43 protein-coding genes, 2 tRNA genes and 1 pseudogene (1 of these 46 cut by a window edge) are annotated in these 43,653 nt (G+C 74.6%); 18 read left to right on the forward strand and 28 right to left on the reverse strand.

Features of this window, described 5'->3' with window-relative positions:
- Positions 1 to 102: the start of an SIS domain-containing protein gene (locus tag AB0G14_RS16765; RefSeq protein WP_357698230.1), read on the reverse strand. Its footprint begins 930 nt before the window's first position; 102 of the gene's 1,032 nt are visible here — the first part of the coding sequence; it begins with the start codon at positions 100 to 102; the stop codon falls past the left edge of the window.
- 187 nt (positions 103 to 289) lie between these two features.
- Here AB0G14_RS16765 and AB0G14_RS16770 point away from each other — a divergent pair, with 187 nt between their 5' ends.
- A complete protein-coding gene (locus tag AB0G14_RS16770; RefSeq protein ID WP_357698157.1) occupies positions 290 to 2,116 on the forward strand; it encodes a tetratricopeptide repeat protein in 1,827 nt (608 codons plus the stop codon).
- Positions 2,117 to 2,122: 6 nt separating this feature from the next.
- On the opposite strand, the gene AB0G14_RS16775 is transcribed toward AB0G14_RS16770, so the two are convergent.
- Positions 2,123 to 3,712: an MDR family MFS transporter gene (locus AB0G14_RS16775; protein ID WP_357698159.1), complete on the reverse strand. Its 1,590-nt coding sequence runs from the start codon at positions 3,710 to 3,712 to the stop codon at positions 2,123 to 2,125.
- Positions 3,713 to 3,822: 110 nt separating this feature from the next.
- Between AB0G14_RS16775 and AB0G14_RS16780 the strand changes: the two genes are divergently transcribed.
- Positions 3,823 to 4,416: a TetR family transcriptional regulator gene (locus AB0G14_RS16780; protein WP_357698161.1), complete on the forward strand. Its 594-nt coding sequence runs from the start codon at positions 3,823 to 3,825 to the stop codon at positions 4,414 to 4,416.
- Between the two features lie 49 nt (positions 4,417 to 4,465).
- Here the strand turns inward: AB0G14_RS16780 and AB0G14_RS16785 are convergent, their stop codons facing one another.
- Both AB0G14_RS16785 and AB0G14_RS16790 read right to left on the reverse strand, forming a co-directional pair.
- Entirely contained in the window at positions 4,466 to 4,975 is a 510-nt protein-coding gene (locus tag AB0G14_RS16785; RefSeq protein ID WP_357698163.1) for a GNAT family N-acetyltransferase, read from the reverse strand.
- On the reverse strand, positions 4,972 to 5,193 hold the full coding sequence (locus AB0G14_RS16790; protein WP_176737378.1) for a biotin/lipoyl-binding carrier protein: 222 nt from the start codon (positions 5,191 to 5,193) through the stop codon (positions 4,972 to 4,974). Before AB0G14_RS16790 ends, AB0G14_RS16785 begins: the two co-directional genes overlap by 4 nt.
- 245 nt (positions 5,194 to 5,438) lie before the next feature.
- On the opposite strand from AB0G14_RS16790, the gene AB0G14_RS16795 reads away from it, so the two are divergent.
- Positions 5,439 to 5,573 carry a hypothetical protein gene (locus AB0G14_RS16795; protein WP_281190906.1) on the forward strand — a complete coding sequence of 45 codons (135 nt, stop codon included), beginning with the start codon at positions 5,439 to 5,441 and terminating at the stop codon, positions 5,571 to 5,573.
- A 105-nt stretch (positions 5,574 to 5,678) separates the two neighbouring features.
- On the opposite strand, the gene rsrA is transcribed toward AB0G14_RS16795, so the two are convergent.
- The 5 genes from rsrA to AB0G14_RS16820 form a co-directional block, all read right to left on the reverse strand.
- Complete coding sequence (gene rsrA, locus AB0G14_RS16800; protein WP_350703776.1) at positions 5,679 to 5,966, reverse strand: mycothiol system anti-sigma-R factor; 288 nt, start codon at positions 5,964 to 5,966, stop codon at positions 5,679 to 5,681.
- Position 5,967: 1 nt separating this feature from the next.
- A complete protein-coding gene (locus AB0G14_RS16805) occupies positions 5,968 to 6,792 on the reverse strand; it encodes a sigma-70 family RNA polymerase sigma factor (RefSeq protein WP_357698166.1) in 825 nt (274 codons plus the stop codon).
- Positions 6,793 to 7,203: 411 nt separating this feature from the next.
- The gene (locus AB0G14_RS16810; RefSeq protein WP_357698168.1) at positions 7,204 to 7,818 is read right to left on the reverse strand and encodes an alpha/beta family hydrolase; all 615 of its coding nucleotides are present in this window, start codon (positions 7,816 to 7,818) and stop codon (positions 7,204 to 7,206) included.
- 82 nt (positions 7,819 to 7,900) lie between these two features.
- The gene (locus AB0G14_RS16815) at positions 7,901 to 8,293 is read right to left on the reverse strand and encodes a WhiB family transcriptional regulator (protein ID WP_350683209.1); all 393 of its coding nucleotides are present in this window, start codon (positions 8,291 to 8,293) and stop codon (positions 7,901 to 7,903) included.
- A 195-nt stretch (positions 8,294 to 8,488) separates the two neighbouring features.
- The gene (locus tag AB0G14_RS16820) at positions 8,489 to 9,199 is read right to left on the reverse strand and encodes an SOS response-associated peptidase (RefSeq protein ID WP_357698170.1); all 711 of its coding nucleotides are present in this window, start codon (positions 9,197 to 9,199) and stop codon (positions 8,489 to 8,491) included.
- A 101-nt stretch (positions 9,200 to 9,300) separates the two neighbouring features.
- Between AB0G14_RS16820 and aroA the strand changes: the two genes are divergently transcribed.
- The 4 genes and pseudogenes from aroA (at position 9,301) to AB0G14_RS16840 (ending at position 13,558) form a co-directional block, all read left to right on the forward strand.
- Positions 9,301 to 10,602: a 3-phosphoshikimate 1-carboxyvinyltransferase gene (gene aroA, locus AB0G14_RS16825; protein ID WP_357698172.1), complete on the forward strand. Its 1,302-nt coding sequence runs from the start codon at positions 9,301 to 9,303 to the stop codon at positions 10,600 to 10,602.
- Positions 10,572 to 11,726, forward strand: a complete 1,155-nt coding sequence (locus tag AB0G14_RS16830; RefSeq protein ID WP_357698174.1) for a ribosome small subunit-dependent GTPase A — start codon at positions 10,572 to 10,574, stop codon at positions 11,724 to 11,726. The genes aroA and AB0G14_RS16830 overlap by 31 nt, the downstream gene beginning before the upstream one ends.
- Before the next feature lie 28 nt (positions 11,727 to 11,754).
- On the forward strand, positions 11,755 to 12,573 hold the full coding sequence (gene hisN / locus AB0G14_RS16835; protein WP_357698176.1) for a histidinol-phosphatase: 819 nt from the start codon (positions 11,755 to 11,757) through the stop codon (positions 12,571 to 12,573).
- A gap of 59 nt (positions 12,574 to 12,632) precedes the next feature.
- A pseudogene (locus AB0G14_RS16840) lies at positions 12,633 to 13,558 on the forward strand (hypothetical protein).
- Here the strand turns inward: AB0G14_RS16840 and AB0G14_RS16845 are convergent.
- Positions 13,513 to 14,712, reverse strand: a complete 1,200-nt coding sequence (locus AB0G14_RS16845; protein WP_357698178.1) for a glycosyltransferase — start codon at positions 14,710 to 14,712, stop codon at positions 13,513 to 13,515. The pseudogene AB0G14_RS16840 and the gene AB0G14_RS16845 sit on opposite strands and share 46 nt — an antisense overlap.
- A 213-nt stretch (positions 14,713 to 14,925) precedes the next feature.
- Between AB0G14_RS16845 and AB0G14_RS16850 the strand changes: the two genes are divergently transcribed.
- From AB0G14_RS16850 to AB0G14_RS16860, 3 genes are all read left to right on the forward strand, one after another.
- Complete coding sequence (locus AB0G14_RS16850; RefSeq protein ID WP_357698180.1) at positions 14,926 to 15,924, forward strand: SDR family oxidoreductase; 999 nt, start codon at positions 14,926 to 14,928, stop codon at positions 15,922 to 15,924.
- 59 nt (positions 15,925 to 15,983) lie between these two features.
- Entirely contained in the window at positions 15,984 to 16,709 is a 726-nt protein-coding gene (locus tag AB0G14_RS16855; protein ID WP_357698182.1) for an ATP-binding protein, read from the forward strand.
- A 104-nt stretch (positions 16,710 to 16,813) separates the two neighbouring features.
- On the forward strand, positions 16,814 to 17,386 hold the full coding sequence (locus AB0G14_RS16860; protein WP_357462381.1) for a DUF5709 domain-containing protein: 573 nt from the start codon (positions 16,814 to 16,816) through the stop codon (positions 17,384 to 17,386).
- Positions 17,387 to 17,422: 36 nt separating this feature from the next.
- Here AB0G14_RS16860 and AB0G14_RS16865 read toward each other — a convergent pair whose 3' ends face one another.
- Positions 17,423 to 18,088, reverse strand: coding sequence for a response regulator transcription factor (locus AB0G14_RS16865; RefSeq protein ID WP_350703797.1), 666 nt, complete (start codon positions 18,086 to 18,088; stop codon positions 17,423 to 17,425).
- Positions 18,089 to 18,194: 106 nt separating this feature from the next.
- Positions 18,195 to 19,325 carry a DUF5931 domain-containing protein gene (locus AB0G14_RS16870; RefSeq protein WP_357698232.1) on the reverse strand — a complete coding sequence of 377 codons (1,131 nt, stop codon included), beginning with the start codon at positions 19,323 to 19,325 and terminating at the stop codon, positions 18,195 to 18,197.
- A gap of 120 nt (positions 19,326 to 19,445) precedes the next feature.
- Here AB0G14_RS16870 and AB0G14_RS16875 point away from each other — a divergent pair, with 120 nt between their 5' ends.
- Positions 19,446 to 19,913, forward strand: coding sequence for an ATP-binding protein (locus AB0G14_RS16875; protein ID WP_357698185.1), 468 nt, complete (start codon positions 19,446 to 19,448; stop codon positions 19,911 to 19,913).
- A 136-nt stretch (positions 19,914 to 20,049) separates the two neighbouring features.
- On the opposite strand, the gene AB0G14_RS16880 is transcribed toward AB0G14_RS16875, so the two are convergent.
- A complete protein-coding gene (locus tag AB0G14_RS16880) occupies positions 20,050 to 20,988 on the reverse strand; it encodes a ribose-phosphate pyrophosphokinase (protein WP_357698187.1) in 939 nt (312 codons plus the stop codon).
- Positions 20,989 to 21,079: 91 nt separating this feature from the next.
- On the opposite strand from AB0G14_RS16880, the gene glpK reads away from it, so the two are divergent.
- Positions 21,080 to 22,564, forward strand: coding sequence for a glycerol kinase GlpK (gene glpK / locus AB0G14_RS16885; protein WP_357698189.1), 1,485 nt, complete (start codon positions 21,080 to 21,082; stop codon positions 22,562 to 22,564).
- Here the strand turns inward: glpK and AB0G14_RS16890 are convergent.
- The 3 genes from AB0G14_RS16890 to AB0G14_RS16900 are packed head-to-tail and all read right to left on the reverse strand — an operon-like array spanning position 22,561 to position 25,128.
- The gene (locus AB0G14_RS16890) at positions 22,561 to 23,742 is read right to left on the reverse strand and encodes a hypothetical protein (RefSeq protein ID WP_357698191.1); all 1,182 of its coding nucleotides are present in this window, start codon (positions 23,740 to 23,742) and stop codon (positions 22,561 to 22,563) included. The two genes, glpK and AB0G14_RS16890, sit on opposite strands and share 4 nt — an antisense overlap.
- Positions 23,739 to 24,236, reverse strand: a complete 498-nt coding sequence (locus tag AB0G14_RS16895) for a SigE family RNA polymerase sigma factor (RefSeq protein WP_350703809.1) — start codon at positions 24,234 to 24,236, stop codon at positions 23,739 to 23,741. Before AB0G14_RS16895 ends, AB0G14_RS16890 begins: the two co-directional genes overlap by 4 nt.
- A gap of 58 nt (positions 24,237 to 24,294) precedes the next feature.
- Entirely contained in the window at positions 24,295 to 25,128 is an 834-nt protein-coding gene (locus tag AB0G14_RS16900; RefSeq protein ID WP_357698194.1) for a phosphoribosylaminoimidazolesuccinocarboxamide synthase, read from the reverse strand.
- A 168-nt stretch (positions 25,129 to 25,296) separates the two neighbouring features.
- Here AB0G14_RS16900 and AB0G14_RS16905 point away from each other — a divergent pair, with 168 nt between their 5' ends.
- A complete protein-coding gene (locus AB0G14_RS16905; RefSeq protein ID WP_357698196.1) occupies positions 25,297 to 26,628 on the forward strand; it encodes an extracellular solute-binding protein in 1,332 nt (443 codons plus the stop codon).
- A gap of 31 nt (positions 26,629 to 26,659) precedes the next feature.
- Here the strand turns inward: AB0G14_RS16905 and AB0G14_RS16910 are convergent, their stop codons facing one another.
- The 7 genes from AB0G14_RS16910 to AB0G14_RS16940 all read right to left on the reverse strand — a co-directional run bounded on the left by AB0G14_RS16910 (position 26,660) and on the right by AB0G14_RS16940 (position 33,436).
- A complete protein-coding gene (locus tag AB0G14_RS16910) occupies positions 26,660 to 26,911 on the reverse strand; it encodes a hypothetical protein (protein ID WP_357698198.1) in 252 nt (83 codons plus the stop codon).
- A gap of 156 nt (positions 26,912 to 27,067) precedes the next feature.
- A tRNA-Met gene (locus AB0G14_RS16915) sits at positions 27,068 to 27,141 on the reverse strand.
- Between the two features lie 238 nt (positions 27,142 to 27,379).
- Positions 27,380 to 27,456: transfer RNA gene (locus AB0G14_RS16920), tRNA-Met, on the reverse strand.
- A 99-nt stretch (positions 27,457 to 27,555) separates the two neighbouring features.
- A complete protein-coding gene (locus AB0G14_RS16925; protein WP_357698200.1) occupies positions 27,556 to 28,509 on the reverse strand; it encodes a hypothetical protein in 954 nt (317 codons plus the stop codon).
- Complete coding sequence (locus tag AB0G14_RS16930) at positions 28,499 to 29,008, reverse strand: SigE family RNA polymerase sigma factor (protein WP_357698202.1); 510 nt, start codon at positions 29,006 to 29,008, stop codon at positions 28,499 to 28,501. The genes AB0G14_RS16925 and AB0G14_RS16930 overlap by 11 nt, the downstream gene beginning before the upstream one ends.
- Before the next feature lie 164 nt (positions 29,009 to 29,172).
- Positions 29,173 to 32,199, reverse strand: coding sequence for a UPF0182 family protein (locus AB0G14_RS16935; RefSeq protein WP_357698204.1), 3,027 nt, complete (start codon positions 32,197 to 32,199; stop codon positions 29,173 to 29,175).
- A gap of 223 nt (positions 32,200 to 32,422) precedes the next feature.
- The gene (locus AB0G14_RS16940; protein ID WP_357698206.1) at positions 32,423 to 33,436 is read right to left on the reverse strand and encodes a PDZ domain-containing protein; all 1,014 of its coding nucleotides are present in this window, start codon (positions 33,434 to 33,436) and stop codon (positions 32,423 to 32,425) included.
- Between the two features lie 113 nt (positions 33,437 to 33,549).
- Between AB0G14_RS16940 and AB0G14_RS16945 the strand changes: the two genes are divergently transcribed.
- Positions 33,550 to 34,848, forward strand: a complete 1,299-nt coding sequence (locus AB0G14_RS16945; RefSeq protein ID WP_357698208.1) for a zinc-dependent metalloprotease — start codon at positions 33,550 to 33,552, stop codon at positions 34,846 to 34,848.
- A 228-nt stretch (positions 34,849 to 35,076) separates the two neighbouring features.
- Here the strand turns inward: AB0G14_RS16945 and AB0G14_RS16950 are convergent, their stop codons facing one another.
- Positions 35,077 to 35,691, reverse strand: coding sequence for a hypothetical protein (locus AB0G14_RS16950; protein ID WP_357698210.1), 615 nt, complete (start codon positions 35,689 to 35,691; stop codon positions 35,077 to 35,079).
- 53 nt (positions 35,692 to 35,744) lie between these two features.
- Entirely contained in the window at positions 35,745 to 36,275 is a 531-nt protein-coding gene (locus tag AB0G14_RS16955; protein ID WP_357462411.1) for a M48 family metallopeptidase, read from the reverse strand.
- Between the two features lie 512 nt (positions 36,276 to 36,787).
- Between AB0G14_RS16955 and AB0G14_RS16960 the strand changes: the two genes are divergently transcribed.
- The 3 genes from AB0G14_RS16960 to AB0G14_RS16970 all read left to right on the forward strand — a co-directional run bounded on the left by AB0G14_RS16960 (position 36,788) and on the right by AB0G14_RS16970 (position 39,836).
- Positions 36,788 to 36,955 carry a DUF5679 domain-containing protein gene (locus AB0G14_RS16960; protein WP_012014940.1) on the forward strand — a complete coding sequence of 56 codons (168 nt, stop codon included), beginning with the start codon at positions 36,788 to 36,790 and terminating at the stop codon, positions 36,953 to 36,955.
- Between the two features lie 282 nt (positions 36,956 to 37,237).
- Entirely contained in the window at positions 37,238 to 38,287 is a 1,050-nt protein-coding gene (locus AB0G14_RS16965; protein WP_357698212.1) for a hypothetical protein, read from the forward strand.
- Positions 38,288 to 38,489: 202 nt separating this feature from the next.
- Positions 38,490 to 39,836 (forward strand): AarF/ABC1/UbiB kinase family protein, encoded by a 1,347-nt coding sequence (locus tag AB0G14_RS16970; protein WP_357698214.1) that lies wholly within the window; start codon positions 38,490 to 38,492, stop codon positions 39,834 to 39,836.
- Between the two features lie 350 nt (positions 39,837 to 40,186).
- Here the strand turns inward: AB0G14_RS16970 and AB0G14_RS16975 are convergent, their stop codons facing one another.
- The 3 genes from AB0G14_RS16975 to AB0G14_RS16985 all read right to left on the reverse strand — a co-directional run bounded on the left by AB0G14_RS16975 (position 40,187) and on the right by AB0G14_RS16985 (position 43,227).
- On the reverse strand, positions 40,187 to 40,552 hold the full coding sequence (locus AB0G14_RS16975) for a WhiB family transcriptional regulator (protein WP_350682265.1): 366 nt from the start codon (positions 40,550 to 40,552) through the stop codon (positions 40,187 to 40,189).
- A 131-nt stretch (positions 40,553 to 40,683) separates the two neighbouring features.
- Positions 40,684 to 40,941 carry a hypothetical protein gene (locus AB0G14_RS16980; protein WP_357462420.1) on the reverse strand — a complete coding sequence of 86 codons (258 nt, stop codon included), beginning with the start codon at positions 40,939 to 40,941 and terminating at the stop codon, positions 40,684 to 40,686.
- 126 nt (positions 40,942 to 41,067) lie between these two features.
- Entirely contained in the window at positions 41,068 to 43,227 is a 2,160-nt protein-coding gene (locus tag AB0G14_RS16985; RefSeq protein ID WP_357698217.1) for an ATP-dependent DNA helicase UvrD2, read from the reverse strand.
- 92 nt (positions 43,228 to 43,319) lie between these two features.
- Between AB0G14_RS16985 and AB0G14_RS16990 the strand changes: the two genes are divergently transcribed.
- Positions 43,320 to 43,562 (forward strand): mycoredoxin, encoded by a 243-nt coding sequence (locus tag AB0G14_RS16990; protein WP_357698219.1) that lies wholly within the window; start codon positions 43,320 to 43,322, stop codon positions 43,560 to 43,562.
- Positions 43,563 to 43,653 lie beyond the last annotated feature (91 nt).

The raw sequence follows: 43,653 nt of genomic DNA on the forward strand, positions 1-43,653 counted from the left end.
GCGCTCCGCGATGACCGCCGCCACCCGGGCGATCGCCCCGGCGTGTTCGGCGGAGAGCAGCCGGGCGTAGCCCGCCGGCTGCTCGTCGATGTCGGCGGCCATGCCAGCCCCTGCACGCGTCACGGAAACTCCTCCCACTGCGCGGTTGCCGCGCGTTTCCTGCTCAGTCTTGCATCTTTGATCTGATCAGAGCAATCGAACGAGCAGGAGTGCGCAGTTGATCACCATGTCGGTACAACATCACCTAGGCTTGCCCGGCCCACCGGAGCACGACGAGTGAGAGGACGCCGTGGCCGAGGACGACCGGGCGCTGCCCGCGGCGGAGGAACTTGCCCTCGCCCGGCTCGCCATGGACTGCGGCGACCTGGAGCACGCGGCCGGGCACGTCGCCGCCGCGCTCGCCCAGGCCCCGACCCTGCCCGAGGTGCACGAGACCCTCGCCCGGCTCGCCGCCGCCGACGGCGCCGGCGGCGTGGACCTCTTCCCGCTGCACCACCACGCCTTCGTCGGCGCCGTGGTCGCCCGCGCCCACCTGCTGGCCGCCGCCGGCCGGCCCGCCGAGGGGCTGGACCTGCTGGTCGCCGCGACCGGGCACGCCCCGGGGGCGGACTGGGCCGGCGTGCCCTGGGTGACCGCGCCGGAACTCGCCGAACGCCTCGAACCGGACCGGACCGCCCGCATCCTGATGCAGGTCTGCGCCGCCGTGCCCGACCCGGCGCCCCGGGCCGACCGGGCGACGCTGGCCCCCTACCTGGCGCTGGCCCGCAACGCGGTCACCGTCCACGCCGAGCACGGCCTGCTGCTGGGCGCGGCGTCCGCGCTGGCCCGGCGGGTCGGCGAGGTCGCCCTGGCGGTCCGCTGGGCCGCCCGGGGCGTACGCGCGGAGCCGTCGAAGATCGGCGAGGTGTGGCTCGGGTACGCGTACCGCAGCGCCGGCCGCACCCGGGAGGCGCTGGCGGCACTCGGCCGCGCTGTCGCGCACGACCCCGACGACCTCGCCGTGTACGCCGACATCGCCGGCACCCTCGCCGACATCGGGCGGCTCGACGAGGCGCTCGACTGGATCGACCGGGCCCTCGCCCGGGACCCCACCTTCGACTGCGCCGTGCACACCGCCCACCGGCTGCGGCACCAGCGCGACGGCGACGTGGCGCACCTGGTCGCGCTCGCCGACTTCGTGCGGGACCACCCGGACGACTCGCACGAGCACGGCGACCTGGCCGAGTGCTGCCGCAGCCGGGCCTGGCTCGGGCAGGTGACCCCGGCGGCCGGGGCGGTGGTGGAGGCGCTGCGTCAGGCCGTCGCCGACGACCACGGCGGGGTCGGTGCCGCCGTGGTGCTGGAGTCACCCGCGCCGCCGAGCGCGCTGCGTACCGTCGCCACGGCCGTGCCGGCGCTGCGGGTCGAGGTGGCCGGCGTGCCGGAGCCGGACCCGCGCGAGCCCCGGCGGGCGGACGCCCGGCGGCTCTGGCGCTGGGACGGGACGACCGTCGCGCCCGCGGTGCCGGCGCCCTCGGCGGAAGCGACCGCGCGGCTGCGGCAGCTCGCCCACCCGGCGTGGCCGCACCCCCCGGCGGCGTACGACGCGGCGGTGGGCCTGGCCACCCTGGACCTGGCCGACCTGGTCGGCCTGCTGGCGCACCCGCCGGACGCGCCGCCCACCGCGCTGGGCCGGGTGCTGGGGCAGGACCCCTCGCTCTGGGTGCGCTGCGTCCAGGTGTGGGCCTGTCTCGGCCTGCTGCACCACCGCACGGACGAGCCCTGGGCGACCTCGACCCGCCGCCGGGTGCTGCTGGACCTGGTCTGGGGCGTCGAGGACTGGATCACCGAGGCGGCGCTGTTCGCCATGGTCACCGCCGCCTGGGTCGACCCGACGGTGCGCCCCGACGTGGCGCGGGTGGTGGCCGAGCGGCTGGCCGACGTCGCGGCGGTGGCGCGGCTGCGCCCGGTACCCGTCGCGGTGTCCCTGGCCCACCTGGCCCTGGCGACGCCGGCCCTGGACGCGGAGACGGCGGCCCTGGCGACCTCCCTGGTCGCCACCCCCCTGGTCCCCCGCCCCCGCTCCGGCCTGCGCCGCCTCTGGCGCCGCCTCACCGGCCCCTTCCGGCGGCCCTGAAGCGGGTCAGGCGACGGGTGCCTTGCCGAGGGCGGCCTCGGCCTGCCCCTCGCCGGCGCCCTGCGGGGCCGGCGGCTCGTTGGCGGTCCGCAGCGGGATTTCCTTGATGAACCAGGCCAGCACCGGCACGGCCACGGTGAACAGCACCGCCCACCAGAAGACGTGCGAGATCGCGTCGGCGAGGCCGCCGAGCACCAGTTCCCGCGCCTGCGCCGGCAGGTCCTTGAGCTCCGCCAGGTCCATCGCGGCGCCGGCCTCGCCGCCGCCGCTGAACGCGCCGCCGGCCGGGGAGTCGGCCAGCCGGTTGGCGAAGATCGCGCCGAACAGCGAGATGCCGAACGAGCCGCCGATCGAGCGGAAGAACGTGGCGGCGCCGCTCGCCGCGCCCAGGTCCTTCTGCGCCACGCTGTTCTGCGCGATGAGCATCGAGGTCTGCATGAGGAAACCCATGCCGACGCCGAGCACGATCATGTAGAGCGAGGACTCCAGCTTGCCGGTGTGCACGTCGAGCAGGGTCAGCAGCGCCATGCCCGCGGTCATCACCACGCCGCCCACGATCGGGTAGATCCGGTACCGCCCGGTCTTCGTGATCGCGCGACCGACCACCAGCGAGACCACCAGCATGCCGAACATCAGCGGAAGCAGCAGCAGCCCGGAGTTCGTCGCCGAGGCGCCCTGCACGGTCTGCTGGTACAGCGGCAGGAAGTTCATCGCGCCGAACATCGCGAAGCCGAGCAGGAAGCCGATCACGGAGATCAGCGCGAAGTTGCGGTTGGCGAAGAGCCCCAGCGGCAGGATCGGTTCGGCGGCCCGCCGCTCGACCAGACCGAAGACCACCAGCGCGACCGCGGCGAGCGCGGCCAGGCCGAGGATCTGCGGCGACACCCACGCGTACTCGTTGCCGCCCCAGGTGGTGACGAGCACGATCGCGGTGATGCCGACCGAGAGCAGCCCGGCGCCGAGCCAGTCGATCCGGTGCTCGGTGCGGTACTTCGGCAGGTGCATGGTCGTGGCGAGGACCAGCAGCGCGACGCCGCCCAGCGGCAGGTTCACGTAGAACGCCCAGCGCCAGGAGAGGTGGTCGGTGATGAAGCCGCCGACCAGCGGGCCGGCCACCATCGCGATGGCCATGATGCCGGCGATCATGCCCTGGTAGCGGCCCCGCTCCCGGGGCGGCACCAGGTCGCCGATGATCGCCATCACGCCGACCATCAGGCCGCCGGCGCCGAGGCCCTGTACCGCCCGGAAGGCGATCAGCTCGACCATGCCGTCGCCCGGCCCGCCGAACAGGTCGGAGCCGGCCATCCCGCACAGCGCCGAGCCGACCAGGAAGACGACCACCGAGGTGAGGAAGACGGACTTGCGCCCGTAGAGGTCGCCGAGCTTGCCCCAGATCGGGGTCGAGACCGTGGTGCCCAGCACGTACGCCGTCACCACCCAGGTGAAGTGGTCGAGACCGCCGAACTCACCGACGATCCGCGGTAGTGCCGTGCTGACGATCATGTTGTCGAGCATCGCCAGCATCATGGCGATCATCAGGCCGAAGAGCACGACCCGCACGTTGGGTCGTGCCGGTGCCTGGCTTGCCTGCGTCATGGGTAAGCTCCCCCGAGATGTGCCGCACTTACTTGCCGCCCGGCTAGTTAACTTACTAGCCGCACGGTAAGTTTGGCGGCAGGACCGGTCAAGCGAATTGGGTGGCAGACGTGAGGGAGAGCACAGGCGGCACGCGGGAGCGCATCAAGTCCGTCGCGCTGGAGCTCTTCACCGAGCAGGGGTACGAGAAGACCTCGCTGCGCGAGATCGCCGAACGGCTGAACGTGACGAAGGCCGCGCTCTACTACCACTTCAAGAGCAAGGACGAGATCGTCAGCAGCGTCGTCGAGGACCGGCTGGAGCTGATGGACGCCCTCATCGCCTGGGCCGAGTCGCAGCCGGCGAGCCTGGACACCCGGCGCGCCGTGATCGGCCGGTACGCCGACGCCATGTTCGCCGGCGACGAGCCGTCGGTGATGCGGTTCTTCGAGCAGAACCAGACCGTGCTGAAGAGTCTCGCCGCCGGGCAGCAGATGCGCGGCCGGATGCTGCGGTTGGCCGAGATGCTCTGCCGGGGAGACGACTCGCCCGCCGCGCAGCTCCGCGCGATCCTGTCGCTCTTCGCCGTGCACAGCAGTTGGTTCGCGATCCGCACGCCGGGCATCACCGACACCGAGCGGAGGACCCTCGCGCTGGAGATGGCCGACGAGCTGCTCGCCCCCATCGGGACCGGGCGCGACGCCGCCGCGACGGAGGCGCCCTGACGCCCGCCGGCCCCGGCGGACACGCCGGCCCCGCCTGGTCCGGGCCGGATCAGGCGCCGGTGAGCTCCAGCCGGAGGGCGAGCAGTTCCACCCCGGCCAGGGGCGACCAGTCCAGCTCCGGCACCCGCACGAAGCCCCGGCGCCGGTAGAGCCGCTGGGCGGAGGCGGCGAAGCCGCTGCGGACGCAGATCACCACCGCCGAGCAGCCCAGCTCGGTCGCCCGGGACACGCACGCCTCGACCAGGGCCGCGCCGACGCCCCGGCCCTGCGCGGCCGGGTCCACGGCCAGCATCCGGAACTCCGCCTCGCCCGCCCCGGACAGCTCCGCGTACCGGCTGCCGGGGAGGACGAACGTCACCGAGCCGAGCACCGCGCCGGTCTCCTGGTCGGCGGCGACGAGGACCTCGCCGTGCTCCGCCCGGGCCGCCACGTCGGCGAGCACGGCGCCGTAGCCGTGCTCCCCCTTGAGCTGGCCGTCGGCCTCGTACGCGGCGACCGTCAGCCGGGCCACCGCCGCGAAGTCGGCCGGCCCGGCCCGGCGCACCGAGAGGCCGGTCAATCGATCACCGCGATGAGGTCTCCGTCCTGCACGACGTCGCCCTCGTTGACCGCGAGCTGCTTGACGACACCGTCGGACTCGGCGACGACCGGGATCTCCATCTTCATCGACTCCAGGATCACCAGCGTGTCCCCCTCGGACACGGTGTCCCCGGCCGACGCGACGACCTTCCAGACGTTCGCCACCATCTCGGCGCGGATCTCCTCGGCCATCTCCACGGCCCCTTCTCTCGCGTGTTGCCTGCCGACGTATCCAATCATGCGGACGCCCCGCGGCGGGCGTGGAGCGGTCGCGTCCGGATGATCCACTGTCGTGCCGCGGCGTCCCGCCCGGCCGGGCTGCGGCGACGCGGCGAGGCGGCCGGCGTGTCGCGCGGCGCGCGTACGGCCGGCCGCCCCGGCGCACCACGGCGGGTGCCGGCAGCACTAGCATCAGCGGGTCGGACCCGGCGCCGGGAGGACCGGTGCGTGCACCGGCGCCGAGGTCGTGCGCAGGCGGATCCGACCATCACGAGGAGGTCACCATGGCGAAGAAGGCCCGGAAGAAGAAGGCCCGGAAGAAGAGCGGCGCCAACCACGGCAAGCGCCCCAACTCCTGATCCGGCGGCCGGGCCCACGGCCCGGCGTCGATCAGCCAGCAAAACGCCGGTGGCCCGGGTCGTCTCCGGCCCGGGCCACCGGCGTTGCTGTCGGTGCCGCCGGCCTCAGTCGGCCAGCTCCCGCGACTCGCTGTTCTCGAACACGACCAGCTCGGTCAGCCGGACCCGGAGCCGCTCCCGCAACTGGTCGGGCGCGGTCTCGTTGCCGCAGCAGCGCGCGACCAGCGCCCTCACCTCCTGCTCGATGCCGTACTCGCGCAGGCACGGCCCGCACTCGTCGAGGTGGTAGCGGATCAGCGTGCGCCGCTCCTCGGCGCACTCCAGATCCAGGTAGAGGTAGACCTCCGCCAGCACCTCACGGCAGTCCGTCTCGTGCGGTTCCCCACAGCTCACGTCACACCTCCCGGCCGGCGGCAGCGGTTGAGCCCTTCTTCGACGACGCGGCGCTGAAGCCCCGCTCCGCGGCGTACTGCTCGAGCAGCTTGCGCAGATTACGTCGGCCCCGGTGCAGTCGCGACATCACCGTGCCGATCGGCGTGCCCATGATGTCGGCGACCTCCTTGTAGGAGAAGCCCTCGACGTCGGTGAGGTAGACGGCCAGGCGGAACTCCTCCGGCAACTGCTGGAGGGCCTCCTTGACGTCGCTGTCCGGCAGCCGGTCCAGCGCCTCGGTCTCGGCCGAACGCAGCCCGCTGGAGGTGTGCGACTCGGCCTCGGCGAGCTGCCAGTCGGTGATCTCGTCGGTCGGCGCCTGGATGGGCTGGCGCTGCCGGCGGCGGTAGGAGTTGATGTAGGTGTTGGTCAGGATCCGGTAGAGCCAGGCCTTCAGGTTCGTGCCCTGCTCGAACTGGTGGAAGGCGGCGTACGCCTTCAGGTAGGTCTCCTGGACCAGGTCCTCCGCATCCGCCGGGTTGCGGGTCATCCGCAGGCCGGCAGCGTAGAGCTGATCGACGAAGGGCATCGCGTCCCGCTCGAAGCGGGCCCTGCGCTCGTCCGTCTTCTCGGTGGTCAACCGCACATCCCCTCGCGTCGGATGCTTTCCCGCCGAGGATACGCGCACAGACCTGCCCACAGATTCACTTCCGGCGGGTGTGCTCGTGCTCACCGCGGCCACGCCGACCGGCGGCGCCGTCGCGGGCCAGTCCGGAGCGCCCAGCAACTGCCGCAGCTGCCGCGCTCCCCGCTCGTCCCGTTCCCGGGCCTGCGTCTCGATCGGCACCCGGTCACCCCCCTCGCCAGAAATGTCGTCCGAGGGGTGCAACGGCACGGACCGGCGGGGCATTCCGGCCGGGCCTCCCGTTCCTGGTCCCGGCCCCGGCGGGACGCCGACGCTGGGACCAGGAAGGGCCTGGGAGGACCGGCGCCGCCGCCCGAACCGGGCATCCGGCACCATCCGATGCAACGACCCGCCGCGGCCACCGGACACGGCCGGCCGGAGCGTCGCCCCTTCCCCGGGGCGCGCGTTCTCGCCCGCCCGCGGCGCGTCGGCCCGCGCCACCAACCGGGGCCGCGCCCAGCGGGGCCGTCTGCTCGGCCAGGAACCGCTCCAGCTCGGTGCCCGAACGGAGGCTCGCGCCCACGAGCGGCGGGGACGGAGGTCGCGCGGGACGGGAAGGTCGCGCGCCGGGGATCAGGGCCGCGCCCAGCCCTGGTCGCGCAGCCAGTCGCGCACCGCCGCGGCCGTGCCGGTCGGGTCGCCCCGCAGGTCGTGCCGCTCCCCGGGTCGGGTGACCACGCGCACCGCGGGCCCGGGCTCCGGCACCCCGAACGGGTCGCGGTCGCCGTTGACCACCAGGGTCGGCAGGCCGGTCACCAGTTCCGCGGCCCGGGACCGCTCCGGGCGGCCGGGCGGGTGCAGCGGGAACGCGAGCGCGACCACACCGGCGGCGCCGACCGCCCGCGCGGTGCGGCAGGCCACCCGCGCGCCGCTGGAGCGCCCACCCACCAGCAGGGGTACGCCGGGATGCCGCTCCCGCAGCACGGCGAGCACGGCGGTCCACGCCTCGTCGAGGTGCCCGGCCGGAGCCGGGGCGCGCCGGCCGGCCACCCGGTACGGCTGGGTCACCCGTGCCACCACCAGGCCCGCGCCGGCCGCAGCGTCGCGGAGCGCGAGCAGGTCGGGGGCGTCGACGTCACCGCCCGCGCCGTGGCCGAGCGCCAGCACGGCGGTCGGCGGGCCGGTCGGCAGGTCGGTGGCGACCCGGGCGGGCCCGCGCGGGGTGGGTAGCTCGTCGGTCTCGGGCACCAGCCCATTCTGGGGCGTCCGGGACACGACGCGGGGCCGGCCCGCCTGATCGCGGGCCGGCCCCGGCCGGCTCAGTCGACGGTCAGCTCAGCGGCACCAGCGTGAGCAGACGGTCCCGGACCGGCGGACCCGCCTCGTCGGCGGCATCCGGATCCGGTTGCACCTCGTCGCGCCAGGCGACCAGCATCGCCCGCCGCTCGCGCGGGGTCGTGCCGCCCCAGACGCCGTGGCAGTCGCCCACGTCCAACGCCCAGGCCAGGCAGGAGCCCTGCACGTCGCAACTTCGGCAGAGCGCGACAGCCGCGTCGGCCGGCTCGTTCGGCGCCGGAAAGAACGTTTCCGGGTCGACACTCTGACAGGTTCCTCTGGTCCGCCAAGCCTCGTCCTGTCGCCGCTCCCGCAACGCCCGCAGCAGTCGCGGATCTCGTCGTGCGGCGGCCACCTCGTGCGGGCGGGGCATGCGTGCCCGTGTCATCCACCCACCTCCCCCGTGGGACCGGCAAGATCGGTGAGCGTCGTCCGCCCCGTGCGAGTCGCGCCCACTACCGGCGCTGTGTTCTATCGCACTTCCGGACACGGGGACAAGCCTCTACGGCAAATACGGGTAAACGAGCGGGCGACGTTTCGCCCGCAACTCTGGCAAATCACGCCCGACAATGCGCCGTCGCTGTCAGAAAAGCGTCACTTCCTCCGGCGCGGCGACGCGGGCGACCGGCACCCTGGCGGTCAGCTCCGGCCCGTCGTTGCGCACGTTGCCCACCGCCGGCCCCACCGGACGGATCTCGAGCCGCGCCAGCCAGTCGAGCGGGGGCGGGGCGAGCAGGCCCGCCGGCTCGTCGGTGGCCGCCAGCCACGACCCCCACCGCGGCCGGGGCAGCAGCAGCGGCATCCGCTCGTGCACCTCGGCCAACTCGCCGAGCGCGGCGGTGGTCAGCACGCTGCACGTCAGCAGCGGGCCGCCGGGCCCCTCCCAGACCGACCAGATGCCGGCGAAGGCGAGCACGGAGCCGTCCAGCGGGGTCATGTAGTACGCCTGCCTGCCCCCGCCGGGCGAGCGGACCCACTCGTACCAGCCGTCGGCCGGAACGAGGCAGCGGCGGCGGGCGAACGCGCCGGCGTACGCCCGGCTGGTGGCGACCGTCTCGGCGCGGGCGTTGATCATGCGGGCGGCGCCGGCCGGGGACCGTGACCATGCCGGCACCAGCCCCCAGCGCCCGACCGACAGCGCGCGGTGGCCCTCCGGGCTGACCCGCACCAGCGGCACCGGGTCGGTGGGCGCGACGTTGTGGTCGGGGCCGAGCCGGCCGCCGGTCTCGTCGTGGGAATCGAACAGCGCGCTCAGGTCGCCCGCGCTCCGGGTCGTCGCGTACCTCCCGCACATGCCGCACACGCTAACCCGCCGGGCGTCGCCCGGCTGTCCCGCTGGCCGGGAGCCGGGACGGTGCCGGGCGTCATCCCCGGCAGACACGGCAGAATGTAACCGTGGGGAACCTGACCGCGACCCGGCCGCCGCAGCCGTGGACCGCTCCGACCGCCTCCGACCCGGTCACGGCCACGCTGCGCCTGCCCGGCTCCAAGTCGATGACCGCCCGCGCCCTGGTGCTGAGCGCGCTGGCCAGCGGTCCCTCGACGCTGGCCGGGCCGCTGCGCGCCCGGGACACCGAGCTGATGGCCGCCGGGCTGCGCGCGCTGGGCGCGCACATGTCGATCAGCGACGACGAGCGCTGGCTGGTCCGGCCGCACCCGCTGGTCGGCCCCGCGCACGTCGACGTCGGCCTGGCCGGCACGGTGATGCGCTTCGTCCCGCCCGTGGCCGGCCTGGCCGACGGGCGGATCACCTTCGACGGCGACCCGCAGGCCCGCACCCGGCCGCTCGGCCCGCTGATCGGCGCGCTGCGCTCCCTCGGCGTACGCGTGGACGCCCCCGCCACCGGCAGCCTGCCGCTGACCGTGCTCGGCGGCGGGCGGGTGGCCGGCGGCGAGGTGGTGATCGACGCCTCGGCCTCCAGCCAGCTCGTCTCCGGGCTGCTGCTGGCCGCCCCGCGCTTCGACCGGGGCGTGGTGGTCCGGCACGTGGGTCCCCCGGTGCCCTCCGCGCCGCACCTGCGGATGACGGTGCAGATGCTCCGGGCCGCCGGCGCGGCCGTCGACGACAGCACCCCCGACGTCTGGGTCGTCGAGCCGGGCCCGCTGGCCGGACGCGGCTGGGAGATCGAGCCGGACCTGTCGGGCGCGGTGCCGTTCTTCGCCGCGGCCCTGGTCACCGGCGGCGAGGTGACCCTCCAGGGCTGGCCGCGCAGCAGCGCGCAGCCGGTGGAGCAGCTCCGCTCACTGCTGCACCGGATGGGCGGCGAGGTGACCCTCTCCACCACCGGGCTGACCGTCCGGGGCACCGGCACGGTGCACGGCCTCGACGCCGACCTCTCCGACGTCAGCGAGCTGACGCCCGCGCTGACCGCGCTGGCCATGCTCGCCGACTCGCCGTCCCGGTTCACGGGCGTCGGTCACATCCGGGGCCACGAGACCGACCGGCTGACCGCGCTGGCGCGGGAGTTCGCCGCGCTCGGCGCGGACATCACGGAGTCCCCGGACGGGCTGGAGATCCGGCCCCGGCCGCTGCGCGGCGGGGTGTTCGAGACCTACCACGACCACCGGATGGCGCACGCGGCGGCGGTGGCCGGCCTGGCCGTGCCGGGCATCGAGCTGAGCGACGTGGCGTGTACCTCGAAGACCATGCCCGAGTTCCCGGCACTATGGTCGGCGATGGTGACCGGCAAGAGCTGACACGACGGGGGGCGGTCCTGGCGACCAGACGGCGGGAGTACGACGAGGACGACGTCCGGGTACGACCCGGGAAGTCGTCGCGCCCACGTACGCGCACCCGGCCCCGGCACGCGGACGCCGTCGACGGCTTCGTGATCGCCGTCGACCGGGGCCGCTACACGTGCGTGCCGCCCGACGGGGGGCTGGACGCGCCCACGGTCACCGCCATGCGGGCCCGGGAGTTGGGCCGCAAGTCGGTGGTGGTCGGCGACCGGGTCGGCCTGGTCGGGGACACCTCCGGCGCGGCCGGGGCGCTGGCCCGGATCGTCCGGATCGCCGAGCGGACGTCGGTGCTGCGGCGCACCGCAGAGGACGACGCGACCACCGCCGAGGGGCGGCTGGAGCGGGTGGTCGTCGCCAACGCCGACCAGTTGGTGATCGTCAGCGCGCTGGCCGACCCGCCGCCACGCACCGGGTTCATCGACCGCTGCCTGGTGGCCGCGTACGACGCCGACATCGAGCCGCTGCTCTGCCTGACCAAGGCAGACCTGGCCGGCCCCGAGGGGGTGCTCGGCTACTACGCCGAACTGGAGCTGCCGTACGTGCTGATCCGGCCGGACTCCGACCTCGACGCCCTGCGCAGCCTGCTCGCCGGCCGGGTCTCCGTCATGGTGGGGCACTCCGGGGTGGGCAAGTCGACGCTGGTCAACCGGCTGGTGCCGGACGCCGCGCGGGCGGTCGGCACGGTCAGCGCGATCGGCCGGGGCCGGCACACCTCCACGAGCGCGGTGGCGCTGCGGCTGCCCCCGCTGCCCGACCGCGACGACGACCGACGGCAACTCCAGCTCGGCGCGTCCGCCGCCGCGCCGCGACCCGGAGCCGCCGCCGGCTGGATCATCGACACTCCGGGGGTACGCAGCTTCGGGCTGGCACACGTCTCCGCCGACAGCCTGCTGCACGGCTTCCCCGACCTGGTGGAGGGCACGGTCGACTGCCCCGCCAACTGCCCGCACACCCCCGAGGCTCCCGACTGCGGGCTCGACGCCTGGGTGGCCGCCGGCAAGGCGGACCCGCGCCGGCTGGCCTCGTACCGCCGGCTGCTCGCCTCCCGCGCGGGCGAGGGCGACCCGCCCGCCGGGGCGTGACGCCGGGGCCGTCGGTAGGTTGGGGCACGTGACCGGGTACGCCGACGACCTCGCCCTCGCCCACCTGCTCGCCGACGCCGCCGACGCCGTCTCCACGGCCCGGTTCCGGGCGCTCGACCTGCGGGTCGACGCGAAGCCCGACCTGACCCCCGTCTCCGACGCGGACACCGCCGTGGAGCGGGAGATCCGGGCGCTGCTGGCCGCGCACCGGCCGGCCGACGGCCTGCTCGGCGAGGAGTACGGCGAACAGCCGGCCAGCGGCCCGGACGGCCGGCGCTGGGTGGTCGACCCGATCGACGGCACGAAGAACTTCATCCGCGGCGTGCCCGTCTGGGCGACCCTGATCGCGCTGCTGGAGGGGGACCGCCCGGTCGCCGGCCTGGTCTCCGCGCCGGCCCTCGGCCGTCGCTGGTGGGCGGCACTCGGCGAGGGCGCGTACGCGGGGCCGGACGCCGCCGGCGGCGCACCCATCCGGGTCTCCGGCGTCCGGGACCTGGCGGACGCGAGCTTCTGCTACTCGTCCCTGACCGGATGGGAGTCCGCCGGCCGGCTGGACGCGATGCTCCAGCTCATGCGGGACACCTGGCGCAGCCGGGCGTACGGCGACTTCTACGGCTACATGCTGCTCGCCGAGGGCGCGCTGGACGTGATGGTGGAGCCGGAGCTGTCGCTGTGGGACGTCGCCGCGCTGGTGCCGATCGTCACCGAGGCGGGCGGGACGTTCACCGACCTGGCCGGTCGGCCCGCGCCCTCGGGCGACGCCGGCACCGAGTGCAGCGCGGTGGCCAGCAACGGCCCGCTGCACGCCGACATCCTCGCCCGGCTGGGTCGGCCAGCCGAGCACTGACCTCCGGCAACCTCTATCCTCGCCAGGTGGTCTCCTCCGGGTGGTGCTTCCTCGCGGCGATGATCGTCGCGTACGGCGTCGCCAACCTGCTCCAGTCGGTCGCGGCCGCCCGCACCACCGTCCACCACACCTTCGACCCGGGGCTGCTGCTGCGGCTGGCCGGGCACCGCACCTACCTGGTCGGGCTGGTCTGCCAGGTGGCCGGGTTCGTGCTGGCCTTCCTGGCCCGGCGGGACCTGCCGCTCTTCCTGGTGCAGTCCAGCGTCGCGGCCGGGCTCGGGGTCACCGCCCTGCTCGGCGTGCTGGTGCTGAAGTGGCGGTTGCCGGCGGCCGAGGTGGCCTTGCTGGTGCTGCTCTTCGCCGGGATCTCCGCGCTGGTGCTCTCCGCCCGGCCCGCGCCGTCCAAGCCGCTCGGCACCGCCGGCATGATCGCCCTGGCGGTGGTGCTCGGCGTGATCGCGGTGCTCGGCTTCTTCGCCGTACGCCTGCACGGGGCGCCGGGCTCGGTGGCGCTCGGCTCGCTGGCCGGGCTGGCGTTCTCCGCCGCCGCGGTGGCCGCCCGGCCGCTGGCCTCGGCCTCCACGGCGGAGGCGCTCGTCCGGGACCCGCTGCTCTACCTGCTGATCGCGCACTCGATCGTCGGCCAGCTCCTGCTCGGCCTGGCCATGCAGCGCGGCTCGACCACGGCCGCCGTGGCGGCGATGGACGCCGCCGGGGCGGTGCCCGCCGCGATCGTCGGCCTGCTGCTGCTCAACGACAAGATCTGGCCCGGCCGGGAGTGGCTCGCCGCGGCCGGGTTCCTGGTCACCCTCGCCGCGGTCATCGGCCTCACCCGGTACGCCGAACCCCAGCACCACCACGCGGTGGCCGGGGCACGGGACCGGGCCGTGGTCGGCGTCGGCCGCCCGCTCTGAGGCACGGGGCCGGCGGGGTGCTCCCTCAGGCCGCCTCGACCGGCTTGCGGCGGCGCACCACCCGCTCGTAGAGCCGCTCCAGCGCGCCCGCCGTCCGCTCCCAGGTGTAACTGCACCGCACCCGGTCGACGGCGGCGTGCCCGTACGCGAACCGTCCGGCGTTGTCGGAGAGCAGCCGGCGCAGGGTCACGCCGAGGACGCGCACGTCGCCCGGCGGCACCAGCCGCCCGGTGACCTCGTCGACCACCGCGTCGGCGATCCCGCCCATGGCGTAGCCGACCACCGGCACGCCGCAGGCCATCGCCTCCAGCGACACCCGCCCGGCGGACGAGTAGTGCGGGGTGCAGGCGACCACGTCGGCCGAGCGGTACCAGGTGGCCATCTGCTCGTGCGGCACCGCGCCCACCAGCGTCACCTGGTCGGCCACCCCGTTCCGCTCGGCCAGCTCGCGCAGGCGGCGGGCCTCGGCGTGGCCGGCGAGCTGCTCGGCGGGCGGGCCGCCGGCGATCACCAGCTCGGCGTCGCCGACGAGCCGCATGGCCCGGATCAGGTCCTCCTGGCCGTGCCCGGCCGACAGTCCGACGGAGAGGATCCGGGCCCGCTGGTCGCGGGGCGCGGCCTCGCCGTCGGGGTGGAACTGCTCGGTGTCGACGCCGGCCGGCACCATCGCCACGGAGGCGCGTTGCAGCCCCATCCGGGTCAGCTCGTCGACCTCGTCGTTGCACTGGGCCACCGCGACGTCCACCGCCCGGGTCAGCGCCCGCTCCAGCGGGATCCGCTCCCCCGGGCCGTCGTACTCGCGGCCGAGGTGGCGCATCTGCTCGACACCGAGGGAGTGGAAGGTCTGCACCACCGGGGTGTCGGTCTCGCGCACCGCGTGCGCCGCGGCCAGCCCACCGATCCAGTAGTGCCCGTGCACCACCTCCGGCTGCCAGTCGCCGGCCCACCGGTCCGCCAGCCAGGTGCCGAACTCGGCCACGTGGGGGACCAGCTCGGCGGTGGGAATCGGGGCGGCCGGGCCGACGGGCACCCGCTCCACCCGGTAGCCGTCGACCGTCGCCGTGTCCGGCAGGCCCGGGTCGTCGCGCCGTTCGTACACCCGGACGTCGTGGCCCCGCGCGGCCAGTTCGGCGGCGACCCTCGCGATGTGCTGGTGGGTGCCGACGGTCGGAGCGTCGGCACGCCTGGGCGGGCCGGCGTGCGCGCAGACGAGGCCGACGCGCATGGGTCACCTCCATGCGATCTTCTCGGGCGGTGGTCCTCGGTCAGAGGGTCCCATTAACCAGACCCCCGGGAGCCGAAACCTGGCAGATCGGGAAGAGCCCGGCGGGTGCTTGCGCGACGGCAAGCGTCGCGGCCGGGTCACGCGTCACCCACCGACCGTCATCCGACCCACAACCGGCCGCATGACCCCTGCCAACCGGGGTACCGCCCAGGAATGCCTCTCACCCGCAGCCTCGCCGACGCCACCGTGGTGCTCACCGGCGCCTCCAGCGGGATCGGGACGGCCACGGCGTACGCCCTTGCCCGATGCGGCACCGCCGTCGTGCTGGCCGCCCGCAGCGAGCCGGCCCTCCGGCAGGTCGCGCAGCGGTGCCGGGAGCTGGGCGGGCGGGCGCTGGTCGTGCCGACCGACGTGACCGACCCGGCGGCCGTCGAGCGGCTCGCCGCCCGCGCGGTGGCCGAGTTCGGCCGGATCGACGGGTGGGTCAACAACGCCGCGGTCAGCGCGGTCGGGCTCTTCGACGAGATCCCGGTGGAGGAGTTCCGTCGGGTGCTGGAGGTGAACCTGCTCGGCGCCGCGTACGGCACCCGGGCCGCCCTGCCCCACCTCGGCGCGGCGGGGGGCGGGGTGCTGGTCAACAACGCCTCGGTGCTGGCCGAGGTGGCGATGCCCTACCAGTCGGCGTACAACGCCACGAAGCACGGCATCCGCGGCCTGGCCGACACGGTCCGCCAGGAGCTGCGGGTCACGGGGCGGGGCAACATCTCGATCTGCACGGTGCTGCCGGCCACCATCGACACCCCGTTCTTCCGGCACGCCGCCAACCACAGCGGGCGGGAACTGGTGCCGCCGCCCCCGGTCTACCCGCCGGAGGTGGTGGCGGAGACGATCGTCCGGATGCTGCGCCGGCCGCGGCGCGAGGCGTACGCCGGTGGGGCCGCCCGGCTGATCGGCCTGCAGTGGCGGGTCGCCCCGGCGCTGGCCGAACGGGCGCTCGGCTGGTACGCCCACCGGACCCAGTTCGGACCGGCCCCGCGGCTCGACAGCACCGGCAACGTCTTCCAGACCGACGCGGCGGCGCGGCGCGACGGCGGCTGGCACGGCCGGCGACGGCACCTGGTGCGGATGACCGCCGCCTTCGGGCTGGCGGCGGCGGGAACGGCCGTCGGGACGGTGGCGGCGATGGCCCGCCGAGCGCGGACGGACCGCTGATGCGCCGGGCCGAGCGGAGCGGTGCGGGGCCCGGCCCGGGAGGGCACAATGGAACGATCATGCCGACCGACGTGCGCTGCCGGGTGGAGACGGACGAGTCGTCCGGGCTGGTCCGGCTGACCGGCGTCCTCGACCGGCTTGAGGTCGGCACGGTGCGCGCCGGGCTGCTCGCCCGGCTCTGCGCCCGGCCCGGCCCGGTGGTGGCCGACCTGACCGGCCTGGAGATGCCCGATCCGGCCGCCCGGGGCGTCTTCGCGGAGGTGCGCCGGGAGGTCCTCGACTGGCCCGCCGCCGATCTGCTCCTCTGCGACCCGACCGGCACCGTCGACGGCGCGCCGGCCTGGCCGACCCTGGAGGGGGCGACGGCCGGGCTGGCCGCCGCGCCGATGGCCGCGGTGGTCAACGCCGACTTCCCACCCGCCGTGGAAGCCGCCCGGGAGGCCCGGCACCTCGTCACCGAGGGCTGCCGCCGCTGGGGGCTGGACGAGCTGGCCGAGCCGGGGTGCATCGCGGTCACCGAGCTGGTCGGCAACGTGGTCGCCCACGCGCACACCGCGATGACGGTGCGGCTGGCGCCCCGGGACGACACCCTGCACCTCGCCGTGCGCGACCACTCGTCGCGGCAGCCGACCTTCGCCGGGCCGGCACCGGTGGACACCGTCGGCGGGCGCGGCCTGCTGCTGATCGACACCGTCGCCCGCCGCTGGGGCAGCAGCCGGGTGCCGGACGGCAAGGTCGTCTGGTGCGTCCTGTACGCCGCGGACGAGGCCGGCCTCGGCGGCTGACGGCCGCCCCGATCCTCCCCGTCCGTCCCGGAAGGCGACGCTTCCGCCCGGATGGCCACGCCCGGCACCGGTTACGCCGGGAGGGCAGTGGGTAGTGGTCAGCCATGCGCGACGACCAGTACCCGACCCCCGTGTCCGACCCCGAGGCGGAGGGCCTGCCCGACACCGCCGACGACGACTCGACCGCCAACGACGACGTCCTGACCGGGCGCGAGGCGGACGGACCGGAGCCGGCGCAGCTACCCGCCGACCGGACGCCGGTGGCGGTGGACCGGTACGGGACCACCGCCGAGGAGCAGCTCGACGGCGAGTCGCTGGACTACAAGCTCGACCGGGAGCAGCGCGAACGCCCGGCCGACGACCCGCTGGCCGGCCCCGTCGACCCGGACATCGCCGCCGAGGCCGACAGCGAGGAGGCCGCGGCGCAGGCCCAGCTCGACGCGGACGTGATCGACCCGGGGCCCACCTCCGACCCGGACTCGCCGGTCTCCCTCTACGACCACGGCAAGCTCGGCACCACCGCCGACGCCCAGGTCGGCCGGCTCGTCGAACCGGACGAGGGGGCGCACACCGACCAGGAGACCGACTCGGTCGCGTACGACGCCGGCTCGGCCGGCGGCGGGGCGAGCGCCGAGGAGTTGGCCATCCACGAGACGCGCCCGCCGCACTCGGTCTGAGGCGGCCGGAGGGCTGTCGGAGCGGTCCGGCAGCCCTCAGTCGTCCAGGCCCCGCTCGATCGCGTACCGGGTCAGCTCGACCCGGTTGTGCAGCTGGAGCTTGCCCAGCGTGTTCTGCACGTGGTTCTGCACCGTACGGTGCGACAGCCCGAGCCGGTCGGCGATCTGCTTGTAGGACATCCCCTTGGCCACCAGGCGCAGCACCTCGGTCTCCCGGTCGGTGAGCCGGGGCGCCGGGTCCCGGCCCGCCGTCGGGGCGGCCCCGGCCGGGGCGGCGGCCAGCCGGCGGTACTCGCCGAGGACCAGGCCGGCCAGCCCGGGCGTGAAGACCGGCTCCCCCGCCGCCGTCCGGCGCACGGCGTCCAGGAACTCGGCCGGGGCGGCCGACTTCACCAGGTAGCCGGTGGCGCCCGCCTTCACCGCGTCCAGCACGCTCTGCTGCTCGCCGCTGGCCGACAGCATCAGCACTCGCACCTCCGGCAGCGCGGCGCGCAGCCCGCGGATCACCTCCACCCCGGAGACGTCCGGCAGTTGCAGGTCGAGGACCACCACGTCGGGCCGGGCGGCGGCGGCCACCCGGACGGCCTGCCGGCCCTCGCCGCTGGTGGCGACGACGACGTGGCCGGCCTCGGTGAGGTCCCGGGCCACCCCTTCCCGCCACATCGGGTGGTCGTCGACCACCATCACGCGCACACCCGTCATGGGCCCATCTTCGTTCGCGACCCCGGGGCTCGCGGACCCGGCTCACTCCTCGCGCGCACCGCCGCTCGCGACTGCGGGGCTCGCGGATCCGGCTCGTTCCTCGCGCTCACCGTCGCTCCTCCCTCCGGACGGTCAGTTCCACCTCGGTACCGGCACCGGGCGCGGAGGTGATCCGCACCGTGCCGCCGAGGTCGGCGAGGCGGCCCCGGATGGAGCGTGCGACGCCGAGCCGCCCCTCGGCGGCGGCCTCGGCCAGGCGGCCGTCCGGGAACCCCGGCCCCTCGTCGCGGACGGAGACCGTCACCGTCGCCCCCTCGTCCTCGATCAGCACCCAGGCCCGCCCGTCCGCGTGCCGGGCGACGTTGTCCAGCGCGGCGGCGGTCGCGGCGGCCAGCTCGTGGGCCACCGGACCGGGCAGCGTCACCGGGGTGGCCGGCGCGGACAGCGAGACCGCCGCCGAGGCGTACCGGCCGACCAGCGCCCGCAGGTCCACCGACCCGCCGTCGGTGTCCGCGCCGGCCGGCGCGGTGCCGGCGATCAGGGCGCGCAGCGCGGCCTCCTGTTCCCCCGCGAGCCGGGCCAGCTCGCCGGCCTCGCCGTCCAGGTGGGCGCCGCGCCGCTGCACCAGGGCGAGCACCTGGAGGACGCCGTCGTGGATGTCCCGGGCCAGCCGCTCCCGCTCCCGGGTCGCCGCCTCCAGCTCCACCGCCCGGTGCAGCCGCTCCTCGGCGGTCACCGCCAGCCGGGCGACGTGCCCGACCACGACCCCGGCGAGCAGCAGCAGGATCACCCCGGTGAGCGAGGACTCGCCGATCCGCTCGCGGGTGACGAGGTCCGCCGCGCCGACCGCCAGGGCGGCCACGGTGCCCCGGCGCCGCCCGCCGGAGACGGCCCAGGCGAGCACCGGGCCGGCCAGCCAGGCCACCGCCAGGGTCGGCACCCCGGCGGCGAGCGCCGCACGCCCGACCACCCACGGGCTGACCAGCAGGATGCCGAGGACGACCGCGAGGTCCGCGGCGAGCAGCGGCCAGCCCCGCCGGGCCGGGCGGGCGTAGCCGACGGCGGTCACCCCGGTCCAGGCCGCCATCAGCAGGACCACGCCGACGGCCGCCAGGGGGTGGGCGTACCGGTCGAAGTGCCGGAGCGTCAGCACCCAGACGTACGCCAGGGAGGCCACCCGGAACACGGCGATGGCCCGCCAGAGCGGGACCTCGAAACCACCGGGCGGCGTCGGCACGGTCGTCACGATGCCACAGCCCGCCCGGCGGCCGACGGGCTGGCGGATGCACGCCGGGAAGCGCTGGCGTACGGTGGGAATTCCGCAACAAGTTCTGTGATCCGCTGTCGGGACGGGGCCATGACGAGTGCAGAATCCCCGGCACCGCGTACGGTTGTGCCCATCGAACCTTCTCTCCTGATCGCCGAAGCCTTCGACCAGGCCCAGGTGACCGAGTTGCGACACTCGGTCACTTCCTGCGCGCACACCGCCGGGCTGGCCGGCCAGCGCCTGGACGACTTCGTGCTGGCGGTCAACGAGCTGATCACGAACGCGGTCCGGCACGGCGGGGGCCGGGGCTGGCTGCGACTGTGGCGGCAGTCGGGGCTGCTCGTCTGCGAGGTCTCCGACCACGGTGGGGGGATCAGCAAGCAGCGGCTCGGCGACCGGGCCCGCCCCGCACCCGACACCGCCGGCGGGTGGGGCCTCTGGTTGGCCCGGGAGTTGAGCGACAGCATGGAGGTCGAGACCGGCGCCGCCGGCACGACCGTACGGATCAGCGCCGCCGTCGGCACCCCCGAACACATCGGCCGCCACCGCCGCGACTAACCCCCTCCCCTCCCTCCCCCGGCCCGACGATCTTGCACTTTCGGCCCTCGAAATGGGCGGCGTACCCGATTCGCCGGGGCCACAAGTGCAAGATCGCGGGAGTGGGGAGGGTGGAAGGGGGGAGGGGTGGGGTGGGTCAGGAGAAGAGGGCGCTGACGGACTCGCCGTTGTGGATGCGGCGCATCGCCTCGGCGAGCGCCGGAGCCACCGAGAGGACCGCCAGCTTCGGCACCCGCTTGTCGGCCGGGATCGGCACGGTGTTGGTGCAGACGATCTCCAGCACGCCCTGCTGCTCGCTGAGCCGCTGGAGCGCGCCGCTGGAGAAGAGGCCGTGCGTGCAGGCCAGCCGGATCGAGCGGACCTTCCGCTCGCGCAGGTGCTCCATCAGCTCGACCACCGTGCTGCCCTTGGCGATCTCGTCGTCCAGCACGATCACGTCCCGGTCGGCCACGTCGCCGATCACCGCGCTGATCTTGACCCGGTCGTCGCTGAACCGCTGCTTCGCCCCGGCCGCCACCGGCGTGCCGAGCCGGCGGGCGAACGCCGCGGCCTCCTTGGCGTTGCCCAGGTCCGGCGAGACCACCACCGTGTTGCCCAGGTCGTAACGGGTGAAGTGGGCGGCCAGCTCGCGCAGCGCGTGCAGGTGGTCGACCGGCACGCTGAAGAAGCCGTGCACCTGGGGCGAGTGCAGGGTCATCGCCAGCACCCGGTCCGCCCCCGCCGAGGTGAGCAGGTCGGCCACGAGCCGCCCGCCGATGGAGATGCGCGGCGCGTCCTTCTTGTCCGACCGGGCGTACGCGTAGTGCGGCAGCACCACGGTGATCCGGCCGGCGGAGGCGCCCCGGGCCGCGTCGATCATGAGCAGCAGCTCGACCAGGTTCTCCTGCACGGGCGGGACCAGGGGCTGGATCAGGAAGACGTCGCGCTCCCGGCAGTTGGCCTGCAACTGCACTTCCAGGCAGTCGTTGGCGAACCGGGACACCCGCACCGGGTGCAGGGGCACACCGAGGTGGGCACAGATCTCGGCGGCGAGGTCGGGATGGGCGGTACCACTGAAAACGGCGATGTCACGCACGTCCGCACATCGTACGGACGGCACCCGGACCGGGCCCCGATCGGGGCCGCGCCGGTCGGCGGAGCGCGGCCGGTCCGGGTACGGTGCTGCCGTGACCCCCCAGCACGTCGCCGCCATCGACCAGGGCACCACCTCCTCGCGGTGCATCGTCTTCGACCAGGCCGGGGAGATCGTCTCCGTGGCGCAGCGGGAGCACCGGCAGATCTTCCCCCGGCCCGGCTGGGTGGAGCACGACGCCGAGGAGATCTGGGACAACGTGGAACTGGTGGTCCGGGAGGCGTTGCGGGCCGCCGGGACCGACGCCGCCGGGCTCGCCGCCGTGGGCATCACCAACCAGCGGGAGACCACCCTCGTCTGGGACCGGGCCACCGGGCGGCCGGTGGCCAACGCGATCGTCTGGCAGGACACCCGCACCGGGCCGCTGCTGCGCGAGCTGGCGCAGGCGTACGGCGAGGAGTGGTTCCGCTCCCGCACCGGCCTGCCGCTGGCCACCTACTTCGCCGGGCCGAAGCTGCGCTGGCTGCTGGACCACGTCGACGGGCTGCGCGAGCGCGCCGAGGCCGGCGAGGTGCTGTTCGGCACGATGGACAGCTGGCTGGTCTGGAAGCTGACCGGCCGGCACGTGACCGACGTGACCAACGCCAGCCGCACCATGCTGATGGACCTGACCACCCTCGACTGGGACCCGGAGCTGCTCGACGCGATGGGCGTGCCGGCCGCCGTGCTGCCGGAGATCCGCAGCTCCGCCGAGGTCTACGGGGAGGCGACCGGGGTGCTGGCCGGGGTGCCGGTGGCCAGCGCGCTCGGCGACCAGCAGGCCGCCCTGTTCGGGCAGACCTGTTTCCAGCCGGGCGAGGCGAAGTGCACCTACGGCACCGGCAGCTTCCTGCTGCTCAACACCGGCGCCAGCCCGGTCCCCTCCGCCCACGGCCTGCTCACCACGGTCGCCTACCGCATCGACGGCCAGCCCGCCGCGTACGCGCTGGAGGGGGCCATCGCGGTCACCGGCTCGCTGGTGCAGTGGCTGCGGGACAACCTCGGGCTGATCTCCACCGCCCCCGAGGTGGAGGCGTTGGCGGGCACCGTCGACGACAACGGCGGCTGCTACGTCGTACCGGCCTTCTCCGGGCTGTTCGCCCCGCACTGGCGCAGCGACGCGCGGGGCGTGATCGCCGGGCTGACCGGCTACATCACCAAGGGGCACCTGGCCCGGGCGGTGCTGGAGGCGTCGGCCTGGCAGACCCGCGAGGTGGTCGACGCGATGAACGCCGACTCCGACGTGGCCCTGCGCCGGCTCCGGGTCGACGGCGGCATGACCGCCAACGGGCTGCTCATGCAGTTCCTCGCCGACGTGCTCGACGTGCCGGTGGTCCGCTCCCGGATCACCGAGACCACCTGCCTCGGCGCCGCGTACGCGGCCGGCCTGGCAGTCGGCTTCTGGCCGGACCTGGCGACGCTGCGCGCCAAGTGGCGCTCCGACGCGCAGTGGGAGTCGACCATGGACCCGGCCCACCGCGAGCGCGAGCTGCGCAACTGGCGCAAGGCCGTCGAGCGCACCCTCGACTGGGTGGACTAGTCGGGAAATTTCGCCCGCATGCTGTAGCCGGTCTTCAGTGGCCGCATCATCTGCGCGAGGAGCGTCATGGTGACGGCCGCCCGGCGCACCCCGTTGTCCAACCCCAGCTCGGAACAGCCGCTGTAGGTGACCCGGACCGGCGTCTCGCCGTCCGGGCCGCGCACGAGGAGCAGGGCGTCGTAGCGGGCCGGGTCGGGCCGGCAGTCGTTTCCGGCGAGGTCGGGGTTGCCGCCGGGCCGTGCCCTGTTGAGCGCGCTCGCGAGGGCGGCCGCGTCGGAGCCGGTCAGCCGGGCCGACGTCCGGAGCCGGTCACCGTGCACCCCGTCCCTCTCCTCCCCGTAGGCGCAGATGGCGATCGAGGACGGATCGGCCGGGACGAAGGGGGTGCGGCCCGGGAGCATGGCCACCTCGGGCACCGGGGCGCCGGACCTGTCCTGCTCCGGCGGCGGGGCCGAGGCGACAAACGGGCGGCGGGTGGGGCAGCCGGCGTGGTCGGTCTCCACCAGCCGGAGGCTGTCCAGGATCCGCCGGGTGGTGGCCTCGTCCCGGGTCCGCACGGTCACCGCGACCTGCCGGGCGGAGACGGTGACGGTGCCGGCGTAGCGGCCGTCGGGCAGCCGCCCCTCGGCACGGACGGCGGGCACCCCGCTCACCTCGACGGCCCGCTCGGGCAGCGCGCCGGCGCTCGGCCGCCCGCTCGGCTCCCTGGCGGGCAGTTCGGTCAGCGGGCCGCCGCCCGGCCGCTCGCCGATTTCCGCGAGCTCCTTGTGGGCCGGCTCCGGGGTGAAGCAGCTGGGCTGCGGGCCGACACCCCGCACCACGCTCGGCGCGTCGGTCATCCCGCAGCCGGAGTCGTTGACCGTCCAGTGCGCCGGCACCCGGATCTCCGCGCCGAGGGAGCTCTCCCAGCGCCAGTCGGCGGTCGCCGCCCGGTCCTCGGCCGCCAGGTCGACCGCCGGGGGCCGGGCCGGGCGGTCGCCGGTCAGCGCCGGCACCACCCCCGCGGTGACGAGCACCGCCACGGCCGCCGCCCCGGCCCCGGCCGCCCGGGCCCGGCGACGCCGCCGGGCCACCCGCGCCCGCACCGCCCCGGTCAGGTCCCGCGCGCCCCCGTCGGCCTCGGCCTCGTGGCTGAGGAAGGTGTCCCGGAGCAGCGTCTCGACGTCGTACCGGCTCATGGCAGCGCCTCCCGATCGATCGTGGGCACCGTGGCCCGGAGCGTGGCGAGGGCCCGGGCAGCCTGCGACCGCACGGTGGCCGGGGCGCAGCCGAGGACCTCGGCGATCTGGGTGTCGGAGAGGTCCTCGTAGTAGCGCAGCACCAGCACCGCCCGCTGGCGGCGCGGCAGCCGGCGCAGCAGCGCCCAGGCGGCGTCGCGCGCCGCGTGGCTGCCGGCGTCGTCCGGGCCGGCCGCCCCGTCAGCGGGGGCGGCCACCGGCAACTCGCGCGAGGAGAGCCTCCGCCACCAGCGCAGGTTCTCGTTGACCAGGACCTGCTTGAGGTACGCCTCGGGCCGGCTCATCCCGGCCACCCGCGCCCACCGCACGTACGCCTTGGCCAGCACCGACTGCACCAGGTCCTCGGCCTGGTGCCGGTCCCCGGTGAGCATCAGCGCGAACCGCAGCAGGGCTCCCCCGCGGGCGGTCACGAACTCCTCGAACGTCGGCTGCATGGCACCTCCGCCCCAGGAAAGTCCGTGGGGTGGCCGAGGTGCTGCACCGGTCGGGAAATCAGCCCCAGCGGTTGCCGGTGAGCTTCTCGTAGACGTCGACGTAGCGGGCCCGGGTCGCCTCGACCACCTCGGCCGGCACCTCGGGCGCCGGGGCCTGCTTGTCCCAGCCGCTCTCCACCGCCCAGTCCCGGACGTACTGCTTGTCGTAGGAGAACTGCGCCCGGCCCGGCTGGTACGACTCGGCCGGCCAGAACCGGGACGAGTCGGAGGTGAGCACCTCGTCGCCGACCGTCAGGGTGCCGTCCGGCGCCCAGCCCAGCTCGATCTTGGTGTCGGCGACCAGGATGCCCCGGTCGGCGGCCAACTCGGCGCCCCGACGGTAGAGGTCGATGGTGATCCGGCGCAGCCGCTCGGCGGTCTCGGCGCCGACCTTGTCCACCACCTCGGCAAAGGTGATCGGCTCGTCGTGCTCCCCCACCGGCGCCTTGGTCGACGGGGTGAAGATCGGCTCGGGCAGGATGGACGCCTCGACCAGGCCGCGCGGCAGCTCCACGCCGGAGACCGCGCCCGTGCGCTGGTACTCCTTGAGGCCGCCGCCGGTCAGGTAGCCCCGGGCGACGCACTCCACGGGCACCATCTCCAGCCGCCGGCAGCGGATCGCCCGGCCGGCGAACTCGGCCGGCACGTCGGTGGCGGAGATGACGTGGTTCGGCACCAGGTCGGAGAGCTGCTCGAACCACCACAGGGACAGCGCGGTGAGCAACTTGCCCTTGTCGGGGATCGGCGTCGGCAGCACCACGTCGTAGATCGAGATGCGGTCGGAGGCGACCAGGATCAGGTCGTCGCCGTCGGCGTAGACATCCCGTACCTTGCCTGAGTGCAGAAGTTCCACGCGGCCTAGTACACCACGCGACCTGCGTACGGACTCCGGCGGTGGCGGACGGCATCGATGCCGACGACCGCGGGTGCGGCGGTGTGGCCGGACGGACGTTGACACCCTCCCGCGCCGCCTGCGTGAATGATCCGGCCGCCCTACCCACCCGGTCCACCAGGAGACTCCGTGCCCGCTCCCCGCTCCCCGCTGCCCCGTCACGGGGCGGACCCGGGCCGGCGGCGGGTGCTCGCCGCGCTGCTGGGGGCGCCGGTGCTCGCCACCGGCGGGCTCACCGGGTGCAGCGAGGAGCAGGCGGCCCCGGCGGAGAGCGGCCCGGTCGAGCTGTCGGTCTTCTGGTACGGCGGGGCGAAGCGGGCCGCGCTCACCGAGCAGGTGCTGCGGCTCTACACGGACCGCAACCCCCACGTCGGCTTCCGGATCACCTGGCAGGGCGTCGACGGCTACTACGACCGGCTGGCCACCCAGGCCGCGGGCGGCAACGTGCCCGACCTGATCCAGGTCGACGACAGCATGCTCGCCGAGTACGCCCGCCGCGAGATCGTCCTGGACCTCACCGGCTACGTCGCCGACCACCGGCTGGACCTGCGGAGCCTGCCGCCGGGCCTGGTCCGCTACGGGCAGGTCGACGGGCGGACGGTGGGCGTCGCGGCGGGGCAGACCGCCGCCGCGCTGGTCCACAACCGCACGTTGCTGCGCCGGCTGGGCGTGCCCGAGCCGGACGGCGGGATGACCTGGCCGGAGTACGTCGCCTGGGCGCGGCGGGTCACCCTGGCCAGCGAGGGCCGGGTGGCCGGCACGATGGACGCCTCCGGCGACTACCGCGCGTTCTGGCACTGGCTGCGCGGCCAGGGCGGTGAGCTCTACCGGGGGCGGCAGCTCGGCTTCGACGCCGACGCGCTGGTCGAGTGGTTCGAGCTGTGGCGGCGCGCCCGATCCGACCGGGCCACCCCGAGCGCCGCCCTGGTCGAGCAGGCCGACAGCGGCGAACCGGCCCGGCAGCTGGTGGTCACCGGCGCCGCGGCCGCCTCCTTCGCCTGGTCGCACCAGCTTCCGGAGCTCCAGCGGCTCACCGGCGCCGAGCTCGGCCTGGCCGCCCTGCCCGGCCCGCCCGAGGCGCAGTGGGCGCGGGCGTCGATGTTCTGGGCGGGCTTCCGCGGCACGCGGCATCCCGCCGTGGTGGCGAACGTGATCAACTTCCTGACCGGCAACGGCGAGGCGGGCGCGGTGCTCGGTCACGAACGCGGGCTCAGCCCCAGCCTCGCCGTCCGCCGCTACGTCGAGGGCAGCATCACCGACCCGGCGCAGAAGCGCGCGGCGGCGTTCGGCACCGCACTGGACGACCGGTTGGGGCCGGCGCCCAGCCCGCCACCGCAGGGCCATCCCCGGGTGCGCGCGCTGCTGCTGGAGGCCGCCGAGAGCATCCGCAGCGGGGCGGCCGGCAGCCGGGCGGCGACGTCGCGCTTCATGGCCAGGGCGGAAGCCGCCCTGGCCGGATAGCGGCCGTCCGGCAGGCGCCGACCCGTCCGGCTCAGCGCGGCGGGCCGCCGCGCCGGTTGCGCATCATCCGCAGGACCAGGAAGACGATCACGGCGACCACGGCGAGGCAGCAGAGCAGGCCGAGGAAGCCGAAGCCGCCGCCACTGCGGCGGCGCCGCGCGGCCTCCACCACCAGCTCACCCGTGCCGCTGGACGCCCAGGCCGCGACGGGCACGAACACCGACAGCACGACGGCACCGAGGACCGTGCTGAGCCGGCCCCACCACTTACCGAAGGAAGACATGCTGACATCCTCGCCGACAACCGCAACCCTGGCACGCTGGTCGGCGGGGACCCGCCCGCAGGATCCGGACCGGCGCGGTCGGGTCCGGAGGCACCGAAAAGACCCCGGAAACGCCGAAAGACCCCGGAGATCTCTCTCCGGGGTCTTTTGCGAGAGTAGCGGGGACAGGATTTGAACCTGCGACCTCTGGGTTATGAGCCCAGCGAGCTACCGAGCTGCTCCACCCCGCGTCGGCTCGTTTACTCTATCGCATCCCCCGCCCCGATGATCAGCGGGCCCCCGATCCCACCCGGATTCCCTCCCGGGCCGCCCACCGAGGCAGCCGGGGACGCCTGACCCGAGGCCCGGGACTGGCTGGGATCGGCTGGGAATTGCGGGGCGCGTCCGCCGCCGGAGGCACGGCCGGAGCCCGGTTCCTGCCCGAGAACGCGGAACGGCCCCGAGGATTCCCTCGGGGCCGTTCCGACGTGGTAGCGGGGACAGGATTTGAACCTGCGACCTCTGGGTTATGAGCCCAGCGAGCTACCGAGCTGCTCCACCCCGCGTCGGCTCGTATACCGTATCGCACCACCCCCGGCCGCCGCAAAACCACCCCCGAGCGGGGCGGTCCGGGCCGCGCGCCGCAGCCCGGACCGCCGTACGACTCAACCCAGCCAGTCCTCGATCGCGTCGACCGCCCGCCGGCTGTCGGCGTCGACCTGGGACCGCTCGGCGGAGGTGCCCTCCCAGCCCTGCTCCCAGAGCACGGTCACCACGTCCCCTACCCGGATCGCCCGGATCAGCCGGACCTCCTCGCCGCCCGTCGGCTCGCCCTCGACGTCCCGACCCGGCGTCCGGATCTCGAACAGCACCGAGTCGTCGCCGAATCCGCCATCGGCCAGCAGCCGCACCCGGGACGTCGACGGGTTGCCGCCGCTCACGCCCGGCTGCTCGGGGCAGGCCCGCACCGCCGCCCGCAGCTCGCGGAGGAAGCCGTTCGCCCGGCCCGGGCGGTAGACGGTGACGCTGTGCGCGTAGCTGCCGTCGGGGACGTACCCCTGCGGGGTCTGCGGCAGCTTGTAGGCGAGGTTCCGGGTGCGGCGCTGCACGATCCCGGCGTCGCTGCCGTACCGGGCGTCGCAGAGCCCCGGCAGCGCCGCGGTGTCACGGAAGACCGGGTCGATGCCCGTCCGGTTCGCGGCCGCCTGGACGAAGAAGGCCCGGTCCGGGACCGAGGTGGGCGTACGCGGCGGCGCGGCGCCGGTGCTCCCCGCCGTCGTCGTGGGCGTGCCCCTCGTCGGGGGCGTGCCCGTCACCGACGGCGTGCCGGTCGGCGTGCCCGTCGCCGCCGAGGACGGGGACGGGGTGGGCGCCGGGGCGGTCGCCGACGGCGCCGGGGTGCCGGCAGGCGGCGGGAGGGGGGTGGCGTCCCCGGCCAGCACCAGCCGGGTGCCGGTCGCCAGCCCACCGACCAGCAGTGCCGTCGCGAGCGCGGCACCGGTGATCCGGGCCCTGGCCCGCCGGTCGGCGCGTCGCCGCACCTGCTCGGGGGCGGCCAGGGTGCGGCCGTCGGCGTCCTCGGCGAGCGACCGGTAGAGATCGGACAGTTCACGCGACATCGTTCGCCTCCAGATCCTCGACGGACAGGTCGGGCAGCAGCGTGGCCAGCCGGGCCCGCCCGCGCGCCAACCAGGACTTCACGGTGCCGGTGGGCACCTGCGTCTCCCGGGCGATGTCCTGCACCGACATGTCGAAGAGGTAGTGCAGGGCGAGCGCCTGCCGCTGGGCGGCCGGCAGTTGGCGCAGCGCGCCCACCAGCAGCACGCCCTCCTCGCCCGGCGGCGGCACCGGCTCCGGCGGCCCCGTACGGCTCAGCATCGCGCGCCAGCCGTGCAGCCGGCGCCACCGGTCGGTGGCCAGCCGCGCGACCACGAGCCGCAGCCAGGCCTCCGGCGCCGGGTGGGCCGTCAGCCGGCCCCACTGCCGCCAGGCCCGGGCGTACGCCTCCTGCACGAGGTCCTGCGCCTCGGTGTGGTCGCCCACCACGGCGTAGCCGTAGCGGAGCATCCGCCGCGAGGTGCTCCGGTAGAACTCGTCGAAGCTTGTTGCGTCCCTCATCTCCCGACCACGCTCCCCCGGCCGTTCCCGCCTCTTGCAGGGAAGACGGCGTCAGGAGGGGGCGGGTTGCGGGGGTCCGGCCGCCGGTCGGGAACGCGACAGCGCCCCCGGCACCGGGGACCGGATCGGTCCGCGGGCCGGGGGCGCTGCGGCGGATTGCCTGGTCAGCCGCTCGGCGTCGGTGCGGCGCTGCCGCTGGCCGCCGGGGACGCCGGTGGGCTGCCGCTGGGCGTGGCGCCGGGCGTGGCACCGGGCGTCGGGGCGGTCGCCGCCTGCTGGGCCCGCTGGAAGGCGGTGAGCGCCTCGTCCAGCGCCTTCAGCGCGCGCCCGTACCGCTCGAAGTCGCCGGACGTCTGCGCGGCCCGGACCTCCGTGATGGCGGTCTGGACCCGGTTGGCCGCCTCGGCCAACTCACCGGTCAGCGCGGGCGGCGTGCCGCCCGGCGGGGTGCCGCCGGTCGGTGGCGGCGCGCCGGGGGCGGCGGCCTGCTTGCCCTGCTCGACGAGCTGCTTGATGCCGTCGGCGACGTTGTTGGCCAGCACCACGTAGGAGCCGCCGTCGCCGTAGGACATCAGCACCCGCTGCAACAGCGGCGGCGCGTTCTGCGCGGCGGTCTTCACGTAGACCGGCTCGACGTAGAGCATGCCGTCGCCGAACGGCAGGGAGAGCAGGTTGCCGTACTGCACCTGCGCCTGCGCGGACTGGAGCAGGTTGAGCTGCTGCCGGATGTTGCCGTTCTGGGTCATCGACTGGTGCACCTGGACCGGCCCGGAAACCCGGGTCTGGTCGGGCAGGTCGAGCACCTCGAGCTTCGGCTGCCCGTCCACGTACGACCCGGAGATCAGCGCGGCGAGGTTCTCCCGGCCGTTCGGGGTGACCGCCGAGGTGAGCTGGAAGCGTGGCGACTCCTGGCCGGGGAACTGCGTGAAGAGGTAGTAGGGCGGCTGCTTCTGGCCGGTGTCGGGGGCGTCCGGCACGTTCGGCACCTGCCAGAAGTCCTGCGCCGAGTAGAAGTCGCCGGGGTCCGTCACGTGGAACCGGGTCAGCAGGTTGCGCTGCACCTTGAACAGGTCGGACGGGTAGCGGAAGTGCTCGGCCAGCTCCACCGGGGTCTCCGACTTCGGCACCACCAGGTCGCCGCCGAACGCCTTGTTCCACGCCTTGAGCACCGGGTCGGTCTCGTCGAACTCGTAGAGCCGGACGGTGCCGTCGTACGCGTCGACGGTGGCCTTGACCGAGTTGCGGATGTAGTTGACGTTCTCCCGGGCGAGCTGGAACGTGCCCCGCCCCGTCAGCTCGTCGGCCGTCTGCTCCTGGAGGTTGATCCGCTCGGCGTACGGGTAGGTCGCCGCCGTGGTGTAGCCGTCGATGATCCACTGGATCCGGCCGTCCACCACCGCCGGGTACGGGTCGCCGTCCAGGGTCAGGAACGGGGCGACCTTCTCCACCCGGTCGCGCGGGTTGCGCACGTAGAGCAGCTTCGAGTTGTCGTTGACCGCGTCGGAGAGCAGGAAGTTCGACTCCTGCTCCTTGATCGCGTAGAGCAGTCGGCGGGTGAACGAGCCGATCTCGACGCCACCCTCACCGGTGTAGGTGTAGGACTCGCCACCCTCGCCGACGGGGCGGTCGAACTCCGCCTTCCGCTCCGGGTCGGTCTGGCCGACGATCGCGTAGTCGCCCTCGTCCATCCGCTCGCCGTAGTAGATCCGGGGCTGCTTCGCCGGGACCTGCTCGGTCTGCGCGGCGCACTGCTCGTTCGTCTGCGCCTGGCCCTGTTGCTGCTTCTGCTGTTCCTGGGGGTCGCCGAGGAAGCCGGAGACGAAGAACGGCTGGCCGCCGCAGACCACCCGGCTGCCCGGCGCCGCCACCAGCCCGTAGCCGTGGGTGTAGACGGTGTGCCGGTTGATCCAGGTGTTCTGCTGGGGGGTCAGCTGCCGGTAGTTGACCTCGCGGAGGCCGACCACGTAGTCCTGCACCTTGCCGTTGACCGCGTACCGGTCGACGTCCAGCTTCTCGCCGAAGTCGTAGAACTGCCGGACCTGCTGGCGCTGGGTGTAGGTCTCCGAGACCAGTTGCGGGTCGAGCAGCCGGATGTTCGGCACCACGGACGTGTCCGTGGCCAGGCTCGCCGGCGGGGTCAGGTTGTTCGCCGCGTACGGCGTGGTGGTCACCGACTCCAGCCCGAACGCCGCCCGGGTGGCCTTGATGCTGCGGTCGATGTAGGGCGCCTCCTTCTCCTTGGCGCTCGGCTTGACCTCGAAGGTCTGCACCGCCCAGGGGTAGATGCCGCCGATGGCGACCGCGGAGACGCCGAGCAGGGCGAGCGAGATGCCGGGCCAGACCAGGTTCCGCATCCACGCGTTGGAGAAGACGATGATCGCGATGGCCACCACGATGGAGATGTACGCGAGGATCTCCTTGGCCGGCAGCAGCGCGTTGACGTCGGCGTAGCCGGCGCCGTAGACGTTGGCGCCGTCGTTGTACTCCAGCAGCATCGCCCGCCGGTCCAGCACGTACGCGATGGCCTTGAGCAGGACGAAGAACGCGACCAGCGTGCTCAGGTGGGCCCGGGCGGCGTTGGTCATCCGGTCGCCGACGCCCTGGAGCCGGACGCCGCCGAAGATGTAGTGCACGGCCAGCGCGCCGACCACGGACAGCACCACCGCGGTGAAGCCGACCCCGAGCAGGTAGCGCCAGAACGGCAACTGGAAGACGTAGAAGCCGATGTCCACCCCGAACTCCGGGTCCTCGACGCCGAAGTCCCCGCCATTGCGGAAGAGCAGCCACTGGTTCCACCGGCTCTGCGCCGACAGCCCGGCGAAGAGGCCGACCACGCCGGCGACCAGCGCGATCCACAGGCCGAGCCGGGGGCTCAGCAGCATCCGGTAGCGCTCGAGGGTGGCCTGCTCCGGCGAGTGCGGCCGCATCCGGGGGCGCAGCCGGTGGGCCAGCCAGAGGTTCCCGCCGACGATCACGGCCATGCCGAGGCCGACGGCGAGGAAGAGCAGCAACCGGGTCGCCAGCACGCCGGTGAAGACCTGCGTGTAGCGGACCTCGTCGAACCACAGCCAGTCCGTCCACGCCTGGACACCCCAGCCGAGCAGGGTGAAGAGCACGAACACCCCGACCAGCACACCGATCGTGACGCGTCCGCGTCGGCTCATCCTCGGCAGGGGGCTGCTGCTACGCATGACCACTGTTGGCTCCGCACGCTCGATGTGATCGGCTCCGACCAGGCACCCAGAGTACGGGGTGTTCCTGAACGCGTCGGTCCAAGGTCACGTGGCGACCACGCGGAGCCGCCCCGCGCCGGCCGGCGGCCCTCGTCGCGGCGACCGTGTGCGCACCCGGTCGGCGCGCGCTCCCCGACGCGACGGGGTCGACGTCAGCGGCGAACCGGCCGCGTGCCGGCGGTCAGCAGCGGGTCGGCTGGCCGCCGGCGCGCAGCGTCTCCAGGGCGGTCAGCGCCTCGTCCAGCGAGCCGACCCGCAGCAGCGGCAGCCCGGGCTGCGGGTTGCGGACGGCCTCGGCGCAGTTGTCCGCCGGCACCAGGAACGCCACGGCGCCGGCCTCCTTCGCGCCCACCAGCTTCTGCGCGATGCCGCCGATGGGACCGACCCGACCGGCGTCGTCGATGGTGCCGGTGCCGGCGATGATCTTCCCGCCGGTCAGGTCCTCCGGGGTCAGCTTGTCCACGATGCCGAGGGCGAACATCAGGCCGGCGCTCGGCCCCCCGATGTCCTCCAGGTCGATGTTGAGGGTGAACGGGTGCGGCTGCTGCTGCTCGATCTCGATGCCGATGCGGGGCCGGCCGTCCTGCTCCCGGCTGGTCACCTTCGCCGTGGCGGCGGCGCCGCCCCGGGTGTAGCCGATCTCCAGCGCGGTCCTGGCGGGCTTGGCCCGGACCAGCTCGGTGAGCCGGGCGGCCACCGGCACCGGTTGCCCGTCCACCGAGGTCACCACGTCGCCGGGCTTGAGCACGCCGGCGGCCGGGCCGTCGGCCGCCACGGTCTTGACCACCACCTGGACCGGGTACCCCAGCTCGCTCAGCGCCGCGGTCTCCGCGCTGGTCTGCGAGACCTTGAAGTCCTCGGCGTTGCGCTCGTCGACCTCCTCGCGGCTCTCCCCGGGCGGGTAGACCAGCTCGCGCGGCACGACCGCCTCGTCGTCGGAGAACCAGCCCTGGATCGCCGAGCGCAGCTTGACCGTGGGCTGCACCCCGACCGTGGTCAACCGGAGCTGCCCGGCGGACGTGGAGGTCTCCCGGCCGCTGATCTGGATGACCTCCTTGCCGTTCTCCTTGCCCAGCGTGTTGACGGTCGGCCCGGGGCCGAGCACCACGTACGGGATGGGCGCGCCGAGCACGCCGATGCTGAGCAGGGTGGTGAGCAGAGCACCGAGCAGGACGGTCACGCCACGACGTCTCATGCGGCAGAGCGTACCGACCGGGGTGGGGCGCCCCGGCGGGCGAACCGCGACTTCGCCCTCAGCGGAACGCCAGCGGCGGCGACCTGGGGCGCGGCGCGCGTACCGTAGACGTCGTGCCTGATATTCCGTTCGGTTTCGCGCTCCCGGGTGGGCAACCACCAGACCCCAACGATCCCGCGCAGATGCAGCAGTTCATGTCGCAGTTGCAGCACCTGCTCTCCGCGTCGGGCAGCGGGCCGGTCAACTGGGACCTGGCCCGGCAGGTGGCCGCCAGTCAGCTCGCCGCCGCCGGTGACCCGGCGGTTTCGCCCTACGAGCGCAACGCGGTCGAGGAGGCGCTGCGGCTCGCCGACCTCTGGCTGGAGCCGGCGTCCGCCCTGCCCTCGGGCATCCAGACCTCGGTGGCCTGGAACCGCAACGAGTGGATCTTCAAGACCCTCGACGTCTGGCGCAAGCTCTGCGACCCGGTGGCCAGCCGGATGGTCGGCGCGATGGGCGACCTGGTGCCGCCGGAGGCGCGCGCCCAGCTCGGCCCGATGCAGTCCATGGTCGCCACGCTCGGCGGCGCGCTCTTCGGCGGCCAGCTCGGCCAGGCGCTCGGCTCGCTCGCCGCGGAGGTGCTCTCCGCCGGCGACATCGGGCTGCCGCTCGGCCCGGCCGGCACCGCCGCGTTGATCCCCGCCAACATCCGGGCGTACGGCGAGGGCCTGGAGCTGCCGGAGGACGAGGTCCGCCTCTACGTGGCCCTGCGCGAGGCCGCCCACCAGCGGCTCTTCCAGCACGTGCCGTGGCTGCGCGGGCACGTGCTCAGCGCCGTGGAGATGTACGCCGCGGGCATCCGGGTCAACCGGGAGGCGATCGAGGAGGCGATGGGCCGGGTCGACCCGACCGACCCGGAGTCGATGCAGGCGATCGCGCTGGAGGGCATCTTCACCCCGGAGGACAGCCCGGCGCAGAAGGCGTCCCTGGCCCGGCTGGAGACCGCCCTGGCCCTGGTGGAGGGCTGGGTCTGCCACGTGGTGGACAGCGCGGCCGGCGGCCGGCTGCCCAGCGTGGTCAGCCTGGGCGAGGCGTTCCGCCGTCGCCGGGCGGCCGGTGGCCCGGCCGAGCAGACCTTCGCGGCCCTCGTCGGCCTGGAACTGCGCCCGCGTCGGCTGCGCGAGGCGGCGGCGCTCTGGGCGGCGCTCACCGAGCACCGGGGCATCGCCGGCCGGGACGCCCTCTGGGGCCACCCCGACCTGCTCCCCTCGGACGCCGACTTCGCCGACCCGGTGGCCTTCGCGATGGCCCAGTTCGACCTCGGCGAGCTGGAGAGCTTCGACTTCAGCGCGCCGGGCGGCCCGGAGGAGAAGGCCCCGGGCGAGCCGGAGCAGCGCCCGGACGACACCGAGGGCGGCGACGCCCGCCCCTGACCCGTGGCCACCAAGTGCCGCCCGACCTGCCCTGGTCGGGCGGCACGGTCAGCGCCGCCCGCGCGGTGCGGCCGTGGCCCCTCGTCGCGGTGCGGCCAAGGCCCCTCGTCGCGTGCGGCCGTGGCCCCCTCGTCGCGGTGCGGCCGTGGCCCGTCCGGTCGGCGCCCCTCGGGCGGTCCGGTCCCGGCCCTCGCCACGGTGGGGTCGCGCGTGGCGCTTGCCGTGCCGTCAGCGGGGCCGACCGGTGCCGGAGAGCAGGGCGCGGGTGGTCTCCCAGCCCTCCACGGCCGGGTCGAGGAAGGCCAGGTCGGCCGGGCCGCGCAGGCGACGCCACGCCGGGGTGACCGCAAGGTCGCCGGGGCGCGGTGCCGCCGCGCGCACGGCCGCGGGCCGCGCGGTGTCCAGGTCCAGCGGCGGCAGCCACGCCGGCACGGGCAGCCGCGCGGCCACGCCGAGCAGCCCCGGTCCGTCGCCCTCGACCGGCGCGACCGCCACCGGTCGGGTGGTGAGCGGGCGGAGCAACTTGCCGATCGTCAGGCCCGGCACGTCGGGAGCGTCCCCGGCGACCACCGCCACCTGGTCGTACCCGGTGCCGGCGAGGGCGGCGAAGACGGCGTTCGGGGTCGGCTCGGGCACCTCGTGGACGGCCGTGTCCGGCCAGACCACCGCGTCGGCCAGCCAGCGATCCTCGGGCGTGACGGCGACCGCCGTCTCGACCTCGTTGAGCGTGGCGAACAGGTCGACCACGTCCTCGGCGAGCGCGGCCCGCCAGTCCACCGGGTCGATGCCGGGCGGCGACCAGGTCACCGGTCCGAGCAACGCCACCACCACACGTCGGGCCACCCCGCGACCCTAGCCCGCCGCCCGGGGACGAGCGACGGCGCGGGCGGCGGGTGTCAGTCGGCCAGCGGGGCACCGGCGACCGCGGCCACGCCCTCCAGATAGCCGCGTGCCCGCTCGGTCTTCGGGTAGCGCGCGACGAGCGCCCAGAACCGGGCGTTGTGGCTGGGCACGATGAGGTGCGCGAGCTCGTGCAGGAGCACGTAGTCGATCACCCAGTCCGGCATGTCCTGGACCCGGTGCGAGATGCGGATCGTGCCGTCGGCGGGGGTGCAGGACCCCCAGCGGCCATTCTGGTTGGTCACCCAGCGGACGCTCGTCGGCACCGCCTGCGTGCCGTGCTCGGCCAGATAGAGCCTGATCAGTCGGGTGGCCCGGGCGAGCAGCTCGGCGTCGGACCGGGCGAGGCGCCCCTCCCGGGCGGCCAGCCGGGCGAGCATCCGGTCGACCCACTCGCTCTCCTCGGCCCGGGAGAACTGGTCCGGAATGAGGACGACGACCCGCTCACCGTCGCGGTACGCGGACACCGTCCGTCGCCGGCGCTGGCTGCGCCGTACCTCGACGACCGGCTTGCGCGCCCCTGCCATCAGCAGACCGCGCAGCCTCGGTTTCCTGCCACGAAGGAAAGCTAATGCGTACTGACCAGGGGTCCGCAAGGGTCAACACGACGACACGCGCCCGGAAAATGGTGATTGGTCGGCAGAGTCCCGAAAAAACTTTGAACGGGTGGCCGGGAATCGCCGCCGTCACCCTTCGTGGTGACCGGCGACGGGCGTGCGCCGACGCACCCCAACCGTAGGTGATCACCCGGCGGGGCGCAGCTCGGGGCCCCCGCACGGGGCATTCGACCGGGTTCGGTCGGCGTGTCCCCGCCAAACTGACTTATCAGACGTAATTCGCCATGCACACTCTCGACGTCGACTTGCTCACAGTGGCGAAGCACAGCTGACATGGAACCGCCCAGACCTGGGTAGGGTCCGCGGACCAGCGGTCACGACGGTGGCCGCGGGAGAACGACCCAGCGCCGGCGCCCGCGTGGCCCGCCGCCGGGCAACCCGCCGGGACGGCATCGGCCGGCGGACGAGACGAGGAGGGCACCGTGGCCGACCAGGCCCAGACCTACAACGGTTACTGCGTCAAGTGCAAGGAGAAGCGGGACTTCGAGGGACGCGTCGAGGTCTCGAAGACCGGGATGAACATGGCCAAGGGCAAGTGTCCGGTGTGCGGCACAACAGTGAACCGCATCCTGGGCAAGGCGAAGGTCTGACCCGTACGGGTGCTTCGGAGGGGGTGGCCGCCGGCCGCCCCCTCCGGCGTCCCCGCGCCTGGCCCGGGTCGCGGGCCACCACCCGACCGACCCGGCCCGAGCCTGGCCGGCGCCGGTCGCGCGCCGCCACGCCCCCCACCTGTCGCCACTGTCGGCTCACCGACACGGTTACCGGCCGGTTGTGGATATCGCGGGATGTCCTGTGGACAGCGCTGGACAGGGACCCGCGCACCTGTGGACAACGATCGACGGACAGCACGGACGCGGTCACGATTCGTTGTCATGCGTCGAGCCCCGCTCCCCCGCCCCACGCTGCTGCCCGGCCTCACCCGCCTCTGGCGGGACCGGCACACCCTCCAGCTCGGCGTCGAGCCGGGCCGCGCCGTCCTGCTGGAGATCGCCGATCCCCGGGCGGCCCGGCTGCTCGACCTGCTCGACGGCACCCGCAGCGAGCGGCTGGTGCTGGAGCAGGCCGTCACCGCCGAGGTGGCGCCCGACGCGGCCCGCACCCTGCTCGACGCGCTGCGGGCCGCGGGCCTGGTCGTACCCGCGCACACGCTGCTGCCGAGGGACCTGGCCGGCCCGTCCCGGGCCCGGCTCGCCGCCGAGGCCGGGGCGCTGGCGCTGGTCGCCGCCCGACTGCCCGGCACGCCCGCCCAGGTGCTACGCCGCCGGCTGGCCGCCCGGGTCGTGGTCAGCGGGGCCGGCCGCCTCGGCGCCCCGATCGCCCTCGCCCTGGCCCAGGCCGGGGTCGGGCACGTGCACCCGGACCTGACCGGCCCGGTCCGCCCGGCGGACCTGGTCGGCACCGGGATCCCGGCCGCCGCGATCGGCCGTCCGCTGGCCCCGGCGGTACGCGACGCCGTCGAGCGCGCCGCCCCGGGCACGGGCACGGGTCCGCTCCGGCCCGGTCGGGCCGACCTGGTCGTCCTGCTCGGCGCGGACCGCCCGGCCGCCCTGCTCGCCGCCGCACACGCCCGGCGCCGCCAGCCGCACCTGCTGGTCGCCCTCCGGGAGGGCGTGCCCGTGGTCGGCCCGCTCGTCCGCCCGCCCGCCGGCCCCTGCCTGAACTGTCTCGACCTGCACCGGACGGACCTCGACCCGGACTGGCCGGCGCTGGCCGCCCAGCTCGCCGGCGGGGCGGAGCAGGCGTGCGCCACCGCGACGCTCCTCGCGGCCGGGGCGTACGCGGCGGCGGAGGCGCTCGCCCAGCTCGACGGGAGCGCTCCGGAGACGCTCGGCTGCGCGGTGGAGGTCGCCGGGTCCGGCCGGTTCCGCCGCCGGGTGTGGCCCCCGCACCCCTCCTGCGTCTGCGCCCGGGGACGCCGGTGACCGCCGAAGGTGGGCCGTCCCGCCGGACGCCGGCGACCGCCGCGAGTGGGCCCCGGCGGACGCCGGTGACCCGCGCGGGGACGCGGCGACGGCCGTCCCGCGGGCCCCCGGGCCCGGTCGGCGGCCCCCGATGGGCGGGGTCCAGCCACCCAGCCCGGCGGCAGAGCAGCCGCAGGCCCCCCGAGTCGGTAACAATGACCGGGTGACCGACATCCCGCGCCGGGCCATGTCCCGGACCGCCAAGCTCGCCGCTCTGCCGCTCGGCTTCGCCGGTCGGACCGTCCTGGGCATGGGTAAGCGCGTCACCGGGCTCGCCTCCGACGTGATCTCCGCCGAGATCCAGCAGCGCACCGCCGAGCAGCTGTTCAGCGTGCTGGGGCAGCTCAAGGGCGGTGCCATGAAGTTCGGCCAGGCGCTGTCGGTCTTCGAGGCCGCCCTGCCCGAGGAGATCGCCGCCCCCTACCGGCAGGCGCTGACCAAGCTCCAGGAGGCCGCGCCGCCGCTGCCGGCGGCCAGCGTGCACAAGGTGCTCACCGAGCAGCTCGGCCCGGACTGGCGGGACCGGTTCGTGCAGTTCGACGACACGCCGGCCGCCGCGGCCAGCATCGGCCAGGTGCACCGGGCGGTGTGGCGGGAGCCGGGCTACGGCCCGTCGGGCGCGCCGCACAGCCGCGAGGTCGCCGTGAAGATCCAGTACCCGGGCGCGGGCGACGCCCTGCTCGCCGACCTCAAGCAGCTCTCCCGGCTGGGCGGGATGTTCCGGGCGATCCAGCCCGGGCTGGACGTCAAGCCGCTCCTGGTCGAGTTGCGGGAACGGATCACCGAGGAACTCGACTACGAGCTGGAGGCCGAGTCGCAGCGCGCCTTCGCCGCCGCGTACGCCGACGACCCGGAGATCTACATCCCGGCGGTGGTCTCCGCGTCGCCCCGGGTCCTGGTCACCGAGTGGGTCGAGGGCACCCCGCTGGCGGACATCATCCGCGAGGGCACCGAGGAGCAACGCGACGAGGCCGGCCGGCTGATGGCCATCCTGCACCTGTCCGCGCCCCAGCGGGCCGGGCTGCTGCACGCCGACCCGCACCCGGGCAACTTCCGGCTGCTGCCGGACGGCCGGCTCGGCGTGATCGACTTCGGCGCGGTGGCCCGGATGCCGGAGGGCACTCCCGAGCCGATCGGCCGGATCGCCGCGTTGGCCCTGCGGGGCAACGCCGACGAGGTGGTGGCGGGCCTGCGGTCCGAGGGCTTCATCGCCCCCACCGAGGAGATCGACGCCCAGGCGGTGCTCGACTTCCTCCGCCCCATGCTGGAGCCCATCGCCGCCGAGGAATTCCGGTTCAGCCGGGCCTGGCTGCGCGCCGAGGCGACCCGGCTGGCCAGCCCCCGCTCCCCCGCGTACCAACTGAGCCGGCAGCTCAACCTGCCGCCGTCGTACCTGCTCATCCACCGGGTGACGCTCGGGTCGATCGGCGTGCTCTGCCAGTTGGAGGCCAAGGCGCCCTACCGGGGCATCCTGGAACGCTGGCTGCCGGGCTTCGCCCCGATCCCCTGACCGGTCGCCGCGACGCGACAACGCCCGACACGCGCCGGAGGACGACGCACGGAACACGCCGAGGGGCGGTGGCCGAACCGGCCACCGCCCCTCGGGCATCAGTGTGGATCTAGAGAACGCCCAGGTCGCGAGCCGATCGGTTGCGGCTACTCATGGCGACGGTACGGGCGGAACGGGTTGCCTCAGTGCTCGTGGTGGTACGACCGGCCTGAGGCCGGCGCATTCGAGCCCGGGACAACGCTTCGTGAAGTAGTTGCATTTCGGCGACTCCGTTAAGAACGTTCAGCATGGTGGTCAGCTCTCTCGTCGCCGGTGCGAGACCGGCGTGGGTGGGACGGATCGGGTTCATGTCAGGCCGCCAGCCGGACCGCGTTACGCGACTCGGACAGCCCACTGGCCGCCAGCCGCGCCTCGGCCTCGACCCGGAGCGCCGCGTCGCGGGCGAGGTCCTCCTTGCGCGGGCGACCACGGGGCCGCTTGCGCGGGACGACCGCGCCACGCTCGAAGATCTCGCCGCCCCAGACGCCCCAGGGCTCGGCCCGCTCCACCGCGCCGGCCAGGCACTCGACGCGCAGCGGGCAGTCCCCGCAGAGCGACTTGGCCAGCTCGAGCTCGGCGGGCGAGTCGGAGAACCACAGGTCGGGGTCGAACTTCCGGCAGGGCAGGTTCGCCTCCACCTCGACGCTCACGTCGAGCGGGGCCAACGCCAGACTCATCGCCCGGTCACCTCTCTCTCGTTTTCGATCTCGTGGATCGCACTTCCGACGTACTTGGCGGGCAAAAAACTGAGGCCGCGGATCCCGGTAGCGGGTTCCGCGGCCTCGAGGTGAGCCGGTCGTCTGATGAATCAGACTGGTCTACCTCGAGGTGGAACTCCGCGGACGTCCATGCGCTTGTTGGCGACATCGACGCCCTTGCCCGTGAAGCCACTGGTCCCCTGGATTCCGGTCGGCGCGGGAGCGAGGATCAGCTCGGCCTGAGCCTCGACCTGGTGCACCTGCGGAACCGACGGTCGCGTAGCGGCGAGGGCCACCCGGACAGCCGACAGCGGAACGACGGCAGCGGGCAGCGCCGCCGGACGCTCGTTGATGTAGAAGATCTCCATTGGTGCCACCTCCCTGACGTTCTCTCGTTCCGACACGGTCTCGACCCCTCATGAGCAGCCCGAATGGCGCCGCTCGCGAGGTGTGCCATGAGGCTATTCCTCGCCCGGGGGCGAGGGCAAACGAATTTACGACGAGATTTCGAAAGTTTTCTCCGGGCAGACGTCGTCGACCGCCGCGCCCGCCACCAGCGCCAGCACCGCCTCCCCGTAGAGGCCGAGCTTGCGCGGTCCGATGCCGGCGATCGCGATCAATTCCTCCGCCCGGGCGGGACGCCGCTCGGCCAGCGCGACCAGCGTGGCGTCGGTGAAGACCACATAGGCCGGAACCCGCTGCCCGCCGGCCACCCGCTGGCGCCACTCGCGCAGCCGTTCGTGCAGCTCGTCGTCGATGTCGGAGGGACAGGTGGGGCAGCGGCCGAGCTTGCGGTCCGGCCCGGCGAGCAGGGTGGCGCCGCAGATCCGGCAGGACACGATCTGGCTCCGTCGCCGCTCCGGCCGCCGCCCCGGGCCGGCGCCGGCCCGCTCCGTGCCGCCCGAGCGGTCCAGCTGCGGCAGGAACCGCGACGGCCGCCGGGCCCGCCCGCCCGGCGAGCGGGCCGAGGCGTACGACAGCCACAGCCACTCCCGCGCCCGGGTGATGCCGACGTAGAGCAGCCGGCGCTCCTCCTCGACCTGCTCGACGGTCTTGGCGTACGTGGTGGGCAGGGTGCCCTCGGAGAGGCCGACCAGGAAGACCGCGTCCCACTCCAGCCCCTTCGCCGAGTGCAGCGACGCCAGGGTCACCCCGTCGACGGTCGGCACGTGCTGGGCGGCGGCCCGCCGGGCCAACTCGTCGTTGAAGTCCGCCAGGGTGACCGGGCGCTCGACGGAGGCGGCCGGCCCGATCGGCAGCACCTCCGGGGTGGCCGCGTACTCCTCGGCGAGCTGGACCAGCGCGGCGAGCGCCTCCCACCGCTCGCGGGCGGAGCCACCGGCCGGGGCGGCGTCGGGGGCCCAGCCGACCGCCGCGAGCGCCTCGACCACGGCGGCCGGCAGCGGGGTCTCCCCCGGAATCGCGCGGGTGGCGGCCCGCAGCGCGACCATCGCCTGCCGGACCTCGGCCCGCTCGAAGAACCGCTCCGCCCCCTGCACCACGTACGGCACCCGCGCCTCGGTCAGCGCCTTCTCGTACGCCTCGGACTGCGCGTTGGTCCGGAACAGCACGGCGATCTCCTTCGCCGGGGTGCCGGCGTCGACCAGCGCGCGGCAGCGGGCGGCGACCGCGTTGGCCTCGGCCGGCTCGTCGGTGAAGATCCGCAGCTCCGGTTCGGGGCCGGGCGGGCGCTGGCCGACCAGCTCCAGCCGCAGCCGCGCCTCGGCGCCCCGCGCCTGCGAGATCACGGCGTTGGCCAGCCCGACGACCTGCGGGGTGGAGCGGTAGTCGCGGACCAGCCGGACCACCGTCGCCCCGCGGTACCGGCGCGGGAAGTCGACCAGGTAGGACGACGTGGCCCCGGTGAACGAGTAGATCGTCTGGCTGGCGTCGCCGACCACGGTCAGGTCGTCCCGGCCGCCCAGCCACGCCTCCAGCAGCCGCTGCTGGAGCGGGTTGACGTCCTGGTACTCGTCGACCACGAAGTGCCGGTACTGGGCGCGGACCTGCTCGGCGACGTCCCGGTGCTCCTCGATCCCCCAGACCGCGGCACGCAGCATGTCCTCGAAGTCGATCACGCCGTTGGACCGCTTGAGACGCTCGTACGCGGCGAAGACGTCGGCGACCTTCGCCGGCTCGTGCGGGGTGTCCCGCAGCGCCTTGGCCGCCGCGACGACGTACTCCCCCGGCTCCACCAGCGACGACTTGGCCCACTCGATCTCACCGGCCAGGTCCCGGGCCGCCGCCCGGTCGGCGCGCAGGCCGGCCTTGGCCGCGGCGAGGGTGACCAGCCGGACCTTGCTGTCCAGCAGCTCGGGCATGGCCCGCCCCTCCAGCAGCCGGGGCGCGAAGTAGCGCACCTGGCGCAGCGCCGCCGCGTGGAAGGTCCGCGCCTGCACCCCCGGCACGCCGAGCACGGCGAGCCGGCTCCGCATCTCGGCGGCGGCCCGGGCGGTGAAGGTCACCGCCAGCACGTGCCGGGCCGAGATCTCCCCGGACAGCGCCCGGTGGGCGATCCGGGAGGTGACGGCCCGGGTCTTGCCGGTGCCGGCGCCGGCCAGGATGCAGACGGGGCCGGCGGGGGCGGTCACCGCCGACCGCTGCTCCGGATCCAGACCGGCGAGCACGCGTTCGGACGCTGAGTGAACCACCACAGCGAGGAATTGTCTCAGCTCCGCCCGGCGTTGCAGCGGTTAGCCTGGGCTTGATCGGCAAGCCGCCGGGCGGACCGTTGGAGGATCTGACCATGCTGACGCTGTATTCCACCCCCTGGTGCGGCTACTGCCACCGGCTGAAGTCGCAGCTCGACCGGGAGGGCATCGGGTACGAGGTGGTCGACATCGAGCAGGACCCGAAGGCCGCGGAGTTCGTGATGAGCGTGAATGGCGGCAACCAGACCGTCCCGACGCTGCGCTTCGCCGACGGCAGCGCCCTGACCAACCCCTCGATCACGCAGGTCAAGCAGCACCTGGCCGGCCTGCCCGCCTGACCTGGCGCACCACCCGCCGACGAGCGGCCGGCCCGACGCCGCTTGGAGCGGGACTGCGCCAAGGGCAGCGAATCCGACTGGGGCGGGCCGT

This window comes from Micromonospora sp. NPDC023814 (genome assembly GCF_040639595.1).
Taxonomy (GTDB): domain Bacteria; phylum Actinomycetota; class Actinomycetes; order Mycobacteriales; family Micromonosporaceae; genus Micromonospora.

Bases quoted from the DNA above. Each gene is read 5' to 3' on its own strand.
- AB0G14_RS16855 (WP_357698182.1), top strand. From the start codon at position 15,984: ATGCCGACCGACGTGCGCTGCCGGGTGGAGACGGACGAGTCGTCCGGG.
- AB0G14_RS16815 (WP_350683209.1), bottom strand. From the start codon at position 8,293: ATGACACGGGCACGCATGCCCCGCCCGCACGAGGTGGCCGCCGCACGA.
- AB0G14_RS16965 (WP_357698212.1), top strand. From the start codon at position 37,238: ATGCGTCGAGCCCCGCTCCCCCGCCCCACGCTGCTGCCCGGCCTCACC.
- AB0G14_RS16820 (WP_357698170.1), bottom strand. From the start codon at position 9,199: ATGTGCGGGAGGTACGCGACGACCCGGAGCGCGGGCGACCTGAGCGCG.
- AB0G14_RS16955 (WP_357462411.1), bottom strand. From the start codon at position 36,275: ATGGCAGGGGCGCGCAAGCCGGTCGTCGAGGTACGGCGCAGCCAGCGC.
- AB0G14_RS16990 (WP_357698219.1), top strand. From the start codon at position 43,320: ATGCTGACGCTGTATTCCACCCCCTGGTGCGGCTACTGCCACCGGCTG.
- AB0G14_RS16830 (WP_357698174.1), top strand. From the start codon at position 10,572: ATGGTCGGCGATGGTGACCGGCAAGAGCTGACACGACGGGGGGCGGTC.
- AB0G14_RS16875 (WP_357698185.1), top strand. From the start codon at position 19,446: ATGACGAGTGCAGAATCCCCGGCACCGCGTACGGTTGTGCCCATCGAA.
- AB0G14_RS16925 (WP_357698200.1), bottom strand. From the start codon at position 28,509: ATGTCGCGTGAACTGTCCGATCTCTACCGGTCGCTCGCCGAGGACGCC.
- AB0G14_RS16930 (WP_357698202.1), bottom strand. From the start codon at position 29,008: ATGAGGGACGCAACAAGCTTCGACGAGTTCTACCGGAGCACCTCGCGG.
- AB0G14_RS16975 (WP_350682265.1), bottom strand. From the start codon at position 40,552: ATGAGTCTGGCGTTGGCCCCGCTCGACGTGAGCGTCGAGGTGGAGGCG.
- AB0G14_RS16940 (WP_357698206.1), bottom strand. From the start codon at position 33,436: ATGAGACGTCGTGGCGTGACCGTCCTGCTCGGTGCTCTGCTCACCACC.
- AB0G14_RS16910 (WP_357698198.1), bottom strand. From the start codon at position 26,911: ATGTCTTCCTTCGGTAAGTGGTGGGGCCGGCTCAGCACGGTCCTCGGT.
- AB0G14_RS16775 (WP_357698159.1), bottom strand. From the start codon at position 3,712: ATGACGCAGGCAAGCCAGGCACCGGCACGACCCAACGTGCGGGTCGTG.
- AB0G14_RS16895 (WP_350703809.1), bottom strand. From the start codon at position 24,236: ATGCAGCCGACGTTCGAGGAGTTCGTGACCGCCCGCGGGGGAGCCCTG.
- AB0G14_RS16850 (WP_357698180.1), top strand. From the start codon at position 14,926: ATGCCTCTCACCCGCAGCCTCGCCGACGCCACCGTGGTGCTCACCGGC.
- AB0G14_RS16890 (WP_357698191.1), bottom strand. From the start codon at position 23,742: ATGAGCCGGTACGACGTCGAGACGCTGCTCCGGGACACCTTCCTCAGC.
- AB0G14_RS16860 (WP_357462381.1), top strand. From the start codon at position 16,814: ATGCGCGACGACCAGTACCCGACCCCCGTGTCCGACCCCGAGGCGGAG.
- AB0G14_RS16935 (WP_357698204.1), bottom strand. From the start codon at position 32,199: ATGCGTAGCAGCAGCCCCCTGCCGAGGATGAGCCGACGCGGACGCGTC.
- AB0G14_RS16845 (WP_357698178.1), bottom strand. From the start codon at position 14,712: ATGCGCGTCGGCCTCGTCTGCGCGCACGCCGGCCCGCCCAGGCGTGCC.
- AB0G14_RS16865 (WP_350703797.1), bottom strand. From the start codon at position 18,088: ATGACGGGTGTGCGCGTGATGGTGGTCGACGACCACCCGATGTGGCGG.
- AB0G14_RS16980 (WP_357462420.1), bottom strand. From the start codon at position 40,941: ATGGAGATCTTCTACATCAACGAGCGTCCGGCGGCGCTGCCCGCTGCC.